Origin of the sequence: Nocardioides sp., assembly GCF_036401255.1 — a bacterium.
Classification (GTDB): Bacteria; Actinomycetota; Actinomycetes; order Propionibacteriales; family Nocardioidaceae; genus Nocardioides.
Genome location: NZ_DASWVI010000277.1, coordinates 1 through 52,040 on the forward strand (window position 1 = coordinate 1; position 52,040 = coordinate 52,040).

The 52,040-nt window shown below is 70.4% G+C and carries 52 protein-coding genes and 1 tRNA gene; 38 read left to right on the top strand and 15 right to left on the bottom strand.

The genetic code is table 11. The annotated features are described in order from the left end of the window. From VGD85_RS12845 to VGD85_RS12855, 3 genes are all read left to right on the top strand, one after another. On the top strand, window positions 1-724 hold a 724-nt coding region (locus VGD85_RS12845; RefSeq protein ID WP_331063834.1), incomplete at its 5' end, for an MFS transporter. Further along, a complete protein-coding gene (locus tag VGD85_RS12850; RefSeq protein WP_331063835.1) occupies window positions 721-1,128 on the top strand; it encodes a VOC family protein in 408 nt (135 codons plus the stop codon). The genes VGD85_RS12845 and VGD85_RS12850, both read left to right, overlap by 4 nt. Window positions 1,129-1,132: 4 nt before the next feature. After that, window positions 1,133-1,573, top strand: coding sequence for a nitroreductase/quinone reductase family protein (locus tag VGD85_RS12855; RefSeq protein WP_331063836.1), 441 nt, complete (start codon window positions 1,133-1,135; stop codon window positions 1,571-1,573). Window positions 1,574-1,582: 9 nt separating this feature from the next. Here the strand turns inward: VGD85_RS12855 and VGD85_RS12860 are convergent, their stop codons facing one another. Beyond that, window positions 1,583-2,152: a dihydrofolate reductase family protein gene (locus tag VGD85_RS12860; RefSeq protein WP_331063837.1), complete on the bottom strand. Its 570-nt coding sequence runs from the start codon at window positions 2,150-2,152 to the stop codon at window positions 1,583-1,585. A gap of 126 nt (window positions 2,153-2,278) precedes the next feature. After that, entirely contained in the window at window positions 2,279-3,283 is a 1,005-nt protein-coding gene (locus VGD85_RS12865) for a GlxA family transcriptional regulator (protein ID WP_331063838.1), read from the bottom strand. A gap of 123 nt (window positions 3,284-3,406) precedes the next feature. Here VGD85_RS12865 and VGD85_RS12870 point away from each other — a divergent pair, with 123 nt between their 5' ends. Beyond that, window positions 3,407-4,078, top strand: coding sequence for a DJ-1/PfpI family protein (locus VGD85_RS12870; protein WP_331063839.1), 672 nt, complete (start codon window positions 3,407-3,409; stop codon window positions 4,076-4,078). 9 nt (window positions 4,079-4,087) lie between these two features. Further along, complete coding sequence (locus tag VGD85_RS12875) at window positions 4,088-4,525, top strand: VOC family protein (RefSeq protein WP_331063840.1); 438 nt, start codon at window positions 4,088-4,090, stop codon at window positions 4,523-4,525. Here VGD85_RS12875 and VGD85_RS12880 read toward each other — a convergent pair. Both VGD85_RS12880 and VGD85_RS12885 read right to left on the bottom strand, forming a co-directional pair. Then, complete coding sequence (locus VGD85_RS12880) at window positions 4,522-5,109, bottom strand: TetR/AcrR family transcriptional regulator (RefSeq protein WP_331063841.1); 588 nt, start codon at window positions 5,107-5,109, stop codon at window positions 4,522-4,524. The two genes, VGD85_RS12875 and VGD85_RS12880, sit on opposite strands and share 4 nt — an antisense overlap. Continuing rightward, window positions 5,106-5,594 (bottom strand): FBP domain-containing protein, encoded by a 489-nt coding sequence (locus VGD85_RS12885; protein WP_331063884.1) that lies wholly within the window; start codon window positions 5,592-5,594, stop codon window positions 5,106-5,108. The genes VGD85_RS12880 and VGD85_RS12885 overlap by 4 nt, the downstream gene beginning before the upstream one ends. A gap of 103 nt (window positions 5,595-5,697) precedes the next feature. Between VGD85_RS12885 and VGD85_RS12890 the strand changes: the two genes are divergently transcribed. Next, entirely contained in the window at window positions 5,698-6,363 is a 666-nt protein-coding gene (locus VGD85_RS12890; protein WP_331063842.1) for an LmeA family phospholipid-binding protein, read from the top strand. Window positions 6,364-6,391: 28 nt separating this feature from the next. On the opposite strand, the gene VGD85_RS12895 is transcribed toward VGD85_RS12890, so the two are convergent. The 3 genes from VGD85_RS12895 to VGD85_RS12905 form a co-directional block, all read right to left on the bottom strand. Beyond that, window positions 6,392-6,847 (bottom strand): hypothetical protein, encoded by a 456-nt coding sequence (locus VGD85_RS12895; protein ID WP_331063843.1) that lies wholly within the window; start codon window positions 6,845-6,847, stop codon window positions 6,392-6,394. An 80-nt stretch (window positions 6,848-6,927) separates the two neighbouring features. Then, a complete protein-coding gene (locus VGD85_RS12900; protein ID WP_331063844.1) occupies window positions 6,928-8,655 on the bottom strand; it encodes a ubiquinol-cytochrome c reductase cytochrome b subunit in 1,728 nt (575 codons plus the stop codon). A 215-nt stretch (window positions 8,656-8,870) separates the two neighbouring features. Continuing rightward, on the bottom strand, window positions 8,871-9,806 hold the full coding sequence (locus tag VGD85_RS12905; RefSeq protein WP_331063845.1) for an RNA polymerase sigma-70 factor: 936 nt from the start codon (window positions 9,804-9,806) through the stop codon (window positions 8,871-8,873). A 238-nt stretch (window positions 9,807-10,044) separates the two neighbouring features. Between VGD85_RS12905 and VGD85_RS12910 the strand changes: the two genes are divergently transcribed. Continuing rightward, window positions 10,045-10,866: an SCO6745 family protein gene (locus VGD85_RS12910; RefSeq protein WP_331063846.1), complete on the top strand. Its 822-nt coding sequence runs from the start codon at window positions 10,045-10,047 to the stop codon at window positions 10,864-10,866. Between the two features lie 828 nt (window positions 10,867-11,694). Here the strand turns inward: VGD85_RS12910 and VGD85_RS12915 are convergent. Both VGD85_RS12915 and VGD85_RS12920 read right to left on the bottom strand, forming a co-directional pair. Then, window positions 11,695-11,913: a hypothetical protein gene (locus VGD85_RS12915; protein WP_331063847.1), complete on the bottom strand. Its 219-nt coding sequence runs from the start codon at window positions 11,911-11,913 to the stop codon at window positions 11,695-11,697. A 173-nt stretch (window positions 11,914-12,086) separates the two neighbouring features. Then, window positions 12,087-13,340, bottom strand: coding sequence for an NAD(P)/FAD-dependent oxidoreductase (locus VGD85_RS12920; RefSeq protein WP_331063848.1), 1,254 nt, complete (start codon window positions 13,338-13,340; stop codon window positions 12,087-12,089). Between the two features lie 76 nt (window positions 13,341-13,416). Between VGD85_RS12920 and VGD85_RS12925 the strand changes: the two genes are divergently transcribed. Genes VGD85_RS12925 through VGD85_RS12960 form a run of 8 tightly spaced genes read left to right on the top strand, consistent with a single transcriptional unit; the run spans window position 13,417 to window position 19,607 of the window. Beyond that, a complete protein-coding gene (locus VGD85_RS12925) occupies window positions 13,417-13,848 on the top strand; it encodes a MarR family transcriptional regulator (RefSeq protein WP_331063849.1) in 432 nt (143 codons plus the stop codon). Continuing rightward, window positions 13,845-15,077: an MFS transporter gene (locus tag VGD85_RS12930; RefSeq protein WP_331063850.1), complete on the top strand. Its 1,233-nt coding sequence runs from the start codon at window positions 13,845-13,847 to the stop codon at window positions 15,075-15,077. Before VGD85_RS12925 ends, VGD85_RS12930 begins: the two co-directional genes overlap by 4 nt. Window positions 15,078-15,127: 50 nt before the next feature. Beyond that, complete coding sequence (locus tag VGD85_RS12935) at window positions 15,128-15,451, top strand: 2Fe-2S iron-sulfur cluster-binding protein (RefSeq protein ID WP_331063851.1); 324 nt, start codon at window positions 15,128-15,130, stop codon at window positions 15,449-15,451. Window positions 15,452-15,490: 39 nt separating this feature from the next. Continuing rightward, a complete protein-coding gene (locus VGD85_RS12940) occupies window positions 15,491-16,771 on the top strand; it encodes a Rieske 2Fe-2S domain-containing protein (protein ID WP_331063852.1) in 1,281 nt (426 codons plus the stop codon). A 9-nt stretch (window positions 16,772-16,780) separates the two neighbouring features. Then, window positions 16,781-17,272 carry a hypothetical protein gene (locus VGD85_RS12945; RefSeq protein WP_331063853.1) on the top strand — a complete coding sequence of 164 codons (492 nt, stop codon included), beginning with the start codon at window positions 16,781-16,783 and terminating at the stop codon, window positions 17,270-17,272. After that, window positions 17,269-18,078: a 3-methyl-2-oxobutanoate hydroxymethyltransferase gene (locus tag VGD85_RS12950; protein ID WP_331063854.1), complete on the top strand. Its 810-nt coding sequence runs from the start codon at window positions 17,269-17,271 to the stop codon at window positions 18,076-18,078. The genes VGD85_RS12945 and VGD85_RS12950 overlap by 4 nt, the downstream gene beginning before the upstream one ends. Before the next feature lie 27 nt (window positions 18,079-18,105). Further along, a complete protein-coding gene (locus VGD85_RS12955; RefSeq protein WP_331063855.1) occupies window positions 18,106-18,969 on the top strand; it encodes an alpha/beta hydrolase in 864 nt (287 codons plus the stop codon). Beyond that, window positions 18,963-19,607 (top strand): 2,3-bisphosphoglycerate-dependent phosphoglycerate mutase, encoded by a 645-nt coding sequence (locus VGD85_RS12960; protein WP_331063856.1) that lies wholly within the window; start codon window positions 18,963-18,965, stop codon window positions 19,605-19,607. The genes VGD85_RS12955 and VGD85_RS12960 overlap by 7 nt, the downstream gene beginning before the upstream one ends. Here VGD85_RS12960 and VGD85_RS12965 read toward each other — a convergent pair. After that, complete coding sequence (locus VGD85_RS12965) at window positions 19,546-20,502, bottom strand: hypothetical protein (RefSeq protein WP_331063857.1); 957 nt, start codon at window positions 20,500-20,502, stop codon at window positions 19,546-19,548. The genes VGD85_RS12960 and VGD85_RS12965 overlap by 62 nt on opposite strands. Window positions 20,503-20,553: 51 nt before the next feature. Here VGD85_RS12965 and VGD85_RS12970 point away from each other — a divergent pair, with 51 nt between their 5' ends. From VGD85_RS12970 to VGD85_RS13020, 11 genes are all read left to right on the top strand, one after another. Beyond that, window positions 20,554-21,705 (top strand): zinc-dependent alcohol dehydrogenase, encoded by a 1,152-nt coding sequence (locus VGD85_RS12970; RefSeq protein WP_331063858.1) that lies wholly within the window; start codon window positions 20,554-20,556, stop codon window positions 21,703-21,705. Next, window positions 21,702-22,415 (top strand): 4-carboxy-4-hydroxy-2-oxoadipate aldolase/oxaloacetate decarboxylase, encoded by a 714-nt coding sequence (locus VGD85_RS12975; protein ID WP_331063859.1) that lies wholly within the window; start codon window positions 21,702-21,704, stop codon window positions 22,413-22,415. Before VGD85_RS12970 ends, VGD85_RS12975 begins: the two co-directional genes overlap by 4 nt. Continuing rightward, window positions 22,412-23,398 (top strand): amidohydrolase family protein, encoded by a 987-nt coding sequence (locus VGD85_RS12980; RefSeq protein ID WP_331063860.1) that lies wholly within the window; start codon window positions 22,412-22,414, stop codon window positions 23,396-23,398. The genes VGD85_RS12975 and VGD85_RS12980 overlap by 4 nt, the downstream gene beginning before the upstream one ends. 72 nt (window positions 23,399-23,470) lie before the next feature. Next, the gene (locus VGD85_RS12985; protein ID WP_331063861.1) at window positions 23,471-24,715 is read left to right on the top strand and encodes a hypothetical protein; all 1,245 of its coding nucleotides are present in this window, start codon (window positions 23,471-23,473) and stop codon (window positions 24,713-24,715) included. Then, complete coding sequence (locus VGD85_RS12990) at window positions 24,702-26,270, top strand: ethanolamine ammonia-lyase reactivating factor EutA (RefSeq protein WP_331063862.1); 1,569 nt, start codon at window positions 24,702-24,704, stop codon at window positions 26,268-26,270. Before VGD85_RS12985 ends, VGD85_RS12990 begins: the two co-directional genes overlap by 14 nt. Continuing rightward, the gene (locus VGD85_RS12995; protein WP_331063863.1) at window positions 26,267-27,472 is read left to right on the top strand and encodes a hypothetical protein; all 1,206 of its coding nucleotides are present in this window, start codon (window positions 26,267-26,269) and stop codon (window positions 27,470-27,472) included. Before VGD85_RS12990 ends, VGD85_RS12995 begins: the two co-directional genes overlap by 4 nt. A 4-nt stretch (window positions 27,473-27,476) precedes the next feature. Then, window positions 27,477-28,976, top strand: coding sequence for an ethanolamine ammonia-lyase reactivating factor EutA (locus VGD85_RS13000; RefSeq protein WP_331063864.1), 1,500 nt, complete (start codon window positions 27,477-27,479; stop codon window positions 28,974-28,976). A gap of 14 nt (window positions 28,977-28,990) precedes the next feature. Continuing rightward, window positions 28,991-30,226: an MFS transporter gene (locus VGD85_RS13005; protein WP_331063865.1), complete on the top strand. Its 1,236-nt coding sequence runs from the start codon at window positions 28,991-28,993 to the stop codon at window positions 30,224-30,226. Window positions 30,227-30,248: 22 nt separating this feature from the next. Next, a complete protein-coding gene (locus tag VGD85_RS13010; RefSeq protein ID WP_331063866.1) occupies window positions 30,249-31,592 on the top strand; it encodes a M1 family aminopeptidase in 1,344 nt (447 codons plus the stop codon). 113 nt (window positions 31,593-31,705) lie between these two features. Then, the gene (locus tag VGD85_RS13015; protein WP_331063867.1) at window positions 31,706-32,830 is read left to right on the top strand and encodes an ABC transporter substrate-binding protein; all 1,125 of its coding nucleotides are present in this window, start codon (window positions 31,706-31,708) and stop codon (window positions 32,828-32,830) included. Window positions 32,831-32,909: 79 nt separating this feature from the next. Next, window positions 32,910-34,025, top strand: a complete 1,116-nt coding sequence (locus VGD85_RS13020) for an MFS transporter (protein ID WP_331063868.1) — start codon at window positions 32,910-32,912, stop codon at window positions 34,023-34,025. Window positions 34,026-34,028: 3 nt separating this feature from the next. Here VGD85_RS13020 and VGD85_RS13025 read toward each other — a convergent pair whose 3' ends face one another. Continuing rightward, the gene (locus tag VGD85_RS13025; protein WP_331063869.1) at window positions 34,029-34,769 is read right to left on the bottom strand and encodes a FadR/GntR family transcriptional regulator; all 741 of its coding nucleotides are present in this window, start codon (window positions 34,767-34,769) and stop codon (window positions 34,029-34,031) included. A 249-nt stretch (window positions 34,770-35,018) separates the two neighbouring features. Between VGD85_RS13025 and VGD85_RS13030 the strand changes: the two genes are divergently transcribed. The 3 genes from VGD85_RS13030 (at window position 35,019) to VGD85_RS13040 (ending at window position 38,755) form a co-directional block, all read left to right on the top strand. Then, on the top strand, window positions 35,019-36,779 hold the full coding sequence (locus VGD85_RS13030; protein WP_331063870.1) for an iron ABC transporter permease: 1,761 nt from the start codon (window positions 35,019-35,021) through the stop codon (window positions 36,777-36,779). A 34-nt stretch (window positions 36,780-36,813) separates the two neighbouring features. Next, window positions 36,814-37,947, top strand: coding sequence for an ABC transporter ATP-binding protein (locus VGD85_RS13035; RefSeq protein ID WP_331063871.1), 1,134 nt, complete (start codon window positions 36,814-36,816; stop codon window positions 37,945-37,947). A gap of 358 nt (window positions 37,948-38,305) precedes the next feature. Further along, window positions 38,306-38,755 (top strand): helix-turn-helix transcriptional regulator, encoded by a 450-nt coding sequence (locus VGD85_RS13040; protein ID WP_331063872.1) that lies wholly within the window; start codon window positions 38,306-38,308, stop codon window positions 38,753-38,755. 456 nt (window positions 38,756-39,211) lie between these two features. On the opposite strand, the gene VGD85_RS13045 is transcribed toward VGD85_RS13040, so the two are convergent. Then, window positions 39,212-39,295 (bottom strand) — tRNA-Leu (locus VGD85_RS13045). Between the two features lie 300 nt (window positions 39,296-39,595). On the opposite strand from VGD85_RS13045, the gene VGD85_RS13050 reads away from it, so the two are divergent. From VGD85_RS13050 to pknB, 7 genes are read left to right on the top strand one after another with little or no spacing between them, the layout of a single operon-like run. Beyond that, window positions 39,596-40,306 (top strand): DUF3662 and FHA domain-containing protein, encoded by a 711-nt coding sequence (locus VGD85_RS13050; protein WP_331063873.1) that lies wholly within the window; start codon window positions 39,596-39,598, stop codon window positions 40,304-40,306. Window positions 40,307-40,308: 2 nt separating this feature from the next. Next, window positions 40,309-40,782 (top strand): FHA domain-containing protein FhaB/FipA, encoded by a 474-nt coding sequence (locus VGD85_RS13055; RefSeq protein ID WP_331063874.1) that lies wholly within the window; start codon window positions 40,309-40,311, stop codon window positions 40,780-40,782. Between the two features lie 6 nt (window positions 40,783-40,788). Beyond that, window positions 40,789-42,129, top strand: a complete 1,341-nt coding sequence (locus tag VGD85_RS13060) for a PP2C family protein-serine/threonine phosphatase (RefSeq protein WP_331063875.1) — start codon at window positions 40,789-40,791, stop codon at window positions 42,127-42,129. After that, window positions 42,129-43,544 (top strand): FtsW/RodA/SpoVE family cell cycle protein, encoded by a 1,416-nt coding sequence (locus tag VGD85_RS13065; protein WP_331063876.1) that lies wholly within the window; start codon window positions 42,129-42,131, stop codon window positions 43,542-43,544. The genes VGD85_RS13060 and VGD85_RS13065 overlap by 1 nt, the downstream gene beginning before the upstream one ends. Then, window positions 43,541-45,013 (top strand): penicillin-binding protein 2, encoded by a 1,473-nt coding sequence (locus VGD85_RS13070; protein ID WP_331063877.1) that lies wholly within the window; start codon window positions 43,541-43,543, stop codon window positions 45,011-45,013. Before VGD85_RS13065 ends, VGD85_RS13070 begins: the two co-directional genes overlap by 4 nt. Then, window positions 45,010-46,425, top strand: a complete 1,416-nt coding sequence (locus tag VGD85_RS13075; protein WP_331063878.1) for a serine/threonine-protein kinase — start codon at window positions 45,010-45,012, stop codon at window positions 46,423-46,425. The genes VGD85_RS13070 and VGD85_RS13075 overlap by 4 nt, the downstream gene beginning before the upstream one ends. After that, on the top strand, window positions 46,422-48,221 hold the full coding sequence (pknB, locus tag VGD85_RS13080; protein WP_331063879.1) for a Stk1 family PASTA domain-containing Ser/Thr kinase: 1,800 nt from the start codon (window positions 46,422-46,424) through the stop codon (window positions 48,219-48,221). The genes VGD85_RS13075 and pknB overlap by 4 nt, the downstream gene beginning before the upstream one ends. Here the strand turns inward: pknB and VGD85_RS13085 are convergent. Then, entirely contained in the window at window positions 48,181-48,999 is an 819-nt protein-coding gene (locus VGD85_RS13085; RefSeq protein ID WP_331063880.1) for a DUF881 domain-containing protein, read from the bottom strand. The genes pknB and VGD85_RS13085 overlap by 41 nt on opposite strands. A gap of 87 nt (window positions 49,000-49,086) precedes the next feature. On the opposite strand from VGD85_RS13085, the gene VGD85_RS13090 reads away from it, so the two are divergent. Further along, a complete protein-coding gene (locus VGD85_RS13090) occupies window positions 49,087-49,545 on the top strand; it encodes a cell division protein CrgA (protein ID WP_331063881.1) in 459 nt (152 codons plus the stop codon). Between the two features lie 660 nt (window positions 49,546-50,205). Here the strand turns inward: VGD85_RS13090 and VGD85_RS13095 are convergent. Together VGD85_RS13095 and VGD85_RS13100 are read right to left on the bottom strand one after the other, a co-directional pair. Beyond that, complete coding sequence (locus tag VGD85_RS13095) at window positions 50,206-51,138, bottom strand: rhomboid family intramembrane serine protease (RefSeq protein ID WP_331063882.1); 933 nt, start codon at window positions 51,136-51,138, stop codon at window positions 50,206-50,208. A gap of 18 nt (window positions 51,139-51,156) precedes the next feature. Then, entirely contained in the window at window positions 51,157-51,669 is a 513-nt protein-coding gene (locus VGD85_RS13100) for a peptidylprolyl isomerase (protein ID WP_331063883.1), read from the bottom strand. A gap of 178 nt (window positions 51,670-51,847) precedes the next feature. Between VGD85_RS13100 and VGD85_RS13105 the strand changes: the two genes are divergently transcribed. Further along, on the top strand, window positions 51,848-52,040 hold a 193-nt coding region (locus VGD85_RS13105; RefSeq protein ID WP_414690810.1), incomplete at its 3' end, for a hypothetical protein.

Genomic DNA, 52,040 nt, shown 5'->3' on the forward strand with positions numbered 1-52,040 from the left:
CGGCCTGGCCGGCGTCGCGCTGCTCGCGGGCTTCCTCGCCCGCCAGCGCGGTCTGACCGCCCCGCTGCTCCCCCTCACCGTGCTGCGCGACCGGGGCCGGGCGACGGCGTACGCCGCCACCGCGGTCAGCGTGGTCGGCACGTTCGGCATGTTCTTGATGCTGACCTACCACTTCCAGGTGGTGCTCGGGTACAGCACGGTGCGCACCGGGCTGGCGTTCTTGCCGATGACGCTCGCGGTGGCCGGCAGCTCCTACGGCATCGCCAGCCGGCTGATGGACACGGTCGCGCCGCGCGTCCTGGTCGCCCCCGGCCTGCTGGTCGCGGCCGTCGGGCTCGGGCTGCTCACCCAGCTCACCCCGTCGAGCGGCTACGCGACCACGATCCTGCCGGCCGAGGTGCTGGTCGGCCTCGGCATCGGCTGCGTGTTCACCCCCTCGATCGGCGTGGCCACCAGCGGCGTCGACCTGCGGCTCACCGGCGTGGCGGCGGCCACCGCCAACACCGCGATGCAGATCGGCAGCAGCGTCGGCACGGCGGTGCTCAACACCGTCGCCGTCGACGCCACCCGCGGCTACGCCGGCACCCCGACCGCGGCGCTGGTCCACGGCTTCGCCACCGCGACCGGCGGGGCCGCGCTGGCCCTGGTCGCCGGGGCGGTCCTGGTCGTCGCGTTCCTGCGGCCGGCGGCGCCGGCGCCCGCCTCGGGGGGTGCGCAGCGATGACCGTCGAGCTCAACCACACGCTCGTCCACGTCCGCGACATCTGGTCGGCCGCCCGTGAGGTCGCCGGCGTCCTCGGGCTCGCCGAGCCCGCGTCGTACGGACCGTTCGCGGTGCTCTCGCTCGACAACGGCGCCTCGCTCGACTTCCTCGAGGACACCGGGGAGATCCAGGCCCAGCACTACGCGTTCCTGGTCGGAGAGGACGACTTCGACGCGATCTGGGCCCGGATCCGCGAGCAGGGACGGCAGTTCTGGGCGGACCCCTTCAAGCAGCAGCCGGGCCGCATCAACCATGGCGACGGGGGTCGCGGGCTCTACTGGGAGGGTCCCGACGGCCACTGGCTGGAGATCATCACGCGGCCCTACGGCAGCGGTGCGCAGGACGATGAGCAGGGAGAGGGGTGAGGGCGTGGCCGTCTTCGGGCACACCCCGCTGACCCGGCTGGCCAACCGCAGGCTGACCCGGATGGTCGGCCGCGGGCGGGGTCCGTCGTTCATCCGCCTGCTCACCGTCACCGGGCGGCGCACCGGCCGGCCGCACACCACGCCGGTGGTGCCGGTCGTGCGCGGCGCGGATCGGTGGCTGGTCGCGGCGTACGGCGAGGTCGGCTGGGTCCGCAACGCCCGCGCCGCGGGTGTCGTCACGCTGAGCCGGGGCGACACCGCCGAGACGCTCCGCGCGGTCGAGGTCGGTCCGGCCGAGGCGGTGCCGGTGCTGCGGGCCTACCGGGCGCTGCGGCCGGCCGGCTGGGTCGTCCGCTCGCACCTGGCCTTCGGCCCCCGCTCCTCGGACGCCGAGATCGCCGCCGTCGCCGCGCGCCACCCGGTGTTCCGGCTGGTGCCACGGTGACCGTGCCGCTCAGGCAGCAGTGGGCGGTCCGTCGAGCACCGTGGGCAGGTACTCGAGCAGCTGCAGCCGGCCGTCGAAGGTCCGCGACTCGACCAGGTCCAGCCGCACGTCGGGCCAGCCGTCGTAGATCCGGTCGTGCCCGGTGGCGCCGTTGACGACCGGGAACACGACCACGCGGTAGCGGTCGACCAGTCCGGCGGCCAGGAGCGCGCGGCACAGGCTGAGGCTGCCGATCGTGCGCAGCGGCACCTCGCTCTCGGCCTTCAGGGTCCGCACCACGTCGACCGCCTCCCCCGCGACGAGCCTGGCGTTCCCCCACGACAGCGGCGCCTCGAGGGTGCGGGAGAACACGACCTTGGGCCGGCGGGCGAGGTCGTCCATGTCCTCGCCGCCGGACTCGGCGAAGCCGGCGAACAGCCGGTATGTCGTCGCGCCCATCAGCAGCGCGTGCTCCTCCTCGCCGAGGCGGTCGAGCCACGCGAAGTACTCCGGCCCGCCCAGTCCCCACAGCCCCGGCCAGCCCTCCGCGGCGCCGAAGCCGTCGAGGGAGGTGATGAAGTCGACCGTCAGCTCCTGCATGCCCCGTCCTCCTTGCGTCGCGCGACGTCCGGGTCGCGTGTGCCCCATCCTTCGGCGCCGCGGCCGCCATCGTCGAGGGCGTGGCGCGGACACGTCCGAGAACCTGGGCACCGCGGCCGGGCGGCCCTACCGCGGCTGCGCGTTCGCGGCGACCGGCGCCCGGCCGGCGGCACGCGACTGGGTGAGCCGGTAGTGGGAGGGGGCGACGCCGTAGGTGCTGACGAACGCCTGGCGCAGGGCCTCGGCGGTGCCGAAGCCGCAGCGGCCCGCGATCGCCTCGACGGTCAGGTCGGTGCCGGTGAGCAGGTGCCCCGCGGCCTCGGTCCGGGCCTGCCGGACGAACCGGCCCGGGGTGACGCCGAGCTCGCGCAGGAACAGGCGCGAGAGATGCCGTTCGCTGACCCCGGCGCGCGCGGCGAGCGCGGCCGTCGACAGGTCCGCGCCCAGGTGGGACGCGATGTGCGTGGCGGCGTCCTGGACGAGGGAGTGCCGGATGGCGGGCGGCGCGGTGAACATGCTCATCTGGGCCTGGTTGCCCGGGCGCTGGAGGTACGTCACCAGCTGGCGGGAGACGTCGCGCGCGAGCTCCGCGCCCGCATCGGCCTCGATGAAGGACAGCGTGAGGTCGAGGGCCGCCGTGACGCCGGCGGAGGTGCACACGCCGTCGTCGTCGACGAAGATCGGGACGCGGTCGAAGTCGACCTGGGGGAACCGGTCGCCCAGGGTCGTCGCGTGGTCCCAGTGGGTCGCGGCCCGCCGGCCGTCGAGCAGGCCCGCGGCGGCCAGGACGCCGGCGCCGGTGCACACCGAGGCCACCCGTCGCGAGATCCGCGCCAGGCGGCGTACATGCGCGACCAGCCGGGCGTCCTCCATCGCCTCGACGTAGCCGATGCCGCCCGAGACGACCAGGGTGTCGACGGGGCCGCGCACCCGCTCCAGGGCACCCTCGGCGTTGACGACCAGGCCGGTGGCGGTGTGGATCGGCGCTCCTCCGGGCGAGACCAGCTGGGGCCGGTACAGCGCGCGGCCGTGGAGGTAGTTGGCCATCTGCAGCGTCGAGACCACACATGCGATGTCGAGCAGCTCGGCCGCGTGATAGCCGATCACCAGGATCCGGCGGGGGTCGTCCACGCCACCAGCCTACGAAGCCTGGTGACAGGAGGCGACATGTCCGGCTGACCGGTATCCCAGGTTTTCGGACATCCCGGTGGAGGTTACGAGCGCACGGCCGCGCCCCCGGACATCGTCGCCGACATGACCCACGTGGTGATCCCCCTGTACGACGGCTTCACGGCGCTCGACGTCGTCGGGCCGTACCAGATGCTGGCCCTGACGCCGGGCGTGACGGTGAGCCTCGCGGCGCCGGAGCCGGGTCCGGTGCTCGACGACCGCCGGATGCTCGCGCTGGTCGCGGGCTCCCTGGCCGAGGTCGACCGGCCCGACGTGGTCGTGGTGCCGGGCGGACCCGGCACGGTGCTCGCGCTGCGGGGCGACCTGCCCGCCTGGCTGTCGGCGGTGCACGAGCACACCACCTGGACGACGTCGGTGTGCTCGGGGTCCCTGCTGCTGGGCGCGGCCGGGCTCCTGCAGGGGCTGCGCGCGACGACGCACTACCGCCATCTCGACAAGCTCCCGCTCTTCGGCGCCGTCGCCACCGCCGAGCGCGTCGTCGAGGAGCCCGCCGCCCGGATCGTGACCGCGGCGGGCGTCTCCAGCGGCCTCGACATGGGGCTGCGGCTGGTGGAGCTGATCACCGACCGGCGCACGGCGCAGGCCGTGCAGCTGTGGACCGAGTACGACCCGCAGCCGCCGTACGACGCCGGCTCGCTCGCCTCGGCACACCCCGACGTCCAGGAGCTCGCAGCCGGCTACGAGGCCGCCGCCCTGGCGGCGTTCGCGGACGACACGCACGACGCGGGTCGATAGCGTGCCCTGATGACCATCAAGCTCGAGAACGTCGGCATCGCCGTCCGCGACCTCGAGGCGACGATCGCCTTCTTCACCGACCTCGGCCTGACGGTCCTGGGCCGGGACACGATCAGCGGCGAGTGGGCCGACACCGCCGTCGGCCTCGACGGCAACCACGCCAGGATCGCCATGCTCCAGACGCCCGACGGCCACGGCCGGCTGGAGCTCTTCGAGTATCTCCATCCCGACGCCATCGAGACCGGGCCCACCCGGCCCAACGACATCGGCATGCACCGGGTCGCGTTCTCGGTCGACGACCTCGATGCGGCCCTGGAGGTCGCGGCGCGGCACGGCTGCCACCCGCTGCGCGGCGTGGCGACGTACGAGGACGTCTACCGGCTCACCTACCTGCGTGGTCCCAGCGGCATCCTGCTGATGCTGGCCGAGGAGCTGAAGCAGGCCTAGGAGGCGGTGAGGGCGGCGTGGGGCCACCGGGTCAGCGACTCGTCGAGGACGGCCAGCGCGCGAGCCCACGACTCCTCGCTCGTGGGGCCGCGGCCCCCGAACGCACCGCCGGCCTCGAGCTCGACGAAGCCGCGCAGCAGGCTCGCCATTAGCCGGACGGCGTGCACCCGGTCGGCCTCGGGGACGGGGTATCCGCGCAGCACCGCCAGGGACTGCGCGGCGACGCGCGCCGCGGCCTCCTCCAGGGTCGGGGTCGGCGCTACGTCGAGCGTCCCGGCGGCCGCGAAGCGCCCGGGGTGCTCGCGCGCGTAGTCGCGATGGACGTTCGCCCACGCCGCCAAGGCGCGGCGGCCCGAGCGCCCGGCCAGCGCCCGGTCGCCGCGGTCGGCCAGGTCCGTCAGGGCCAGCTCCGCCAGGCCGGCCCGCAGGTCGTCGGTGCCGCGGACGTGGGAGTACAGGCTCGGCGTTCGCACCCCGAGCTCTCGAGCGACCGCGCTCAGGGTGGCTGCGCGCAGCCCGCGCTCGTCCGCGAGCACCGCGGCCATCTCCAGCACCGCGGGCCGGGTCAGCCCCGCGCGGGTCACCTGAGGATCCGTCGGATGAAGCCGTCGAGGTTGCGCACCAGGCGCTCGACCCGCTGCTCCGGGGACGTCGTCTCCTCCAGGAGGCTGACGACCGGCGTCGGGGCCCAGCCCCGGGCATAGCCCGAGCAGCGCAGGTCGGCGCACACGTCGAGGCCGACGGAGTTGCCGTCGCGGCCGGCCTTGCCGCCGCGGTTGGCGACCATGAGGGACACGCCGTCGGTCGGGTGGACGGTGCAGCACAGCGAGCACATCCGGGCCCGGCCGCTGCCGCCGGCGTTGCGGCGCAGTCGCACCCCCACGACGCCGTCCCCGCGGGGCGCCACGACGTACGCCACGCGGGGCGCCTGGGGGTCGACCCACCCGAGGAAGTCGAGGTCGTCCCACCGGATCTCGTCGAGGCCGTCGGGCAGGTGGGCGCGCTGCGCCTCGCCCCGGCTGCAGTTGACGAACGAGCCGCGGATCTCCCGCTCGGTGAGCGCCTCCATGCGGGCCACGCTAAGGAACCTAATGCAATTAGGCAACTCCCTAAGGACATGAGAGACTCGGCGCCTGGCCAAAGTGAGACACTGTTGTCTAGTCTAGCCCGCCATGCGACGACGAATACTCCTGGTCCTGACCCTGCTCACCCTGGTCGCCGCGGCGGGCACCGAGGTGGGACTGCCGCCCCTGGCCGAGAGCCGGGTCCGCGACCGACTCGACGCGCTCGGCCAGGTCACCGACGTCGAGGTCAGCTCGCGACCCGCGGTCAAGCTGCTCGCGGGCCAGGTCGACCAGGCGGTGGTCCGGATGTCCTCCGCCACCCTCGACACCGCCGGCCTGGACCCGGAGCTGCTCACCAAGGCCGAGCGTGTGGACACCCTCCAGGCGCGCGTCGACACGCTGCGTGCCGGGCCCCTCGACATCGACGGCGTCCTTCTCGACAAGCGCGGCGACCGCCTGGACGCCTCCGCGCACGTGGATCTCGAGCAGCTCCGAGAGCTGTTGCCCGGCGCCGACCTCAACGTCTCCCACGGCAACCTGGTGCTCGAGCTGGCCCGGCTCCCGATCCCGATCCCGCTCCCCGGCCCGCTCCGCCTCCGGATCGACGCCGAGGACGGCCGCGTCGTTGCCCGCCCCACGGGGGTCGCGGCCGGCCTGCTCCCCGCGCAGACGCTGCTGGACCGCCCCGAGCTGGCTGTGACCGACCTGCAGGGGGACCTGACCGACGACGACCTGAGGCTCGAGGCCAGCGCCACGCTCACCCCGTCGTCGTGACGCCTCCGGGGCGCGGTCGCGGCGGAGGTCAGCCGCGGTGGTCCTCGACGTGCACGAGGGTCGTGTAGGTGGTGGCGTCGCCGTCCGCGACGCGGAACGGCCCGGGTCGGGTCGGCCCCGCGAAGGAGGCGAACACCACCGCCATCCCCGGCGCGACCCGCGCCGATCCGCGCCGGGCGAGCAGATCGAGCCAGCGCCGGTCGAACGCGACCGGGGAGGCGACCACGAAGCTCCACGCGGTCCCATGGCTCACCGTCAGCAGGTCGTCGCCCCAGAGCCTCAGGACGCGTGCCCGCGCCGGCCGGTGCTGGTGGCCGGCGAAGCCGAGCTGCGGATGGGCGAAGTCGATCGAGCCGCCCGGCTCGACGACGATGCGCAGGAGCGGGACCTTGCCGGGACGCCAGCGGGCCGGCCGGCCCCGCGTCAGGTAGCCGAGCTGGAACGCGCTGACCATCTCGGTCCGGGACGCCCGCTGCCACTCCACACCGCGCGCCGTGCCAGCCGGTGCGCCCGGGGGCGGCCCCATCGTCCTCGAGGCGGGCTCCGGCCTGCTGCGCGGTCCGGTCAGCACGGGTCCTCCGCGTCTGGTCGCTCGCCGAGCGTGTCGACCTCGGGCGCCCGGGAGGCCCGCTCTCGGGCGATGCGTACGACGTCCTCAGGGGCGGGCCTCACGTCGTCGGCGACCAGGACCCCCGCCAGCCTCCGGCGCAGCTCCCGGCGCCGGTGCCCGCGCCGCGGGTCGCCGGACTCGGCGGCCTCTGCGGCCTCGTCGGCCGGTCCGAGCGGTCCCTCCCCGTCGCGGGTGAGGAGCACGAAGGCCTCCTCCGCCGGCACCGGGCGGTGCTTCTCGTGGTAGCCGCCCTCGGGCGACCGGAGGATCACCCCGGTCTCGTCGCCGTGCGTCAGGCGGGCGAGGTCGGAGCGCTGGAGCGAGAGGCACCAGCGTCTGGTGACGACGAACGCGATGACCGGTCCGAGGAGGATCAGGACCCGGAACAGGTAGGTGATCTGGTTGATCGACAGGTGCAGCTTCACGGCGATGATGTCGTTTCCGCCCGCCGCCCAGGCGACCGCGTAGAACGTCACGAGCGAGACCACGAACGCCGTACGGACCGGGGCGTCGCGGGGTCGCTGGAGGAGGTGGTGGTCGCGATCGTCGCCGGTGACCCACCGCTCGAGGAACGGCAGCGCCACCACGATGCCCAGGAGCACGACCGGCGCCACGAGGATCGGGAGCATGACGTTCCACGAGATCGTGTAGCCGAACGCGTGCGTCTCGAGACCGGGCATGATCCGCAGCAGGCCGTCGGGCCAGGCGAGGTACCAGTCCGGCTGGACGCCGGCGGTGATCTTGCTCGGGTCGTAGGGCCCGTACTTCCACACCGGGTTGATCGTGAACAGGGCTCCGAGCAGGGCCGCAACGCCGAACACGATGAGGAAGAACCCGCCGGCCTTGGCCATGTAGACGGGGAAGAACGGGTAGCCGACCACGTTGTCGTTGGTCCGGCCGGGCCCGGGCCAGTGCGTGTGCTTGTGGTAGACGACCAGGATCAGGTGCAGCGTCACCAGGGCCAGCAACAGGCCCGGGATCAGCAGGACGTGGAAGACGTAGAGGCGCGCGATGACCGCGTCGCCGGGGAACTCGCCGCCGAAGATGAAGAACGACAGGTAGGTGCCGACCACCGGTGTCGCCTTCACGAAGCCGTCCATGGCCCGCAGGCCGGTGCCCGAGAGGAGGTCGTCGGGCAGCGAGTAGCCGAAGAAGCCCTCGAGCGTGCCGAGCAGCAGCATCAGGCAGCCGATGACCCAGTTCAGGTCGCGGGGCTTGCGGAAGCTGCCGGTGAGGGCGTGGCGGAGCAGGTGGATCAGCATGGCGGCGATGAAGATGTGCGCGGACCAGTGGTGGATCTGCCGGACCAGCAGGCCGCCGCGGACGTCGAAGGAGATCTCCAGCGTCGAGGCGAACGCGCGCGACATCTCGATGCCACGCAGCGTCTCGTAGGAGCCCTGGTAGCGGGTCTCGGCCATGCTCGGGTCGAACCAGAAGGTCAAGAAGACGCCCGTCACGAGGAGCACCGTGAAGCTCCACAGCGCGATCTCGCCGAGCAGGAACGACCAGTGGTCGGGGAACACCTTCCGCAAGGAGAACAGACGCCGGTCGATCTTCGACAGACCGAGGCGATCATCGGCCCACCCGGCGGCCGCACCGGCGCGGCTGCGGGTCCTCGGGATCGCCGGCTCGCGCCCGTTCGTGGCGGCGAGGCGGCCGGCGACGTCGGCTTGGTCGTGCATGTGTGGTCCTCTCCTGACGGGATCCGCCACACACAAGACAATCGAGACCTCGGATCTGTGACATCGCACCGAGATCGCGCCGACGGCCGCCGGAGTCATCGCGCCGGGCGGGCGGGTCTCCTGGTCACGGCCCGGTGATCCTCGTGAGCCGTCCCGTCCCGGCCCTGCCGTCCCCGAACGCCTGAGCGACCTGCCCGGCGGTCGCGGCCACCCGGTCAGGTGCTGCCGAAGCGACGCCACCGACTCCGCTCGTGGAAGATCTCGTTGGCGTCCCCGACGGTGCCCAGGTGACCCAGCTTGTCGGGGTTGTTCACGGAGTGGAGGGTCTGGATCCGGCCGTCCAGGATGTCCAGCGACCAGGCCGCCAGGATCCCGCCGTCGGGTGCCCTGAGGATCGCGCCGGGCTGGCCGTTGATCTCGCGGGTCTCGATCGCACAACCCATCTCGATCAGCGGGGTCACCCCGGCGATCAGGGCCCGCGCGGTCTTGTCCGCGCCGAGAGCACCGCCCCGCGCACGCACCTTGCCGCCGCCGTCGGCGACGACGTTCACGTCGGCCGCCAGCATCTCCCGGAGCGCGTCCACATCGCCCTCCTTGAGGGCGGTGAAGAACAGCTGGGCGAGCTCGGTCCGCTTGGCGCGGTCGACCTCGAACCGGGGCCGACCCTCCTGCATGTGGCTCCGGGCGCGGGACACCAGTTGGCGGCACGCCGCCTGGGACCGGTCGACGGCGGCAGCCACCTCGGCGTAGCTGAACCCGAAGACCTCGCGCAGGACGAAGGCCGCGCGCTCGAGCGGCGAGAGCCGCTCGAGGAGCAGGAGCGCCGCCATCGACACCGAGTCGGCGAGCTCGGCCGCGTGCGCCGGATCCTCGTAGGGGTCGACGAGGAGCGGCTCGGGCACCCACGAGCCGACGTACTGCTCCCTGCGGACCCGGGCGGAGCGCAGCACGTCGATCGCGATCCGCGTGATCGTCGTCGACAAGAAGGCCTTGAGGTCGCGGGGCCGCGTGGTGGTCGCGGCGTAGCGCAGCCAGGTCTCCTGCACCGCGTCCTCCGCCTCGCTGACACTGCCGAGGATCCGATAGGCGATCGAGAACAGCAGGGGCCTGAGCTCCGCGAACTCCGCCGTCTGCCCCGGGTCTGGTGCCATCTCGCTCGTCCCTTCTGCGCGTCGGGTGCTGTGCACCAGACGGCGGCGAGTGTCGAGTTGTGACATCACATCACGCCGCGCTCGGGCCGCCGGGTCCCCCGCCCAGTGATGTCACGGACCGGAGCCCTCGCCCGTCTGCTGTCCGTGACCCCCCGAAGAGAGGGAGCCGACGGGCCCCGTATCGCCCCGCGGTCGTCCGAGCTCCGCGCCTGCCCGACGACCTCCCGGGATCGCTGACATGTCCGACGACACGTACTACTGGCAGGCGGCCCGCCGGATGTGGCAGCAGCTCGAGGGCACGCACGCACTGGCGTACTACGCACCGGAGGTCTTCGACGAGCTCGCCGGCCTGGGGTTCGCCACGGCGACCCGGTGGCCGACGTACTTCCCGCTGCGGGCCGCACCCCTGGGCGCGGCGGGACCCCGGCGCGTGGCCGCGGCCTTCTACAGCTTCAACCCCCGGATGGTCGCCGAGCACATCGCCCCCGCGTGGGAGGTCGCCTCCCCGGGCGCGGTCCTCGCGGCCCGGCTCCGAGGCGTCGACCGGCTGTTCCGCTCCCTGATGGGCGACCAGATCGGCTCGGCCGACTTCGCGGAGGCGGCCGGGCTGCTGCGCCGGGTGGCCGAGGCCGCCGACTGCAGCGCCCGCCCGATGGGAGCGGCGCAGGCGGACCTGCCCTGGCCCGGCGACCCGCACCTCGTGCTCTGGCAGGCCGTGACCCTGATCCGGGAGCACCGCGGCGACGGTCACGTCGCCGCCCTGCTGGTCAACGGGCTCGATCCCTGCGAGGCGCTCGTCTCCTTCGCCGCCGTCGGTGCCGCGCCGGTGTCGACCTTCCGTAGCCGTCAGTGGAGCGAGGAGGAGTGGGAGGCGGCGTCCGAACGCCTCCGCGCGCGCGGCTGGATCCATCCCGACGGCACGGCCACCGACGCCGGCATCGCCGGACGTGACCGCGTCGAAGCGGCGTGGCTGCGCCGCGAGTTCCCCGACCAGCCGCGCTGGCACGTGTGTCACGAGACATCTACCAAGCGCTCTACAACGGCGCCATTGGCGGCCTGAGCAGGAGACTCGCTCGCAAGTTGCGGACCGGGCGCCCCTTCCGCAAGCGCCGCCGGCGGGCCAACGAGCGTACCCCACGGTTCATCGCACCGGCGCTGCTGATCGACCACCGGCCGGTCGAGGCCGACCTGCGTATCCGTGTCGGGGATTGGGAAGGCGACCTCATCACCGGCCGCGGCGGCATGTCCGCAATCGACACGCTCGCATGCCGCCACAGCCGCTATGAAGCGGATCCACCTCCCCGGCCGTCGGACCGCCGAAAACCTGGTCGCCGCGCTCCACGAGGCGCTTGACGACCTGCCGGAATCGGTGCGGCACACCCTGACCTGAGATCAGGGATCGGAGATGGCTGGCCACGAGCAGATCAGGGCGCTGTTCTCTCAGGGCGTGTACTTCGCCCACGCTGACAAGCCCTGACAACGGCCCACCAACGAGAACACCAACGGGCTGCTGCGCCAGTACTTCCCCAAAGGCAGCGACCTGCGCGTCCACACCCTGGCCGACCTCCGAGCGATCGAGCACCGCCTGAACACCCGTCCCCGCAAGACGCTCGACTGGGCGACCCCGGAGCAAATCATGGCCGCAGCGATAGCCACCCCATGACCATCGTGTTGCGACCCCAGCTCGAATCCGCGATAGAACTCGCCTGCCGCGAGGGGGTCAGTTTTCAGCCGCCGTTGACACTCCGCGGTCAATAAGTTGCGGACCTCCCGTGACTGGCGGCGTGAAGACGCAGGGAAGCTGCGCCCGGCTCAGCATGATCCACCGAGGGGTGGCAGACGTGGACCCGGAGCGCCGACACGCTCGGCCGGGCACCCCTGATGAACCTCAGGAGGGAATCGATCCACGGAACGGGTCCGCTCTTCGGACCGATGCCCTGCAGGTGATCCAATCCTCCCCCTCGGTGGTGTCCAGCCGCTCAAGCATGGGGCAGGCGTAGCATCTCTCCAGGTCGATGATGTCGTCTTCCCGACGGGGACACACCACCTTGTCGTCGACGACGGTGATCGCCCGGGAGGGCCGCCGGTGTCTGCGCATGATCTTCATGACCCGAAGGTAGAATGGTCAGTCCGTTTCGAGTAGGGACTTTGGTCCTCCACCCTCAGGAGATGGTGAGCGCCTCTGGATGACGGCCAAGGGGGCCGACCCGCGCCGTTTTCCCGCACGAGTCGGACGCCGCGGAAGCGGCGGTCGCACGACTGATCGCCCAGCGCGGCGGATCAGGGCACCAGGCTGGGGGTCGACCTCGTGCGTACGAGGAAGTCAGCGAGAGGACGCGTCATGTCGGCTGCAGCCTCGCGCGGTACGCCGCCACCGGACTCGAGGATCTTGCGGACTGCCATGTAGTCACGGGGCGCATTGATCGCGTCGATGGCGATGAGCCTGCCGTCACGGTAGTAGAGCGCGGAGAACTGCTCGGTCGTCACGTCCCCGCGAAGCACCACCTCATCGAAGCCCGTCGAGAGTCCCGCGGTCTGCATCTTGAGGTCACCCTGGTCCGACCAGAACCAGGGCACCGTGGCCAGCGGGTCGCGCAGACCGGCCAGCGTGGCCGCTGCGGCCCGGGCCTGATCGATGGCGTTCGCGACCGACTCGATTCGGCGTATGCCGCCGGGGACGCGCATGGACGTACAGTCACCTGCCGCGACAACACCGGCACGGCTCGTGCGACCCAACTCGTCGACGAGGATGCCACCGCCAGCGACCTCCAGACCGAGCTGTTCGGCCAACTCGGTGTGCGCCACGATGCCGATGCCCACCAGCACCAGATCGGCACGCAGGCTCGTGCCGTCGGCCAGCTCGACCGAGCGCACAGCGCCCTCCCCGGAGAGCGCGGCGACGCCCGAGCCCAGCAGGACCTGGACACCGCGACGGCGGTGCGCGTCTGCGTAGAAGTCCGCGACCACGGGAGCCACTGCGCGGGCCATGAGCTGCGGCAAGGCTTCCACCACCGCGACCTGGCAGCCGCGCGCGCGGGCGACCGCGGCCGCCTCGAGGCCGATGAATCCTCCACCGATGACGACCACATGCTCGGCAGACGCGAGGCCTTCACGCAGCGCCAACGCGTCCGCGAGATCGCGGAGGTAGAGGACGTTGCCCAGGTCGGCACCGGGGACGGACAGGCGCCGGGGTGTGCCGCCAACGGTCAGCGCGAGCTGATCGAATTCGAAGGCTCGCCCGCGGGCGGTCGACGCAGCACCGCCGCCGACCGCCATCGAGACCTCGGAGATCCATTCACCCGTCACGACGTCGATCCCGCGATCGCGGTAGTACGTCGCGGGCCGCAGCAGCATCGAGTCGGCGGCAGCCTCGCCGGCGAGGAACGCCTTCGACAAGGGTGGCCGGCGGTAGGGCAGGTGTGGCTCGGCACCGACCAGCGTCACTGGCGCGGTCACGCCGTGCTCGCGCAGGCCGCATGCCAGCTGGGCGCCGGCCTGGTTGGCACCGATGATCAGGATCCCGTCAGACGACACGACACCTCCCATGTTGGTAGGACCATTAAACCATAAGGTGTGATCGGAGGTAGTACGCATCGCGTACGATCTGCGCGTGCCCCCACCTGTGGACCCTGAGCTGGTCGACCAGCTGCGCGTCGCCGTCGTCCGGCTAGAGCGAAGGCTGCGCAAGAGCAGCACCACCGGCGGCGCCACCCCATCCCAGTACTCCGCGCTCTCCCTCTTGGGTCGGCACGGGCCGTTGCGGCTGGGCGAGCTCGCTCGGCGGGAGCAGATCAGCAAGTCGTCTGTCACCCGCTTGGTCGCGGGGCTGGAGCGGGGCGGACTGGTCCGTCGGATCGAAGACGACACCGATGCTCGCAGCGCCTCGGTCGAGCTCTCGACCACGGGTCGTGAACTGCTGTCCGAGATGATGCGAGGATCGAACGACTACCTGCGCGACCGCCTCGCGGCTTTGGACGAACATGACCGCGCCACCCTCGCGGACGCCGTCGAGATCCTCACCCGCCTCGCCGCGCGCCCGTGAGCTACCGGTCCGCCACGTTCCGCTCCTTCGAGCACCGCGCCTACCGACTCTTCTTCATCGGGCAGACCGTCTCGACGATCGGGACCTGGGCCCAGAAGGTCGGCCAGGCCTGGTTGGTCCTGGAGCTCACCGGGTCGGGCACCCTGCTCGGGATCACGGTCGGCCTCCAGCAGGCGCCCACCCTCCTGCTCACGCCCTGGGCCGGGCTACTGGCCGATCGCGTGGATCGCCGCACTCTCTTGCTGATGACGCAGCTCGGCGGCCTGCCCGCCGCGGCGCTGACGGCACTGTCCGTTGCCGACGCCCTGTCCGTAGGAGCGATCATCGCGCTGGCCGTCATCACCGGAGTCGCGGACGCCGTGGACAAGCCGGTGCGACACACGTTCGCAGCCGACATCGTCCCGGCGAACGACGTGACGAACGCCGTGGCCCTCAACAGCGCGATGTTCAACGCCGGCAAGGTGCTCGGGCCTGCTGCGGCAGGCGTCAGCATCAATCTGGTCGGAGTCAGCGCCTGCTTCGCCTTCAACGTCTTCTCGTACGCCGTCATGGCCATCACGCTGCTGCGCATCAGACCGACCAAGGTGCACGCCAGGACCATCGCCCCTAGCGAGCGACAGGCCCTGCGCGCCGGACTGCATCACGTCCGGACGACCCCGACGCTCGCCGCAACCTTGACGCTCATGGCCGTCACGGGCCTGGTGGCCTACGAATGGACGACCGCCGTACCTATGCTCGCGCGCGTCCACTCCCCCGACCCGGCGGTCATCGGCTACTTCTTCTCCGCGATGGGCGTCGGCGCGGTCACCGTGAGCCTTGCGCTCGCGGGCGCCCTGAGGGCAACGCCCCAGACCCTTGTCGTGGCCGGCGCGTCGTTCGCCGCCTCCCTCGGCCTAGTGGCCGCGGCGCCCAACTTCGTCACCGCGCTCTGCGCGCTGGTCGCCCTGGGCGGGGTGGCGACCACGTTCCGCGCACTCGCCACCTCGTTGGTCCAAATCGTGGCTGCCCCCGCCCTGCGCGGCCGAGTCGTCTCGCTGCTCATCGTTGCCCTCAACGGCACCTCGCCGGCCAGCGGACCGCTCATCGGGGCGATCTCAGAAAGGTGGGGGGCGCGGGTCGCGGTCGCTCTAGGTGCTGGGATCTCGCTCGCGGCAGTCCTGGTGGCGTGGCACTACCTGCGGCGCACCGGCGGATGGGCTCGACCCATCGGGCGCGGGGACTTGACGTGACCCGGCTCACCGGTAATGGTTAGTCCATTAGTTCAATGAGAGGGAGCAGCGTGCCGAAGGTCGTTTACGTGGGCAGCGACGGCGTCGACCGCGCTATCGACGCCAGCCCCGGCGAGAGCGTGATGTCCGCAGCGTTGCGTGCCGGGGTCCCCGGGATCATCGGCGAGTGCGGCGGCAACAACTCCTGCGCCACCTGTCACGTCTGGGTCCGTGACGAGTTCCGTGAGGCGGTGGGTGGTCCGGGCGACCTCGAGGCCGACCTGCTCGATCTCGGCGTCTCCGACCCCCGCGACTCCAGTCGACTGGGTTGCCAGATCGAGCTCACCGAGGAACTCGACGGGCTCACTGTCGACGTACCGCCCACCCAGCCCTAGCCTGCCCCGGCCCGCCACCACCACGGACGAGGAACCACGATGCTGAGACCCGAGATCAACGACCTGCTGTGCCAGACCGGTCCCGGCACGCCGATGGGAGATCTGTTCCGTCGCTACTGGCAGCCAGTACTCCTGGCCGAGGAGCTTCCCGGCAACGACTGCCCGCCCGTGCGGGTCAAGGTGCTCTCCGAGAGACTCATCGCCTTCCGCGACTCCTCAGGCCGCTATGGCCTGATGGACGAATTCTGTGCCCACCGGGGCGCCTCGATGTGGTTCGGCCGCAACGAGGAGGGTGGACTGCGCTGCCCGTACCACGGGTGGAAGTACGACGTCACCGGCCAGGCCATCGAGGTGCCGAGCGAGCCGGAGACCAGCAACTTCTGCGCCAACGTGAAGCTGAAGTCCTACCCCCTGGTCAAGCGGGGCGACGTTCTGTGGGCCTACCTGGGCGACCCCGACAACCAGCCCCCGCTCCCGGAGTGGGAGCCCTACACCGTGCCCGAGAAGCAGGTCTACACCTCCAAGCGGCTGCAGGAGTGCAACTGGCTCCAGGCTCTCGAGGGAGGGATCGACTCCAGCCACGTGACCTTCCTCCACAGCGGCAACCTGAACACCGACCCGCTGTTCAAGGGCTCCAAGGGCAACGCGTACAACGCCGGCGACCTCAAGCCCTTCTTCGAGGTGGTGGACCACGAGGGCGGCCTGCTCATCGGTGCACGTCGCAACGCCGAGGAGGACTCGTACTACTGGCGCGTCACGCCGTGGGTCCTTCCCAACTTCACGATGGTCCCGCCGCGCGGGGATCACCCGATCCACGGCCACTTCTGGGTGCCGATCGATGACGAGAACTGCTGGGCCTACAGTTTCGACTACCACCCGACGCGCGAGCTCACGCAAGACGAGGTCCTCGCCATGCGCGCGGGCAAGGGTGTCCACAGCGCCAACGACCCGGCCTACCGTCCCCTGGCCAACAGGGACAACGACTACCTGATGGACCGCGACGCCCAGCGCCGTGGAGAGACCTACTCGGGCGTCGCCGGTATCGCGCTCCAGGACGCCTCGCTCCAAGAGTCCATGGGCCCCATCGTGGACCGGACGAAGGAGCGTCTGGTCGCGACCGACGCCGGGATCATCAAGGCCCGGCAGAAGCTGAGGAAGGCCGCCTTGGCCCTTCAGCAGGGCGAGGAGCCGGCGGGGAACAGGCCCGAGCACCAGAACGTCCGGTCCGTGGCCGTCGTGCTCCCGCGCGACCAGTCCTTCGTCGACGGGGTTGGCCAAGCGATGAGGGCTGAGCCCGGCAAGCCCCACACCTCGGTCTAGGGTCCGACCATGTACGAGCACCTGTCGATACCCGTGGGTCCGAGCGCGTGCGCCCGGGCCACCACTGCGAAGGAAGCGTCGCACCGCATCGACTACACGCTCTCCGCTGCGCGCAACACCCGTGTCGTCGCCCTCGACGAGGCCGCGGCCGATGTGATCAGCGAGGCGGCTGCTCTCGAGTGGGGTCAGGCCCGCTTCTACTCGGCCAGCGACCCCGGCGACCGGCTGGTCTCGATCACCGGCGAGGACGTGGCACTCGAGCACGCCATAGCCGAGTCCAACACCGTCATCATGGTCTCCGTCTCGGGCGAGAACGCCGCCGCGATGGCCCACATCGGAAAGACCTGCTACACGCGCGGCATCATGACCGCCGGCCTGGCGATGACGGCCGATCGCCTCGACAGTCAGGCCCTCCACCACCTGCGTCCCTACGCGCGCGTACTCCTCGTCCCCGCCGAGCCGGATGACCTTGTCGAGCTCCTCCGGGCAACGCGCGCATGAGCACGCGCGTCACCGTCCCGAGCCTGCGGGCGATGAAGGCCGCGGGCCAGAAGAGCGTCTGCTTCGTCGCCTGGGATCACCACATGGCCAGTCTCGCTGACCGGGCAGGGGCCGACATCGTCTCAGTCGGCGACACCGTCGGTGTGAACCTGTGGGCGCACAGCCACCCGCTCGAGATCACCATGGATGAGTTGCTCGTCGTAGCCAAGGCGGTGCGCCGCGGCGTCCACCGCGCTCTGGTCTCGGCCGACTTCCCATTCGGCCCATTGCAGAGGGGCCCCGCCGCCGCCGTCGACGCGGCGATCCGACTAGTCAAGGAGGCCGGCGTCGACCTCGTGAAGCTCGACGGCGCAGCCGACCACCCCGAGGTCGTCGAGACCGTCACGCGCGCAGGCATCCCGGTCTTCGCCCAGTTCGGCATCTCACCGCAGACCTCGCTGAAGTACGGCGTCGACTACTCCGCCGCGAGCACCGCGGAGGTGCCCGAGGCCATGCTGGCGCACATGGTCGCGGAGGCGAAGAGGCTCGAGTCGGCCGGCGCCGTCGCCCTGAACTTCACCAACTCCGGCCCCATCGTGGGCCCGGCCGTCGTCGAGGCGGTCGACGTCCCGGTCCTCGGCGGGTTCGGCGGCGGCCCCTGGCTCGACGGGCGGATCCGCATGGTCACCGCCGCGATCGGCTACGACGCCAGTCTCGTCGACCAGGCGCCCGACACCTACGCCAACGTTGCCCAGACCGCCTTCGACGCCCTCGTCGAGTGCGCCGCCGACATCCGCGGGGCACGCAGGCTCCGCGGCCAGAAGTAGCCCCCCGAGCCCGCACCAGGAGTAGCCATGCCCATCGTCGACCTGGACGGCATCCCCACTCGCTACGAGACCATCGGCCAGGGTCCGGCACTGCTGATGTTCAGTCCCGGCGGCTTCGACTCGAGCCTGGAGAACTGGACCTCGTTCGGACGCTACAAGGATCTCGGCTTCCTGGGGGCCCTGTCGCAGCGCTATACCTGCATCGTCTTCGACCGACGCGAGTCGGGCCAGTCCGGTGGCCGCCTCGAACGCCTGTCCTGGTCCCGCTACGTCACGCAGGCCCTCGCGCTCCTCGACCACCTCGGCGTCGACCGCGCCCACACCATGGGTGGTTGCGTCGGCTGCTCGACCGCCGCAGCCCTGGCGGTTGCGCACCCGGTCCGCGTCCGGAGCATGGTGCTCTTCTCCCCCGCGGGCGGCTACACCTACCGCGCGGCGCAGCACCTGCGCTTCCACCGGCACCTCGGCTTCGTGCACGAGCACGGCCTGCAGGCGGTCGTCGACCTGGCCCGGGAGTCCGGCGCCGGCTTCAGCAAAGACCCCCGCGTGGGGCCGTGGGCGGCGGCCCTGCGCAACGACGAGGCCTTCGCCGCCTCGTACGCGGCCACGGACCTCGGCCGTTACACGGCGATTCTCAGCGGTACCTCACGCCTGCTGTTCGACCGAGACACCGTGCCCGGCCTCGAGCCCGAGGACCTAGCCGTCCTCGACGTGCCGGCCCTGGTCGTACCAGGGGAGGACGACTCTCACACGAGGTCGGCCGCGCGGCACCTGCAGGAGTGCCTGCCCGACGCCGACTACTGGGACGTCCCGGTGGCCGAGCAGACCCCGGCCGCGTGCCAAGACCGCGTCCTCGCGTTCCTGGATGCGCACTCCACCGACCCGTGCTGATCCTGGTCCGACACGGCGAGAGCACGTGGAACGCCGACGACCGGTTCGCCGGACAGGCCGACATAGGCCTCACCCCGGTCGGGCGCGCCGAGGCCAGGGTCGCGGGGCGCCTGCTGCGCCAGCACGACCTCGTCCCGGAGGTCGCGCACACCTCGACGCTGAGCCGCGCGGTCGACACCCTCGACGAACTGCTCTCCCGGTGCGGCCCCCACGACGTGGTCACCCGACGGCGCCCGGAGCTCGACGAGCGCCACTACGGAGCGCTGCAAGGGATGCCACGCGCCCGGGCGGTCCAGCTGTACGGAGCCGAGCAGGTGGCCCGGTGGCGGCGCGGTGTCCACGACCGCCCTCCCCTCGACGTGGCCGGGCACGGCGAGAGCCTGACCGACGTACGCCTCCGACTGCAGCCCTACGTCGACGACGTTCTCCGCCCCGAGCTGGACCGCGGTCGGCGGGTGGTCGTGGTCTCGCACGGCAACACCCTGCGCATGCTGCGTCAGCTGGTCGAGGGCCTCACCGACGAAGAGGCCACCCGCAGCGAGATCGCCACCGGCGACTTCCGAGTCGTCGACCGGTTCAGCCGACCAGGTCCCGCGTCTCGGGCACGAATGCATCCTCCAGGCGCATCGGCGCGGTGAGGATGCCCTGCGCCACCGCGTGGTCCATGAGTTCCTCGAGCGCCGCGCGATTGGGCTCCACGCCGTAGGGCAACGGGTCGGCACCGGTGGCCGCCATGACGGCGCGCAGCGTCCGGTCCTGCTTGGTCGCATCTAGGCCGGCCCGCAGCTGCTCGACGTAGACCTCTTTGGCGGTGACGAAGGCCTCGAAGACCGCCGTGGCCAGGCCCGGGTGCTCCTCGACGAGCTCGTCGCGGACGACGACCACGTGGTTGATCGGGAAGATGCGGCGCTGCTCCCAGGCGTGCGACCGATCCAGGAGCGGGACGATGTCGGGGTCGTCGATGGCCGCGCCGACGACCGCGTCCAGTTCGCCAGCCAGCAGCAGCTCGTGGAGGCTCCGGTCCGCCGGGGCCTGGACGACGTTCTCGGGGGCGACGTAGGACGCGACGTGCTCGTCACCGGAGCGGACCCAGGTGACGCTTCCCAGGTCCAGCCCGGCTGCGGCCAGCTCGGCACGGCCCCACACCCCGGTCGTGACGGTGTAGCCACGGTTGACGCCCACGCGCTTTCCGTGGAGGTCGACCGCCCGGCGCACGGCACCCTCAGCAAGGACCTGCGTGGCGCCGTGATGAAAATCGCGGACCACCGGGACCGGCAGGGCAGTGAGCCCCACCCCATGCTCCTTGGCGGTGAGGTAAGTGGTCACGGCCAGCTCAGCCACGTCGTACTCCAGGTTGCGAACCATCTTCCGGAATCCGTGTACCAGCACGGGCTCGTCGACGAAGGCCAGGTGGTAACCCTTCGGGTCCACCTCGTGGGCGATGAGCGCGCGCGTCGCTCCCTGCTCCCGCGCGAGGGTGTGCAACTCGGACATGGCCTCTCCTGGCGTGGTGGGTGCGCGGGTGACCCGCATCACGCGGATGCTACTCTTGGTCAGACCATTCTGCCAATGACGAGGAGAGCAATGGCCCTCAGGGTTCGCGCCGCCGTCCGGACCGCCCCGGGGACGACTGAGCTCCAGGAGCTCGACGCCCCCGAGCTCGACGCCGAGTCCGCCCTCCTCAAGGTCGAGGTGGCCGGCATCTGTGGCACCGACGTGAAGCTCTACAGCAATCCCCCCACCTCTCCCGCCACGCGTGGGCCGGTGATCATGGGTCACGAGAACGTCGGCGTCATCGCCGAGGCGGGGCCCACCTTCAAGGCCAGGCACGGCCTGCGGGAGGGCGACCGGGTCTTTGTCGAGCACTACGTCGCCTGCTTCAGCTGCGAGTGGTGCCGCATCGGCGAGTACCGACATTGCGAAGCGACTGACTGGCGGACCAACCCTGACGCCCGACGCTTCGGCTACACCTCGGCCGACAACCCCGGCACCCTGTGGGGGGGCTTCGCCGAGTACATGTTCCTGCCGTGGAACGCCGTCCTGCACAAGATCCCCGACAGCATCACCCCCGAGCAGGCCGGGCTCGTCATGCCTCTGTCCAACGGCATCGAGTGGGCCCTGCTAACCGCCGGGGTCGGGTACAACCACACGGTCCTCATCCAGGGCCCCGGCCAGCAGGGGCTCGCCCAGCTGGTGGCGGCGAAGCAGGCGGGAGCCGCGCAGATCATCGTGTCGGGTACGACACGCGACCGGGCGCGCTTCGAACTGGCGAAGGAACTCGGCGCCGACGCGGTGGTCGACGTCCAGACCGAGGACGCGCGCGAGAAGGTCATGGACCTGACAGGCGGGCGAGGTGTCGACTTCGTCCTGGACTGCACCTCACGCGCCGGCACGGCGCCCGTCCTCCTCGGCGTCGACGTCCTGAAGCGCCGCGAGGGCACGCTCCTCATCCAAGGAGAGCTCGCTGCCTTCCCCGACTTCCCCGTCAAGCTCATCACCGAGAAGGCGATCACCATCAAGAGTGCGCGCGGTCACTCGTTCAACGCCTGCGAGCTGGCTGTCGCCCAGCTCGCCTCGGGCCGTTACCCGCTGGAGAAGCTCGCCACCCACCGCTACGGCATCGACCAGGTCGACCACGCGATCCGGGTGCTCGCGGGCGAGACCGACGAGGACGCCATCCACGTCTCGATGATGCCCGAACTGATTGGTCAGCCCGGAGGGGTGGTCCAGCGATGACCGGCCTCGTCGTCACCAACCCGCCGCGCACCGATCTGGCCGTCGTCGACGCGCTCGGGGCCTTCGGAGTGGCCACGCTGCACGAGGCCCAGGGCCGCACCGGCCTCCTCGGCTCGCACCTGCGGCCCATCCAGCGCGGCGTACGAGTCAGCGGGAACGTCGTGACGGCCACCGTCGCGCCCGGCGACAACACGATGATCGGCGTCGCTGTCGAGCAGTGCCGAGAGGGCGACCTCCTGGTGGTGGCTCCGACGACACCCTGCGACATGGGCTACTTCGGCGACCTCCTCGCCACGACTCTCCAGGTCCGGGGAGTGCGTGGCCTGGTCATCGAGGCCGGCGTCCGTGACGTAGCCGATCTGAACGACATGGGCTTCCCCGTCTGGTCCCGGGCCGTTTCGGCCGAGGGCTGCGGCAAGGGCGTCCTGGGGGACGTCAACGTGCCGATCTCGATCGGGGGGCGGATCGTCGCGCCGGGCGACGTCGTCGCCGCCGACGACGACGGCGTGGTGGTCGTGCCCCGGGCGGGTGCCGCCGCGCTGGTCACCCGCGCTCGCGCGCGGGAGGAGAAGGAGGCCCGCGCCAGGACACGCTACCTCGCGGGCGAGATCGCGCTCGACGTCAACGACATGCGACCGATGCTCGAGCGCTCAGGCATCCGCTACGTGGAGCACGTCGACTGGCTGGCCGAGTCGGGGGACGCGCGGTGATCATCGACGTCCACGGGCACTACACGACCGCCCCGCCGCAGCTGCAGGCCTTCCGCGATGCCCAACTCGCCGGCGAGCGGACCACGATGGCCCCCGTCAGCGACGACGAGCTCCGGGCGAGCGTCGAGAACAATCAGCTCCGCGTCCTGCGCGAGCGCGGCGGCGACGTCATGATCTTCTCGCCCAAGGCCTCCGGAATGGAGCACCACGTGCCCGACCCGGGCGTCGCGACTGACTGGGCACGAGCCTCCAACGACCTCGTGCACCGCGTCGTCGGCCTCTACCCCCAGACCTTCGCCGCCGTCGCCCAGCTGCCGCAGACCCCCGAGGGCAACATCGACGCCGTCGTCCACGAGGTACGGCGCACGGTGGGCGAGCTCGGCTTCGTGGGCGTCAACCTCAACCCCGACCCGTCAGGGACGTGGACCGGGCTCCCCCTGACCGACCCGTCGTGGTTCCCGGTCTACGAGGTCCTCGAGGAGCTGGACGCGCCGGCAATGATCCACGTGTCGACGGCGTGCAACCCCAACTTCCATACCCTTGGTGCGCACTACCTCAATGCCGACACCAGCGTGTTCGTACAGCTCCTCATGTCTGACGTGTTCGACCGCTTCCCGCACCTGCGCCTCGTGATCCCGCACGGTGGCGGCGCGGTGCCCTACCACTGGGGACGTTTCCGTGGCTTGGCGATGCGCAACGGCTGGCAGGACCCCGCCGACCTGTTCCGCAACGTCTTCTTCGACACGGCCGTCTACCACCAGCCAGGCATCGACCTCCTGCTGAAGGTCGTGCCGGCGAGCAACGTCCTGTTCGCCTCGGAGATGCTGGGTGCCGTGCGCGGCGCCGACCCCGAGACGGGCATCGAGTGGGACGACACCCTGCGCTACCTCGACGGCGCGACCCTCGACGACGTGGAGCGGGCGCGCGTCCTCCACGACAACGCGCTGCTCGTCTACCCCGGACTGGCGGGCCGCTTCGCCTGAACCCTTTGCCACACCACAACCCGTTGGACTAACCTATAGTCCATATCCGCACGGCCCCTTGGAGGCATCTCTATGTCCACCGACTCGACCGCGACGACCTGGCAGGAGCCGACCGACCATCACCGGGCCGGCTTCGGCGAGTTCAAGAAGCAGCCCACGCCCTACGACGCGTTCATGGAGTCCGAGGGCATCCCGGTCTTCCGGGGCCTGGGAGTGCGCACCGTCACCGACCTGCCGATGGTCGACTGGGAGCGCAAGGGCGGCCGGGGCAGCTACATCCAGACGATCGGCACGGAGACCAAGTGGGGCCACTTCGTCGTGGAGATCCCCGCTGGCGGCGCCCTCAACGCCGAGAAGCACATGTTCGAGGAGATCTACCTGGCCGTGGAGGGACGCGGCACCTGCGAGGTCTGGCAAGAGGGAGACGTCAACAAGCACGTCTTCGAGTGGCAGAAGGGCTCGATGTTTTCGATCCCGATGAACGCCTGGTTCCGCCTCGTCAACGCCACCTCAAAGCCGGCGGTACTGATGGCCGGCAACACCGCACCCAACGTGTTGAACCAGCTCAACAACGTCGAGGCAGTCTTCGACAACCCGTTCGTCTTCCGTGACCGGTTCAGCGGCGCCGACGACTTCTACAAGTACCGCGACGAGGTGGAGCCCGACCCGGTCCGCGGCCTCGCGATGCGCCGTACGAACTTCATCCCCGACGTCGTCGACTGCGACCTGCCGCTCGACAACCGCCGCTCCCCCGGCTACCGCCGCGTCGAGCCGTACATGACCGACAACCAGTTCTACTACTGGATCGGCCAGCACGAGAACGGCCGTTACTCCAAGGCACACGCGCACACCTCGGCCGCGATTCTGATCTGCCTCAAGGGCAAGGGCTACACCTACACCTGGCCCGAGCATCTCGGCCCCACGCCCTGGGCCGACGGCAACGGCGACCAGGTGCAGCGCCTGGACTACGAACCCTTCGGCTTCATCACCGCTGCGCCGGGTGGCGCCCGTTGGTACCACCAGCACTTCAGCGTCTCAAAGGAGCCGTTCCGCCTCAGTGCGTGGTTCGGCCCCCACAACCCGGGCCGCGACCCGGGGGCGCCCGGCACCAAGCACACCGACTACACGGCCCGCGAGCTGCATGAGGGCGGCACCTCCATCGCCTACTGGATGGAGGACCCGCACATCCGCGAGGAGTACGCCCAGACCCTCGCCGCGAACGGCGTCGAGCTGCGCATGGACCCCTCGTGGTACGAGCAGCCGGAGGGCATCACGTGGAACCCGAACAAGACGCAAATGGCCGATGGGATTCAGTGAGCCCGCACAGCTGACGCCGCTGGAGCACCACGGCGGCCGGCTCTTCACCAGTGGCGGCCGCAGCCTGGTCCTCGTCGACGACGAAATCCGGCTGACCAGCGTGGGCGTCGACATCGGCTCGTCCACGACGCACATGGTGCTCTCCCGCATCGTCCTCGAGCGCCGCGACAACCGGTACGTCGTGACCGAGCGCGAGGTCACGCATGAGTCGGAGGTCCTTCTCACGCCGTACTCATCGAGCGAGAGCAGCGGAGACACCCTCGACGGTGACGCGCTGCGCGAGTTCTTCGACAAGCAGTACGTCGCGGCCGGGGTCGACCAACAGCAGATCGACACCGGCGCGCTGATCATGACCGGCGTCGCGGTGCGCCGCCGCAACGCCAGGATCATCGCCGACGTGTTCTCCGAGATCGCGGGCCGCTTCGTGTCCGTCAGCGCCGGCGACGCTCTCGAGACCCGGCTCTCGGCCTACGGGTCCGGCGCCGTGGCCGACTCCGAGCGGCACCACCGCCGCACCATGAACATCGACATCGGCGGCGGCACGTCCAAGGTCGCGGTGTGCGACGACGGCGCGGTCGTGGCCACCACGGCCATCGACATCGGCGCCCGCATCCTCGCCTTCGACGAGCGGCGCCGCGTGACGCGCATCGAGGATGCCGCCCGTCGCCTCGCCGCCGAGGCCGACCTCCCGCTCGCCCTCGGCGAGGTCCCCGACGAGGCCGGGCTATCACGGTTGATCGACCTCATGGCGGACCACCTCTTCGCGGCCGTGCGCGGAGGCCGGCCCGACGCGCCCACTGCCGCGCTCCTGCGGCTCGACCCCCTGCCGGCTGGTCCGGCACCGGATGCGGTCTCGTTCTCAGGCGGGGTCGCGGAGTACGTCTACGAGCGCGACCTTGCTGACCACGGCGACCTCGGTCGGCGTCTTGCCGTCGCGGTCCGGGAGCGCATCGACGCCTGGGGTCCCGAGCAGCACCTGTCTGAGCAAGGCATCCGGGCGACCGTGGTGGGCGCCTCGCAGTACACCGTGCAGGTCAGCGGTACGACGATCTTCGTGGAGCCCACCTCCGCCCTGCCCCTGCGCAACGTGCCCGTCCTCGCGCCCGAGCTGCCGCTGGACACCGAGGTCATCGATGCCGGGGCGATCGAGTCCGCCGTCCGCGATGCACTGGAGCACGTGGCAGCGCTGCCGGCGGACCAGCCCGTCGCGGTGGGCTACCGGTGGGAGGGCTCGGCCACGTTCGGTCGTCTCGACGCCTTCTGCCGGGGGGTTGTCGCCGGCATGGCGGAACGCACCCACCGCGGCCTGCCCCTGGTGCTTGCCGGCGAGGGCGATGTAGGCGGCCTGATCGGTATCCACGTGCACGAGGAGCTCGACCTGCCGATTCCGGTCGTGTCGGTCGACGGGCTCGCCCTCCAGGCCTTCGACTTCATCGACATCGGCGAGCTGTTGGCCACGTCCGGCGCCGTGCCCGTCGTCATCAAGTCGCTCGTCTTCCCGACCAGCGCGGCCCTCGGCCGCCCCACGACCCAAGGAGGTCCTGTCTCCTCATGACTCAGCCATCGCAGCCCCACAACGCTCCGGCGGCCCTTGCCGAGCCCGGCTATTTGGTCGACCCCTACAAGGACTGGGCCGAGGGTGAGGGCATCCCGATCCACCTGGACTTCGGCCACGATCTACTCGCTCTCGAAACCGGGCCATGGGAGCGGTACGGCGCCCGCGGCTGCTTCGCCCACACCAAGGGCATGGGCGACTTCATGTCGAATTACGTGCTCGAGGTGGAGCCGCGCAAGAACACGGAGGTCGTCCGCCACCTCTACGAAGCCTTCTTCTTCGTGCTGGCGGGTCACGGCTCGACCGTCGTCTGGCTGCCCGACGGCTCCCAGCGAACCTTCGAGTTCGGCCCCAAGGCGCTCTTCGCGATCCCGCTCAACTGCCGCTACCAGATCTTCAACGGCTCCGGATCCGAGCCGGTGCGGCTCTCCGTCACCAACGACGCGCCGCTGACGATCAACCTCTACCACAACCTCAACTTCGTCTTCGAGAATGACTTCGCGTTCACCGACCGCGTCAGCGACCCGAAGTACTTCGAGGGCGAGGGCCAGCACAACGTCTACAACAAGTCGTCGGTGAAGGTGCAGAACGTCTGGGAGACCAACTTCGTCCACGACCTCACGAGCTTCAAGCTCTACGAGTTCGAGGGCCGTGGCAAGGGCTCGATGAACGTCAACTTCATCCTCGCCGAGGGCACGATGCACTCACACGTCTCGCAGATGCCGGTGGGTCGCTACAAGAAGGGCCACCGTCACGCGGCCGGCACCCACGTGCACGCGGTCGACGGCTCCGGCTACTCCCTCCTCTGGTACGAAGGCGACGAGGAGTTCGTCGAGCTGCCCTGGCGTCACGGGATCATGTACACCCCGCCGTTCTGGATGTACCACCAGCACTTCAACACCGGCGACACCCCGGCCCGTTACGTCGCCTGCAGCCTGGGCAGCCGCCGCTACCCCTTCATCGCGCTGCGCCGCCGTAGCGCCGAGGGCGCGGGAGCTGTTTCGGTGTCCAAGGGCGGACGCCAGATCGAGTACGACGAGCAGGACCCCCGGGTGCACCGCAAGTTCCTCGAGGAGCTCGCCAAGACCGGCGTGCCGTCCCAGATGGGCGACCTCTTCGACGAAGCGGCAACCCTGGCGATCCCCGCGGACCAGCTGACGGGCGTCATCCAGACCCCGACGTCCAGCGGGCCGGCGGTCTGACCCGGTGCACGACCTGGACTTCGAGCACGAGCACGAGCTCGGGATCACCGAGGACGAGGCGGCTGCCATCAAGCAGCTGATCGAGGAGCAGGACACGCTCGAGCTCGTCACGGTCGGCATCGACGTCGGGTCCTCGACGTCGCACCTGCTGTTCGCGAAGGTCGTGCTGCGCCGGCGTACGACTGACCTCTCGAGCCGGTTCGAGGTCGTGGACCGCCAGGTCATCTGGGCCTCGCCGATCATCCACACGCCGTTCCGGCCCGACGGCCTGATCGACGCACACGAGCTGTCGCACTTCATCATCGATGCCTACGCAACCGCCGGCCTGAAGGCCTCCGACGTGGACAGCGGCGCCGTCATCCTCACCGGCGAGGCGATCAAACGACCCAACGCCCGCGCCATCGACGAGATCTTCGCGAGCCAGTCCGGCAAGTTCGTGTGCGCCACAGCCGGGCACGAGCTCGAGAGTCTGCTGGCCGCCCATGGGTCGGGCGCCACGCGCCTATCGCAGCAGCGCGGGGGCGTCGGCCTCCACGTCGACATTGGCGGGGGGACAACGAAGCTCGCGATGGTCGAGGACGGTGAGGTCCTCGACGTGGCGGCGTTCGCGGTCGGCGGGCGCCTGCTCGCTCACGACGGCGACGGCAACTGGACGCGTATCGACGACTCGGCGGGCCTGGTCGCCGAGGACCTAGGCCTCGAGCTCGACCCCGCCACCGCGGGCGACCCGGAGGTGCGCCAACGCATCTGCGTCCGCCTCGCGCAGGTCGTGGTGGACGAGATCCTCGACGAGCCCGCTGACGCACTCACCTCTGCACTCGAGCTGACTCGTCGCCTCGAGCGTCGTTCGGCTCCGACGTACCTCACCTTCTCCGGTGGGGTCTCGGAGTACGTCTTCGGCAACGACGCCGGTGACTACGGCGACATCGCTCCCGCGCTGGCGGCCGAGATCGTCCGGCAGCTCGGTGCCCGGACGGACATCCCGGCCATCGACGCGGGGCAGCGGATCCGCGCCACGGTCATCGGTGCCTCGCAGTACACCGTGCAGGTCAGCGGCAAGACCATCCACCTCAGCGATCCCGGCGTCTTGCCCGTCCATAACCTCCCGGTCGTCCACCTCGGCACGTTGGAGAGCGCCGAGGTCGACCGGACCGCCGTCGCCGACGCCATCCGGCGCAGCGCGGAGATCCGAGGCGCCGACCTCATGGCCCCTGTCGCGATCGGCCTGACGTGGCGTGGACTCCCGGCGTACGCCGCCCTCGAGGAGCTGGCCCTGGGCATCGCCGACGGGGCCGGCCCCTCGGACGAGCCCCTCACCTTGGCCATCGACGGCGATGTTGGGCAACTGCTGGGCCGCCTGCTCGGCGTCGAGCTCGGGTTCGCCCGCCGCGTGATCTCGGTCGACGGCGTGGCGCTCGCCGAGCTCGACTTTGTCGACATCGGGGAACTGCTCTCCCCGCCCGGCGTGGTGCCAGTCGTCATCAAGTCACTCCTCTTCTCCTGAGGGACCGACCCACCGTGTCCCTGCCCGAGGTCCTCCGCAACCGATCGCTGGTCGGCTACCTGGCCGGCGTCGTCCTGTCGCAGATCGGTACGCGCGGCGCCATGGCCGCCAGCCTCTACCAGGTCTACGACCTCACGGGATCGATCGGCATGACCGGCCTCGTGGGGGCGGCTAGCGGCCTGGCGGTGCTCGTGCTCAGCCCCATCGGCGGTGCCCTCGCCGACCGCCTCGACCGCAAACGGTTGCTGCAGGGCGCACAGCTGGTCGGTGGCTCCGTGGCGCTTGGACTGGCGGTCATCACTTTCACCGGCACCGTCGAGGCCTGGCACGTCGTTCTCGCCTCACTGCTCTCGATGGGCGCGACTACTTTCGACAACCCGACACGCAATGCCCTGATCGGGTCGATGGTCCCCCGCCACCAACTGCCCCAGGCCTTCGCGTTGGTGAACCCGGCCCGCGAGGTCGCGGTCCTCGTCGGACCGGGTCTCGCCGGGCTACTCATCGCATACGGCGGCCCCGGGCTCGTCCACGCCGTCGATGCCGCGACGTACGCCTCGATGGTGGTCATCTTGGTCTTCATCAAGGCTCCGAGCCCGCACCGGGACCGCACGCACGCTCCGATCCTGCGCTCGATCCTCGAGGGCGCGCAGTACGTCGCCGGCCGCCCCATCATCATGATGCTCATGTCCCTCGACCTCTCAGCGATGGTCTTCGGCGCCTACCGCGTGCTCCTACCGGCTCTGGCCCTGGACGTGCTCGGCGTGGGGCCGGAGGGGTACGGCCTTCTCGCGGCCGCACCGTCAGCAGGTGCCCTCCTCGCGACGTACGGAATCGTCCGACTCGTCGGTCGGACCCAGACCGCAGGCCGAGTCGCCTTGCGGGCGACCGGGGCCTTCGCAGTCGCCGACCTGGCACTGGCCCACTCACCATGGTTCGTCGTCAGCCTGGTGGCGGCCGCCTGCCTCGGCGGCGCCGACGCCCTGGCCACCTGCATCCGGCATGCGGCCGTCCAGATCGAGACCCCCGACGAGCTCCGCGGGCGGGTCAGCTCGATCTACCAGATCTCCTCGCGGGGCGGACCAGCCGCCGGTGACGCGGTCATGGGGGGCGCCGCAGTACTGCTCGGGCCCGCCCTGGCGCTCACCCTGGGGGCGGGCCTCACGCTGAGCTACGTTGCTACGCTCCTGCTCACTCCGAACGCCGTCCGGGAGTACGCCGGGCCGGAGCGCGATGTCGTCCCCGCCGGGTGAGGCTGCGGCCGACCTGCGCGAGGTGCACCTGCGCCTCGGGCCCGAGCGCGCACGGACGCGCACCTCGCTGACCCTGAGCGGACCGAGGCGGGCCCTGGACCTCACCCCTACCTTCGACGCCCTCGAGGTCACCGTAGACGGCGTGGGCGATTGCCACGTCGAGGCGGGTGTCGTCCGCCTCCGCGACCTGCGAGCGGGTGCTCGCGTGACCGTCTCTGGCGATGTCGAGTACCGGCCCACCCCGCACGGGCTGCACGCGTGGACAGACGCGGCTGACGGAAGTCGCTACGTGGTCGCAAGCGGAGCCCTGGGCGGCGCCAGGCACTTCATGGCCTGCGACGACGGACCGGCAGACCGGATGGTCACCCGGATCGTCGTGGAGTCGGGCGGGCTCACCCGCAGCTGGGACCAGGAAGGCACCGTGGCCAGCCACCAGCTGGGCCTGGCAGCGGGCCCGTGGGTGATGACGACGGCGCCCGGGACAGAGCTGCTCGCCCGCCGGGCACTCGGCCAGGACGCCAGCGTCCGTAGCCTGCTCGCCGATACCGAGCACGTGCTCGCCTGGCTTCTCGACTGGTTCGACGTGGCCGCTCCGAACGGCCCGTGGGGGTCGACGTACACCCAGGTGCTCCTGCCGCGCGCGCCGTGGTTGGCTATGGAGCACCCCGGCTGCGTCCTGCTGTCCGAACGACTGTTGGGAGCGCCGAGGGCACGACGCGTCGCCGTCTTGGCGCACGAGGCCGCCCATCAGTGGGTGGGCAATCTCGTTTCGCCCCGATCGTGGTCCGACGTCGGCCTCTTCGAGGGGTTGGCCGAACTGCTGGGCCAGCTAGCGTGCGAGGCGATTATGGGGCGCGAGGCGACGGGCTACCTCAACCGTCGGCGCTCCGCTGGGGCGCTCGCGCTGCCCCCGACAGGTCCAGACCTGAGAACCCTGCCGGAAACGGCCGGACTGGCCGAGGTTGCCGGCCCGGTGCAGCACGCGGAGCTCCTCCGGATCGTGAGCGAAACGCTCGGAACTCCGACCTTCCGCGACCGCATCGCCGAGCTGGTCCGGCGACGGGCGGGAACTGCCTGTAGCACCCTTGAGGTGTGGAGCGACCTCGGGATGGCGCCACGGACACCCCGCACCGTGCGCCTGCCGATGCTCAGCAACGCCGCTTCTCACCCGAAGTGGCCCGGCGACGACGTGCTCACCCAGTCCGATCCGGCCATGGCTGCGGCCGCCGCCCGGCACGCCTTCCGGGCCTGCTCCTCGGGGGGCCGGCGGGTGTGCGCCGCCTTGGCCGTGATGATGGAACCGAGCACGCCCGCCGCCGTCACCGCCGGCCTCGCTGCCGAACTTGGTCGTCGCCGGAGTCACTAAATCTCAGCGGTTGGTCTAACCATTTGTTCGTGAATGTGATACCCATCTCTCCAAGGACTAACCATCAGTCCATCAGTCCGCCTGACAGCTGGACAGATCCCCTGGGAGAGACGATGAAGAAAAACGCCCTGCTGATCGTGGCAGCGGTTCTGGCCGTAGCGCTCACCGCGTGCGGCAACCCCGCCGCCTCGGGCGATGACAAGGCCGAGAAGGTCGACAACGTCGACAGCCACGCCAAGGAAGTCTTCGACAAGTTCAATGAGATGTCGGGCAGCGAGCGCACCGACGCCCTCATCGCCGCCGCCCAGGAAGAGGGCGAGATCTCCATCTATACGTCCAACACCGACCTCGACGCCATCGTCGACGCGTTCGACGAGGCCTACGGCATTGACGTCAACGTGTATCGCGGCAATTCCGAGTCGGTCCTCCAGCGCGTGCTTCAGGAGTCGAAGGCCGGCTTCGCGGGCGTCGACCTCATCGAAACCAACTCGGGCGAACTCAACATCCTTGCCGAGGAGGGCCTGCTCTACCCCTACTCCAGCGAACTGCGCGACGCGGTGCGCGAGGAGGGTCAGAAGGAGTTCTGGACGGCCGACCGATTCAACGCCTTCGTCGTCGCGTGGAACACCGACCTGGTCTCAGACGACCAGGTCCCGGCCTCGATCGAGGAGTTCGCCGACCCGAAGTGGGCCGGCAAGGTCTCGATGGAGCTGGGCGACGTCGACTGGTTCTCCGCGATGTGGAACTACTACCTCGACGCTGGCAAGTCCGAGGACGAGGTTCAGGCCATGTTCGAGGGCATTGCGGCCAACTCCAAGGTCGTGAAGGGCCACACCGTCCAGGCCGAGCTCCTCAGCGCTGGTGAGTTCGCGGCGGGCGTGTCGCTGTACTCCCACTCCGTGCAGGAGGGCACTGAGGAGGGCCGCCCGATCGAATGGCGTGGCGACAGCGTCGAGCCCGTGCAGCCGGTCGTCCTGCGTCCCAACGGCGGCGGCCTCGTGGGCACCGCGCAGCACCCCGCTGCGGCGCTCCTGTTCATGGACTTCCTCCTCTCGGCCGAGGGTGGGCAGCGGGCGATCGCCGACGAGTTCCGCATCGGCTCCGTCCCTGGCGGCAACGACCCGCTCGCTGGCCTGGAGACGGTCCAGGTCGACGAAGACGAGATGCTCGACAACATCGAGAAGTGGGACGAGCTGTATGCCGCGATCATCCAGGGCGGCGAGATCACCGAGGAGTGAGCTCGCTCCTCCTCACCTGCGCCCCGGGTCGCTCATCGGCCCGGGGCGCAGATCTGTTCGCACCACGAAGGGCGCAGCCATGACCGTCTCGGACGCCCGGTGGTCTGCGGCGACAGCCACGGGCTATTCCTTCGCCCTCGGCATGTCGTCGGTTGCCCTGCCCCTGCAGGCGGTCGCCGCTGGATACGACGCAGTCGAGGTCGGCCTGCTGGTGGCCGCCTCCGCGGTCTCGCAGATAGTCAGCCGACTCTTCCTGGGCAGGGTCATGCGCCGGGTGCCCGACTGGCTGATCATCGCCGCGGCCTGCGCGCTGCTCGCACTGTCGTGCCTGGTCGTGGTGGCCGCCAGCGCTCCCGTCCCGTTCTTGCTCGGGCAGATTCTCCAAGGCGTGTCCCGCGCCTGCTTCTGGACCGGGAGCCAGACCCACGTCGTGCGCGGCGAAGAGTCGTCGGTCAAGGCACTCGCGTCGATCAACCTGGTAGGCAACCTAGGGCTGCTCGCCGGCCCCATCGCCGCAGGCGTGCTCATCGGCGAGGACGCCCGCCTCGCCCTGGGGGTGGCCGCGGCGGCTTCCGCGGTGGCGCTGGTGCCCGCGTGCCGGCTGCTCCGGCTTCCGCCGTTCCAGAAGCTTGCCGATCGCCAACCCGGCCGGCTCTGGCGGCGTCCGGGAGTGTGGGACGGCTGCCGGGCCGGTATCACCGCCGGCGGCTGGCGGGCACTGCTGGGCTCCTACGTGCCGCTGGCACTGGTGGAGGCCGGCCAGAGCCCGATGGCCGTCGGGCTGCAGATCGCCGCGGCCAACGCCGCCACGATCCTGGGGGCCTGGATCGTGCGCGACGTCGACGACGGCCGCGCCGTACGCCGCATCCTCAACCTCGGCACGCCGACAACGGGCCTGGCCATCGCCGCCACAGGGATTTGCGCCTCGTCGTCGCTCATGGTTGGCCTCGCCCTCGTGGTCTCGGGAATCGCGGCCGGCGCCCTCCAGACGCTGGGTCCTGCGACCGCCGCCGACGCTGTGCACGCCCAGGAGCGCGGGGAGGCGATCGCCGCGACCGGGACATTCCGAGCGGCCTCACTGTTCCTGACGCCCGTGGCCGCTGCCGGGCTGGTCGCGATGGTGCCCCTCGCGCCCACCATCGCCGTCACGGGCCTGCTGCTGGCGCTCCCCCTGGGGCGCCGCACGCGAAGCTGAGCGTCAGTCGCCGGGCTCGATGTCGCGGACCAGGTTGGCCGTGCGGTCGATGTGGGTCGTCATCACTGCCACCGCCGTCTCGACGTCGCGCTTCTCAATGGCATCGACCAGAGCGGCGTGCTCCTCGGTGCCTCGGCGGCCCATGTCCGGGGCCGCGATCTGGGCCTGCCTCAGGGAGAGCAGCATCGGCCCGTGGAAGCTATGCACCAAGGTCTCGATAGCCGGATTGTGCGCGCACGCCGCGACGGCCACGTGGAACGTCGTCGAGAGGCTCATCGTGTATGCGTCCTGGCTCAGCGCCACCTGGGCCTCCTCGAGCAGGAGGCGCAGGCCACGAATGTCGTCTTCGGTCGCCCGCTCGACGACGAACGGGAGGATGCCCAGCTCGATGATGCTGCGGGCCTCAGTGACGTTGGCCGGCGTCAACTGGGTGAGTGTCATCAGATCCGCCAGTCCCTCACCGAGCCGTTCCTTGGTGGGCGACGCGACGAACGCGCCGCCACGCGACCCCACGTGGATCTCAATCAGGCCGTTGGCCTCGAGGACCCGGAGTGCTTCACGCACGGTCACACGACTGACCCCGAAGCGCTGGCAAAGGTCGCGTTCGCTGGGCAGCCGGTCCCCGTTGGCCAGCCGACCCTCCCGGATGAGCTGCTTGATCTGATCGACGATCACCTGGGAGACGCGGTCGACGCTGACCGGACGAAACAGGTCACCGTCCGAGGTGGTGCTGGCTGCGTTCATCGGGGTCCCCGTACTACTTATTGGAATGATGGTCAGACCACAAACTCTAACAGTCCGGGCTTCAGAACTGCCTCTCGATGATCTCGGCCACCATGTGCTCATGCCGAAGGCTTCCTCTCCCTCGTGTGATGTGGCACACTCTCTGGCTAATGGTCTGACCGTAAGCCCAAGCAGCCACCGTCGAGCACCCCGAGGAACCTCTCCGATGTCACCAGTCGTCCACGATGTTGCGACGTGCGTGGAGGCGACGTGAGCGTCGCCACTACCCCCGCCCCGCCGGCCCCCACCCCCCGCCCGCCCCGGACCCCCCCCGGCCCCGGGCGGACGCGCCGCTTCTGGGTCCCGACCCCGAAAATCCTGATCCTGGGCGTAGTCGGAATCGTCGTTGCTTACCTCGCGATCGTGCCGCTGTGGTTCCTGATCCAGGGCACGTTCTTCGACAGCACGAGCAACCTGTTCACCCTCGAGGGCTTCAAGCGCGCCTACACGGACGCGCAGTCGTTCGAGATGATGCGCAACTCCATCTGGTTTGCCATCGGCTCCGCCGTGCTGAGCCTGGTCGTCGGGACCTCGCTTGCCTTCCTCAACGTGCGCACCGACGTTCCGTTCAAGGGGTTGTTCTTCGCGGCGTCGATCATCCCGCTGGTCGTTCCGGGCATCCTCTACACGGTTGCGTGGATCTTCCTCGCCAGCCCTGACATCGGGCTGGTCAACTTCGCGCTGGAGCCCATCTTCGGACCGGGCACGTTCAACATCTACTCGGTCTGGGGAATGATCTGGGTCGAGGGCCTGCACCTCTCTCCCATCACCTTCCTCTTCATGGTCGCGGCGTTCCGATCTCAGGACCCCTCCCTCGAGGAGTCGGCGCTGATGTCGGGCGCCTCGCGGATCACCGTACTGCGCCGCATCACCGTGCCGCTGCTGCGTCCGGCCATCGCCGCCAGCACCCTGATCATGACGGTCCGTGCCCTCGAGAGCTTCGAGGTGCCCGCGCTCCTCGGTCTCCAGGAGGGCATCTACGTCTTCACAAGCAAGATCTACTTCATGTTGCGGACCTACCCGCAGGACCTCAACGGAGCCGGAGCCCTGGCCATCGGCCTGCTCGGGATCGCGGCCCTCGGCATGGTTCTCGAGCACATGCTCAGTCGCGGCGCGAAGGCCTACCAAACGGTCACCGGCAAGGGCTTCCGTCCCCGCCCGATCGAGCTGGGCAGGTGGCGCAGTGTGGCCGGCATCGCGATCATCGGTTACTTCTTCCTGACGGTGATCCTGCCGATGCTGATGCTGATCTACACCTCGTTGCTGCCCTACTACCAGCGACCGTCCGGCAAGGCCTTCAGTTCGATGACGTTCCAGAACTACGCCGACCTCCTCGAGATGTCGAAGGCGACCACGGCGCTGAAGAACTCACTGATCCTGGGCGCTTCCTCCGCCACCTTGGTCATGGTCCTCATGGCTATCGCGGCGTGGATCGTCGTGCGGTCCCACATTCCGGGCCGCAAGTTGCTCGACCTGCTGTCGTTCGCACCACTGGTCATCCCCGGCCTGGTGCTCGGCCTGTCGCTGCAGTTTGTATACCTGCGCAGCCCGATCCCCATCTACGGGACCATCTGGATCCTGCTCATCGCCTACTGCACGCGCTACATGCCCTACGGCATGCGGTATGCCGTCACCTCCATGCAGCAGATCTCATCCGAGCTCGAGGAGTCGGCCGCGGTCAGCGGCGCGACCTGGTGGCAGGTCTTCCGCCGCGTTCTCCTGCCGCTGCTCATGCCGGGACTTCTGGCCGGCTGGATCTATATCTTCGTCGTGTCGTTCCGCGAGCTCTCGAGTTCGATCCTGCTCTACAGCTCGGGCAACGAGATTCTCTCGATCCTGATCTGGGAGCAGTTCGAGAACGGCAAGTTCACCACGCTGGCTGCTCTGGGCGTCGTCATGGTCGCCGTCTTGATGGTGCTCGTCTCCATCGCCTACAAGCTCGGGGCCAAGGTCGGCCTCCAGCAGGACTGACATCCCCCAAGTTTCGAGAAGAGGACCTTCACCCATGCTGGAGATCAGCAACCTCGTCAAGTCGTACGCCGGTGAGCGTGCCCGTCGCGGCGGCTCCCAGGGAGCCCGCGTCTTTGCTGTCAACGACGTCAACCTGAACGTCGAAAAGGGTGAGATGTTCACCCTCCTCGGCCCGTCGGGCTGCGGGAAGACCACCACGCTGCGGTCGATCGCCGGTCTCGAGAAGCCCGATTCCGGGCATATCGGCGTCAAGGGCCGGACCCTCTTCTCGGCGGGTGCGGGCCGCAAGACGGTCAACGTGGCCGCCAACCGCCGCGGCCTAGGCATGGTCTTCCAGTCCTACGCTATCTGGCCGCACATGACCGTATTCCACAACGTGGCATTCCCGCTGCAGGTCCGCCCGCGGGGCCAACGGGTCGGCAAGAACGAGATCGAGCAGCGTGTCCACCGGGTGCTGGAGGTCATGGAGCTGCGGCGGTACGCCGAGCGTCCGGCAACCAAGCTCTCGGGCGGCCAGCAGCAGCGCCTCGCGCTCGCTCGTGCGCTCGTGATCGAGCCCGAGCTGCTCCTGCTCGACGAACCGCTGTCCAACCTGGACGCCAAGCTGCGAGAGTCGCTGCGCTACGAGCTCAAGCGCCTCCAGCGCGAGCTGGGGATCACCTCGATCTACGTCACCCACGACCAGATTGAGGCGTTGTCCCTCTCCTCGCACATCGCCGTTATGCGCGATGGCGAGGTGATGCAGCTGGGCAAGCCGCGCGACATCTACGAGAACCCCGCCAGCAAGTTCGTGGCCGAGTTCATCGGCTCCTCCAACTTCGTACCTGGTCACGTGGTGGGGCGGAGCGGTGACACCTACACCGTCGATACCCAGGCTGGGCGGCTGAACCTCACTTCGGCGGCCGACATGCCTGCCGGGACAGAGGTCTCGGCTGCGATCCGGCCGGAGTCGCTGGAGCTGACGACGGCCCGCCCCACCGACGGCCAGAACGTCTGGGAGGGAGTTGTCGGTACCCGAGCATTTCTGGGTGACGCCGTCGACCACCTGGTGCGGATCGGCAAGATCGAGCTGCGCGCCCGCTCGCTGCCCAACGTGTCCCTGGAGCCCGGGACCGAGGTCTTCATCAAGCTCCCGGCCGACAAGGTCTCGCTGGTGCCGATCGACTGACGCTGTTCGAGCCGAGTGCAATTGCTCGCGGGCGCTAGACGGCATAAGTGACCCTGTCTTCTGACAGGGTTGCGAGTCACGTAGAAGGTGACCCGCAACCCTCATTACCCTCGCTACGAGGGCAGGGCCGCGGTCCGCACGACGGGCCGCCTTGCCGACAACGTCGATGCAGCTGAGAACGGCCGGGGAGGCTGAAAGGGGATCCTAGCGACGCCTCGGTCCACGACACGCAGAAGCAGCGATGGGAGTCGGCCGCACGCCCACGTTAATCCGTCGCGAACGAGTCCGTCGACCGAGGTCGCCTGTTCGAGCGACGCGTGTTCCCCGATCATGGGGCCGTGAGCACCAGGGCCCGGAGTTGCACCGTCTGCGGTCGCGGCGCAGACCGATCGTCGTTGCCGGCATCCGCACTTTTCTGGCGGAATCAGCCGATGCATCCCAGCCCTACCCCACCGTCGGCGATCCCGCGGCTGCCGAGGTCGTCATCTACGACGTGTTCAACCTCGCGACCGCCAACGGTGACCTCGCGACCGATCCGACCCTGGTGCGTCGCTACGACACCGACCTTGCCCGGGTCTTTGGACCGCGATCGACCTTACTCCCCAGGCGGAAGACCGTTCTGTCCCGCGTCGCCGCCGGCTACACCAACGACGAGATCGCCGCCGAGCTGTACATCAGCATCAACCCCCTGATGAGCGCCATCCGTGGCGCCTACTCCCGCATCGGGTTCACCAACCGCGCAGGCGCCGTCGCCTGGCCCATCGCCCACGGCTACCAGACGCCCAGTCCCCACACAGCCACCGCATAACACCCGAACCCACACCAATGGGGAGCACGCCTCAGGGACGAGATTGCCCCAGTCGGCGCGCCACTGAACCCCCGTGACAGGGTTGCCAAACCGACGGCGAGCAACGTCCGGATCCGTCGCCACCCGAGTCGTTAGAGCACGCCGATCCCGAAATCCCCGGCTGCTACCACTCGGGTCGTCTCCGCGCCGACCGAGCGTGCCGCTTCAGCGCAACTCCCAACAGACGGTGCGCCCCCAGGGGTGCACGACGGCTCGACAATCGTTGGCAAAACGTCGACGCAGATTGATCGCCCGGACCCACCGCTGCGACTTAGGTGACTGAAACCAGCACCCACACGCAGGTGAGGAGGCCACGCCGTAGCAACGGCGACAACCGAACATCGAGGCACTCCACAGCCCGACACGATGTCAAAATGGACCAGGCCCCGGATCCGAGGACCCGGGGCCTGTCACACGTGCGCGAGGGGGGAGTTGAACCCCCACGCCCTTTCGGGCACACGGACCTGAACCGTGCGCGTCTGCCTATTCCGCCACTCGCGCGTGAAGCGGGCCAAGGCTATCCCAGGCCGCAGGTTTGCCCCAAACCGGCACTCCCGGGCTCGCCGCGGGCGGTCTCGACGGGGTCGTCGGGTCGTGTGCCTGAGCACCGGCCAGGGGTCGGTGTGAGACACACGACCCGACGCCCGCCGCGCCCGGAGGCGGCGCGCACCGCTCGGCCGACCCCGTTACGATCGGTCGCAACCCGGCCCACCGGTCGGGGTGCCCGGCCTGCCGCGGCCGAAGGGTTTGGCGATCAGGCCCGCGGGCACGACCACCGGGACGCGGACGGAAGGAGGCGGCGTGGGCGGACTCCAGCGGCTCGAGCACCGGCTCGAGCAGATGATCTCCGGCGCGTTCGCCAAGGCGTTCCGCTCCGCCGTCCAGCCCGTCGAGATCGCCGCGGCGCTCCAGCGCGAGTGCGACAACAACGCCCAGATCCTCTCCCGCGAGCGGCGCCTGGTCCCCAACGACTTCCACGTCGAGCTCTCCCAGACCGACCTGGACCGGCTCGCGCCATACGACACCGCCCTCGCCGAGGAGCTCGCCTCCCAGCTGCGCGACCACGCCGAGCAGCAGAGCTACGTGTTCCCCGGACCGGTGACGATCGGCTTCGAACCGGCCGAGGACCTGACCACCGGCCGTTTCCGGATCCGCAGCCGCGCGCAGGCCAAGGTGACCAGCGGCGCGACGCACACCCAGGTCGGCCGGGCCCGGGCCGTGCTCGAGGTCAACGGCACCCGCCACCCGCTGCAGCCGCCCGGCCTCGTGGTCGGCCGCGGCACCGACGCCGACCTGCGCATCAACGACCCCGGCGTGAGCCGGCGCCACATCGAGTTCACCGTCACCGGCTCCGCGAGCGGGTCCGGGCTGAACATCGAGGTGCACGACCTCGGCTCGACCAACGGCATGCTGGTCGACGGCCACCGCATCACCCACACCGGCCTGCGCGACGGCTCGCAGGTCAAGATCGGCAACACGATGATGACCGTCCGGGTCCTCGAGGAGGGCTGAGGATGTCCGAGCTCACGTTGTTCCTCATCCGGATCGCCTACCTGGCGATCCTGTGGATCTTCGTGCTCTCGGCGATCTCGGTCGTCCGCTCCGACATGTTCGGTGCGCGCGTGCCCGAGGCGGCCCGCGGCCGGGGCGCCGGACGCGCACCGAAGCCGACCAAGCCGCCGAGCAAGCGGCGCGGCACGCCGAGCCACGTACTGGTCACCGAGGGCTCCAACGCCGGCGAGCGGGTCGACCTCGAGCGCGCACCGATCCTCATCGGCCGCGGCGCCGACGCGGCGATCCGGCTCGACGACGACTACGTGTCCACCCGCCACGCGCGGATCGCGGCGTCGGGCGACCAGTGGTTCGTCGAGGACCTCGGCTCGACCAACGGCACGTACGTCGGCACCGTCCGGATCACCCAGCCGACGACGATCACGCTCGGCACCCAGGTGCGCATCGGCAAGACCATCCTGGAGCTCAGGAAGTAGCGCCCGATGACCGACACGCCAGCAACGGCGCCCACGAGCCTGCGCCTGCGGTTCGCCGCGATCTCCGACGTGGGCCGGGTCCGCAAGGACAACCAGGACTCCGGGTACGTCGGGCCGTGGCTGGTCGCCGTGTGCGACGGCGTCGGCGGCGCGGCCCGCGGGGACATCGCCTCCAGCACCGCGATCGGCCAGCTGCGGCGTCTCGACGTCCCCCCCGACGGCGCGTCCCCCGACGACCTGCTCACCAAGGTCGCCGGTGCGCTGCACCGCGCCCACGACCGCATCAACGAGCTGGCCGAGCAGGACCCGGCGCTCGACGGCACCAGCACGACCGCGACGGTCGCGCTCTTCGACGGGGCGCGGGTCGCGATGGGCCACGTCGGCGACAGCCGCGCCTACCTCTACCGGGCCGGGGAGATCACCCGGCTCACCTCCGACCACACGTTCGTGCAGACGCTGATCGACGAGGGTCGGATCACCGAGGAGGAGGCGCGGGTCCACCCGCACCGCAACCTGATCCTCAACGCGCTGGGCGGCCCCGGCGACGTCGAGCCCGACCTGTTCGTGATCGAGCTGACCGCCGGCGACCGGCTGCTGCTGTGCAGCGACGGCGCCAGCGGGGTCCTCGACGACCACCGGCTCGCCGACATCCTCGCGACCGGCAGCCCCGAGTTCGCCTCCGTGGAGCTGGTCCGCGCCAGTCTCGAGGCCGGCAGCTCCGACAACGTCACCTGCCTGGTCGCGGACGCCGTCGACGCCGGTGACCCACCCGCCCCGGGCGAGGCCGCCGAGCCGCTGCTCGTGGGCGCCGCCGCCGAGCGGCGCTTGCACCGGCAGCGCGGCGGCATGGGCGCCATGGGCAGCCTGTTCCGCGGGCACCGCTCCGGCGACACCGGCGAGCTCGAGCCGGTGCAGGCCGACATCCCCGACGACCTCCCCTACGCCATCACCGCGGACCCGATCGACCCGGAGGAGGCGCGCTACGCGCCCCGGCCCCCGCGCCGCTTCGTGTGGCTCAAGCGCCTGCTCGCGCTCGTGCTGGTGACCGGCCTCGTCTGGATCGGCCTGGCCGCCGCGTGGTCGTGGTCGCAGGACCAGTACTTCGTCGGTGAGGAGGACGGCACCGTCGTCATCTTCCGCGGCATCAACACCGAGCTGGCGGGCTTCTCCCTGTCCGAGCCCTACGAGCGCTCCGACGTCCGGCTGGACCGGCTCGGCGAGATCGAGGCCGACCGGGTGCGCGAGGGGATCGCCTACGACAACCTCGCCGATGCCGAGCAGAAGGTTCGCGACCTCGCGGCCCGCCAGTCGGTCGAGACCGACACCGGCACCGGGGGCGCGGGCTGATGTCGCAGACCTCCTCCAGCCTGATGGGGTTCGTGCACCGCCGCCGCCGCGGCGCCGAGCTCTTCCTGCTCGTCCTCGCCCTGACCGTGGGCATCGGTGCGTACGCCGCCGTCGGCATCGGCGTCGAGGGCAAGGTCCCGGCCGACATCGTCGGGTACGGCGGGTGGCTGGCCGCGCTGGTGATCGCCGCCCACGTGGTCATCCGCTTCGTCGCGCCGTACGCCGACCCGGTGCTGCTGCCGGTGGTCGCGGCGCTCAACGGGCTCGGCCTGGCGGTGATCCACCGACTCGACCTGGCCAAGGAGGCGGCCGGCGACTTCCACGGCTACGCCCAGCAGCAGCTGACCTGGATGACGCTCGGCCTCGCGCTGTTCGTCGCGGCGCTGCTGGCGCTGCGCGACCACCGCAACCTCCAGCGGTTCACCTACACCAGCGGGCTGGCCGCGATCGTGCTGCTCCTGCTGCCGATGCTGCCCGGGATCGGCAAGTCGGTCTACGGCGCCCGCATCTGGATCCACGTCGGCCCGTTCAACTTCCAGCCGGGCGAGGTCGCGAAGGTCCTGCTCGTGATCACCTTCGCCGGCTACCTCGTGCTGCACCGCGACGCGCTGGCCCTCGCCGGGCGCCGCGTCGCCTTCGTCGACCTGCCCCGCGGCCGCGACCTCGGCCCGATCCTCGCGATGTGGCTGGTCAGCCTCGGCATCCTGGTCTTCCAGCGCGACCTCGGCTCGAGCCTGCTGTTCTTCGGCCTGTTCCTGGTGATGCTGTACGTCGCCACCGAGCGGCCGGGCTGGCTGATCGTCGGCGCGCTGATGTTCGCCGGCGGCGCGACCGCGGCGTACTACCTGTTCCCGCACGTGACCGAGCGCTTCGACATCTGGCTGCACCCGTTCGACTACTACGGCAAGAACGGCGACCAGGCCTTCCAGCCGGTCGAGGCGCAGTTCGGGATGGGGTGGGGCGGGCTGATCGGCCGGGGCTTCGGCGACGGCGACCCCAACCGCGTCCCGTTCGCGGAGTCCGACTTCATCATCGCCGCGATCGGCGAGGAGCTCGGGCTGACCGCGGTGATCGCGGTGATCCTGCTCTACGGGCTGATCGTCGAACGTGCCCTGCGCACCGCGCTGATCTGCCGCGACGGGTTCGGCAAGCTCGTGTCGGTGGGCCTCGGCAGCATCTTCGCGCTCCAGGTCTTCGTCGTCGTCGGCGGCGTGACCAGCCTGATCCCGCTGACCGGCCTCACCACCCCGTTCCTCTCCTACGGCGGCTCGTCGCTGATCGCGAACTGGGTGATCGTCGCGATCCTGCTGCGGATCTCCGACCAGGCCCGGCGCCCGGCCCCGCAGCTCTCCGACGACACGACCGCGATCAGCGACGACGCCACCCAGGTCGTCCGGTTGGGGCGGCTGCCATGAACAAGCCGATCCGGACTATCTCGATCTTCTGCCTGCTGCTGTTCCTCGCCCTGATGCTCAACGCGACCTACCTGCAGTACTGGAAGGCGGGCGAGCTCAACGACGACCCGCAGAACCGCCGGGTCCTGGTCGCCTCCTACTCCCGCGAGCGCGGCGCCATCCTCGTCGGCAACAAGCCGGTCGCCCAGAGCGTGGAGTCCGACGACGAGTACAAGTTCCAGCGCACCTACCCCAAGCCGATGATCTACGCGCCGCTGACCGGCTGGTTCAGCTACTACAGCGCCACCGGCATCGAGCAGACCCGCAACGACGTCCTCTCCGGCGACGACTCCCGGCTGTTCGTCACCAAGCTGGTCGACCTGCTCAGCAACGACCCGACCAAGGGCGGCAACGTCAAGCTGACGATCGACCCCGCGGCCCAGGAGGCGGCGTACCGCGGGCTGTCGGCGCTCGGCCCCCGGACCCAGGGCTCGGTCGTGGCGCTCGAGCCCAACACCGGCAAGATCCTCGCGATGGTCTCGCTGCCGACCTACGACCCCAACAAGCTGGCCTCCCACGACCTCGGCTCGGTCCAGGACACCTTCGACCGGCTCGACGGCGACCCCACCCAGCCGCTGCTCAACCGGGCGATCCAGACCCGGCTGCCCCCGGGCTCGACGTTCAAGGTCGTCACCGCCGCGGCGGCGATCGACAAGGGCCTCTACACCGCCGGCGACGACGTCCCCGGTGGCGTGACCTACCAGCTGCCGCTGACCCGCGGCTCGACGGGTCTGATCGACAACGAGGGCCGCTCCTGCGGTGCGAACGGGTCGAAGATCCCGTTCACCCAGGCCATGGAGCAGTCCTGCAACACCACGTTCGCCCAGCTCGCGGGCCAGGTCGGCGCCGAGGACATGGCCAAGACCGCCGAGGGGTTCGGGTTCAACAGCCACTACTTCGACGACCTCACCCCCCAGGCGGAGTCGGTGTTCCCCACCGACATCGACGAGGCGCAGCTCGGCCAGACCGGCTTCGGCCAGTTCGACGTCTCGGCGACCCCGCTGCAGATGGCGATGGTCGCGGCGGGTCTCGCCAACGGCGGCTCGGTCATGCGGCCCTACCTGGTCGACGAGGAGCAGTCCGCCGACCTCGACGTGATCCAGAAGACCGACCCGCAGGAGCTGTCGCAGGCCGTGTCGGCCTCGACCGCCAGCGAGGTCACCAAGCTGATGGTCTCGACGGTCGACAACGGCACGGCGTCGCCGGCCGCGATCCCGGGGATCGCCGTGGCCGGCAAGACCGGCACCGCCCAGGCCGGGCAGACCGACCGCTCCCCCTACGCGTGGTTCATCTCCTTCGCCCCCGCCGAGAACCCGCGGGTGGCGGTCGCGGTGATGATCCAGAACGCCGACATCCCCCGCAGCGAGATCGCCGGCGGCATGCTCGGCGGCCCGATCGCGAAGGCCGTGATGGAGGCGGTGATCAAGTGACCACCACCCCGGAGGGCTTCGGCTTCGCCGACGCCGAGCGCCGCTACCGTCTCGACGCCCGGATCGCCACCGGCGGCATGGGCGAGGTGTGGCGCGGCACCGACACCACGTTGGGCCGCGAGGTCGCGCTCAAGCTGCTCAAGAACGAGTACGCCGACGACGCGTCGTTCCGCACCCGGTTCCAGACCGAGGCCCGCCACGCGGCGTCGCTGCACCACCCCAACATCGCCGCCGTCTACGACTTCGGGGAGGCGCCCGCCGCGGACGGGTCCGGGGTGCAGCGGCCCTACCTGGTCATGGAGCTCGTCGACGGCCAGCCGCTCTCGGCCCTGCTGCGGCCCGACGTGCCGATGGATCCGGTCGCCGTGCGCGAGCTGCTCGCGCAGGCCGCCGACGGACTGGCCGCCGCGCACGCCGCCGGGATCGTGCACCGCGACGTCAAGCCCGCCAACCTGCTGGTGACGCCGGACCGGCAGGTGAAGGTCACCGACTTCGGCATCGCCCGCGCGGCCGAGGGCGTCGGGATGACCCAGACCGGCGAGGTCATGGGCACCCCCCAGTACCTCTCGCCCGAGCAGGCCCGCGGGGAGACCGCGACCCCGGCCTCGGACGTCTACTCGCTGGGCGTCGTGGCCTTCGAGTGCCTCGCCGGGCGGCGGCCGTTCGTGGCCGACACGGCGGTCGCGACCGCGCTCGCCCACCTGCGCGAGCCGGTCCCGGAGCTGCCCGGCTCCGTCCCGGCCGACCTGGCCGCCGTCGTACGCCGGTGCCTCGCGAAGCTGCCCCAGGACCGGTTCGCCGACGGGGCAGCCCTCGCGGCTGCCCTGCGCGACCCGGCCACCGCGGTGGCCGGCCTCGGACCGGTCGTGGAGCACGACCACACCCAGGTCCTCCCCGGTGCGGCGGGCGTCCTGCCGCCGGAGCCCACCCCGGTGCCCGGACCGGTCGCCGGCCTGCACCCCGACCCGCGGCGGGCGCGGCGGCGCAACGCACTGTGGCCGGTGCTCGCGGTGCTGGCCGTGGTGGTGGTCGCGCTCATCGTCTTCCTGCTCGTCGCGCAGGGCCTGGGCTCCGACGACCCGGCCGAGGAGCCGACCCCGAAGCAGCGGCACACCCGGACCTCCGAGCCGACCTCCGAGCCGCCCTCGAGCGAGCCGACCTCCGAGCCGCCGTCCTCCGAGCCGACCTCGGAGCCGCCCTCGAGCGAGCCGACGTCCGAGCCGCCCTCGACCGCACCCACCTCCGCGTCCCCGACACCGACGCCGACGGAGTCCACGCCGCCGGCGTCACCCACGGACTCGCCGACCGGGGTCGCCTCCGACACGGCCGCCCCCGACCCGGGCGCGAGCAGGTCCGCGAGCCCGATCACCAGCCCGTCACCGAACACCCGAGGCGAGGTCGACCGTCGATGAGCAACCACCAGCCCCCGCTCGTCGGGGGACGCTACGAGCTCGGCGAGCTGCTCGGCCGGGGCGGGATGGCGGAGGTCCGCAAGGGCACCGACACCCGGCTCGGGCGGGTGGTCGCCGTCAAGCGGCTGCGCACCGACCTCGCCAGCGACGCGACGTTCCAGGCCCGGTTCCGCCGCGAGGCGCAGTCGGCGGCCTCGCTGAACCACCCGGCGATCGTCGCGGTCTACGACACCGGCGAGGAGCCGGCCGGCGACGGGTCCGGGGTCTCCCAGCCCTACATCGTCATGGAGTTCGTCGCAGGCCGCACGCTGCGCGACATCCTGCGCGAGGGTCGCAAGATCCTGCCCGAACGGGCGCTGGAGATCACCAGCGGCGTGCTCTCCGCTCTGGACTACAGCCACCGGGCCGGGATCATCCACCGCGACATCAAGCCCGGCAACGTGATGCTCACCCCGAGCGGCGACGTCAAGGTGATGGACTTCGGCATCGCCCGTGCGATCAGCGACGCCTCCTCCACGATGACCCAGACCGCGGCCGTGGTCGGCACGGCGCAGTACCTCTCCCCCGAGCAGGCGCGCGGCGAGACCGTCGACTCCCGCTCGGACGTCTACTCCGCCGGGTGCCTGCTGTACGAGCTGCTGACCGGGCGTCCGCCGTTCGTCGGCGACAGCCCGGTCGCCGTGGCCTACCAGCACGTGCGCGAGCCCGCCGTACCTCCCTCGGACCACGACACCGAGCTGCCGCCCGAGATCGACGCGATCGTGATGAAGGCACTGGCCAAGCGGGTGGAGGAGCGCTACCAGTCCGCGGCGGCGATGCGCAGCGACATCGAGCGCTACCTGGCCGGACGGCCGGTCCAGGCGCCGATCCCGGCGCCCGTGCCGGTGAGCGCGGCACCGGCCGCGACCGAGCCGACGATGGTCGTCGGGGCGGTGCCGCCCGGCGACGACCCGCTCCCGCGCAGCCGCACCGGCCTGCTCGTCCTCATCGGGGCGCTGCTGGTCGCGCTGCTGATCGCGGGTGCCTACTTCGTGTGGCCGAAGCTCTTCGAGCAGGCGCCCGAGCAGGTGCCGGTGCCGCAGCTGATCAACAAGACCCAGGCGCAGGCCCGGTCACTGATCGGCGACGCCGGCCTCACCGTCGGTCCCATCGACCGCGAGAACAGCGACACGGTGCCCGCCGGCAAGGTGATCCGGCAAGATCCCGAGCCCGACACCTACGTCGACCCCGACACCCCGGTCGGCTTCACGATCTCCCTCGGCGTGCCCGAGGTCGCCGTGCCGCCGGTGGTCGGCCTGGACAAGGCGGCCGCGAAGGCCCAGCTCGAGGCCGACGGCTTCGAGGTCCGGCTGGAGGAGAAGGAGTCCGACGAGCCGGCCGGGCAGGTCGTCGAGACCGACCCGCCCGCCAACGCGTCGGTCGAGAAGGGCAGCACGGTCGTCGTGTTCTACTCCGACGGCCCCGAGCAGGTCCCCGACGTCGTCGGGCTGATGCAGTCGGAGGCGAAGAACAAGATCCGCTCCGCCGGCTTCGAGCCGCGGGTCCTGACCGACCCCGACTCCACCGAGCCCGCCGGCACCGTCACCGACCAGAGCCCGGCGCCCGGCGAGACGGCCTCGCAGGGGTCGACGGTGACGATCCTGGTCTCGAACTACCAGGAGCCGACCGGCGAGCCGAGCCCGACGGACACCCCCAGCAGCACACCGACCGACACACCGCCGCCCGTGCTCGACCGAGCGGTCCCACCCCGGTCGGTCAGTCCCCGGATCCGGCGGCGATCGGCACGGCGTAGTTGAGGTCGAGCAGGCCGTCGTACGCCGGCGCGACGACTCGCTCCTCCAGGTCCAGGTCCCACCCGACGGAGATGCCGGGGTCGGCGGCGTCCTGACGGTAGGCCGCCACGTAGGGGTCGGACTCGATCGCGGTGAGCAGCGCGCCCTGGTCGCCGACCGCCTCGATGACGTAGGGCTGCGGGTACGGCACGCCCTGGAGCTGGACGGCGTTGCCCTCGCACTTGATGCCGGTGGTCGAGACGACGCGCTGGCCGGCGATCGTGACCGCGGTCGCGCCGCCCTTCCACAGCGCGTTCACGACCGCCTGGATGTCCTGCTGGTGCACGAGCAGCTCGTTGATGTCGCCGCTGGTCGAGTTGATCACGTCCTCCGGTGCGTCCGACAGGGTGATCGAGAGCCCCGGACCGCTCCGAGGCACCAGGCCGGCCGGGTCCTTGAGCTTGTCGACCCGGCGCTGGTGGCGCTCGACCTCCCGGTCCGGGGTCGCCGCCGTGAGCGCCGCGATCTGGTCGTTGAGGTCGGCGAGCCGCGCCCGGAGGGCGTCGTACTCGTCGGCCTCGTTGTCGACGAGGGACGCGAGGTCGGTGTAGCGCCCGGGGCGCAGGTCGGTGCCGTCGCTGTTGGTCGCACTCACGACGAACAGCGCCCCGCAGAGCAGCCCGACGACCGGGGTGCCGATCCGCCACGGGCTGCGCGCCCCACCTCGGAGGGCGCGCGCGACCAGCCAGCGCAGCCGACCGGACCCCATCTGCGGGGACCTCGCATGGGAACGCCTGCTCACGCGGACTAAGGTATCCCGCAGCCCGTGGCCGACCCCACGGCGCGACCCGTTCACCAGCGACCACCATCACGACAACCAGGAGCACCCGTGGCCAAGGCCAAGCTCGACCCCCTCGCCCCCGCCCGCGGCCCCGTGCTGTCCGTGCGCTTCGTGGTCGCGCTCGTGCTGATGGTGCTGGGCATCGCGTGGATGACCTACTACTACGTCGTCGTCCGGGTCGACCCGACGGTGTTCCCGGCCCCCGACCCGGGCAGCCCGGCGTTCATGGACGACCTCGGCAACTGGAACTACTTCATCGGGTTCGGGCTCTTGATGCTGGGCCTGGTGATCTCCGCCCACCCGTCCACGCCGCTGGGCCGCGGCCGCGGCGTCGTCGTCGGCATGCTCGGCTGCTTCCTCATCGGCCTGCTGTGGATCTGCACCTACTACGTGTTCAGCAACGACATGTCCAGCGTCCCGGTCTTCAACGACCTGGGCCAGAAGAACCTCTTCGTCGGCATCGCCTTCATGGCGGTGGGCTTCACCTTCGCCACCCGCTGGGAGTGAGCTGCCTTCGTCACGAAGCGAAGCTTCGAGACGAAGACCCTGCAGCCAGGTCGAGTAGCCCCGCAGTTGAGGAACGAAGCTGCGACGGGCGTATCGCGACCCACTCGCGTCTCAGACGCACCATCACCGCCGATCCCCCTGGGGCCGGCGGTGCCGTTTCTCCACACCTGGGGACAACCGTGTGGAGAACTACAGCGATGTAGTTCTCCACAGGTGATTCCACACCTGTGCACGACCACGGATGCTGAGTCGGCGCCAATGCAGGCCCAACACACCCCGAGTCGGCGCCAATGCAGGCGCAACGCACTCCGAGTCGGCGCCAATGCAGGCGCAACACACCCCGAGTCGGCGCCAATGCAGACCCAACACACCCCGAGTCGGCGCCAACGCAGGCCCAACACACCCCGAGTCGGCGCCAATGCAGACCGGTGCCCGGCCGTCGCCCTCACTCGGCACCCTACCGTCACTGGAAGCGGCTCGTGAGCTGCTCGCCGACCGGCTCGAGCTGACGCCGGCGAGGCCAGGAGACCCTGCAGTAGCGCCGACTCAGCACCCTGCGAACCTGCAGTAGCGCCGACTCAGCACCCTTGCGAACCTGCACAAGCGCCGACTCGGCACCCTGCGAACCTGCAGTAGCGCCGACTCAGCACCCTCTCCCGGCTAGCCGAGGGCGGCGGTGCGGAGGATGACGGCGAGCGCGGTGAGGGCGGCCACCACGACCAGCCCGGACACCTGGAAGAGCGGGCGGGAGCGACCCTTCGGGGCGTAGGCCAAGATCGCGGCGATCGCCAGGCCGCCGAGGAACCCGCCGAGGTGGCCCTGCCAGGAGATCGTGCCGCGGAAGGCGATCGTGAACGCGAAGTTGATCGCGATCCAGGTCAGGACGGATCGGTAGTCCCCACCGACCTTGTGGACGACCACCAGCAGAGCGCCCAGCAGTCCGAAGATCGCCCCGGAGGCCCCGACCGTGGCCTGGAACTCGGGCGCCGCCCAGTAGACCAGCGCCGAGCCGGTCAGCCCGGACAGGAAGTACAGCGCGAGGAAACGCGTACGTCCGATCACGAGCTCCAGCTGGGGCCCGAGGACGTAGAGCGCGAACATGTTGAACGCGATGTGCAGCGGCTGCACGTGGGTGAACATGCTGGTGAGCAGCTGCCAGTAGGCGCCGTCGTAGACGCCGGGCATCCACTCCCCGCCGCCGGCGGTGCAGGCGGACTGCCCGACCTGGAGGTTGACGAACCCGTTCTGCAGGTCGCACAGGCCGTCGGGGCGCAGCTCGAGCCAGGCCAGCACCCGGCTGGAGTTGCCTCCGGTGGCCATGATCATCAGCCACACGAACGCGTTGATGCCGATGAGGACGAACGAGGTGGTGGCCGCGTTCGTCGGCCGCAGCCCGCCGAACGCGGTCCGGCCGCTGCGGGTGGTACGCCGGCCCTCCGCCACGCACTCGGGACATTGGAAGCCCACCGCCGCGTCGCGCATGCAGTCGGGGCAGATCGGCCGCTCACAGCGCTGGCAGCGGATGTGCGCCTCGCGGCCGGGGTGCCGATAGCAGGTCGGCACCCCGGCCGCGGGCATGTCGTGCTCGGACACGGGTGGCGCTCGGGAGGGTCAGCCGCGGACGATCTCGACGGTCTCGATCACGACCGTCTCGACCGGCCGGTCACCCGGACCGGTGGCCGTGGTCGCGATCGCGTCGACGACGTCGCGGGAGGCCTGATCGGCGACCTCGCCGAAGATCGTGTGCTTGAAGTTCAGCCACGTGGTCGCGCCGACGGTGATGAAGAACTGGGAGCCGTTGGTCCCCGGTCCGGCGTTGGCCATCGCGAGCAGGTAGGGCTTGTCGAAGGTGAGTTCGGGGTGCGGCTCGTCCTTGAAGGTGTAGCCCGGGCCGCCGGTGCCGGTGCCCAGCGGGCAGCCGCCCTGGATCATGAAGCCCTCGATGACGCGGTGGAAGCCCAGGCCGTCGTAGAACGGTCCGGTCTTGCCGTTGCCCGCGTCGTAGGCCTTCGTGCCCTCGGCGAGGCCGGTGAAGTTGGCGACGGTCTCGGGCGCGTGGTCGGGGAACAGGTTGAGCGTGATGTCGCCCCGGTTGGTCTTGAGAACGGCCTGCAGGTCAGCCATGAGTGCCTCTCACGTCGGGTGGGTACACCGCAGGGTGTACGCAGGGAAGTACAGGGAGCTGTTGTGCCGTCCGATCCTCGCACGGCCGGCAAGCGGCCTGCCCGGCAGCATGCCTCTGGTTCCCCCTGGAGTGACATGATCGAATGAGGCAGGACACGACGAGAGGAAGTGCCACACGATGGGTCTGCGCAAGAAGAAGTCCCTGATCGACCAGGCGAGCGAGACCGTCAACCAGTACGTCGAGCAGGTCAAGCCGCAGCTCGAGTCGGCCGTGGCCACGGCTCGGGAGAAGGCGGGCCCGGTCATCGCGGACGCCCGCACGAAGGCCGCCCCTGTCATCGCCGACGCCCGCGCCAAGGCCGCCCCGGCGA

Coding starts and splice junctions, on each gene's coding strand:
- VGD85_RS12850 (WP_331063835.1), top strand. CDS start 721: ATGACCGTCGAGCTCAACCACACGCTCGTCCACGTCCGCGACATCTGG.
- VGD85_RS12860 (WP_331063837.1), bottom strand. CDS start 2,152: ATGCAGGAGCTGACGGTCGACTTCATCACCTCCCTCGACGGCTTCGGC.
- VGD85_RS12870 (WP_331063839.1), top strand. CDS start 3,407: ATGACCCACGTGGTGATCCCCCTGTACGACGGCTTCACGGCGCTCGAC.
- VGD85_RS12875 (WP_331063840.1), top strand. CDS start 4,088: ATGACCATCAAGCTCGAGAACGTCGGCATCGCCGTCCGCGACCTCGAG.
- VGD85_RS12885 (WP_331063884.1), bottom strand. CDS start 5,594: ATGGAGGCGCTCACCGAGCGGGAGATCCGCGGCTCGTTCGTCAACTGC.
- VGD85_RS12890 (WP_331063842.1), top strand. CDS start 5,698: ATGCGACGACGAATACTCCTGGTCCTGACCCTGCTCACCCTGGTCGCC.
- VGD85_RS12900 (WP_331063844.1), bottom strand. CDS start 8,655: ATGCACGACCAAGCCGACGTCGCCGGCCGCCTCGCCGCCACGAACGGG.
- VGD85_RS12905 (WP_331063845.1), bottom strand. CDS start 9,806: ATGGCACCAGACCCGGGGCAGACGGCGGAGTTCGCGGAGCTCAGGCCC.
- VGD85_RS12910 (WP_331063846.1), top strand. CDS start 10,045: ATGTCCGACGACACGTACTACTGGCAGGCGGCCCGCCGGATGTGGCAG.
- VGD85_RS12915 (WP_331063847.1), bottom strand. CDS start 11,913: ATGAAGATCATGCGCAGACACCGGCGGCCCTCCCGGGCGATCACCGTC.
- VGD85_RS12940 (WP_331063852.1), top strand. CDS start 15,491: ATGCTGAGACCCGAGATCAACGACCTGCTGTGCCAGACCGGTCCCGGC.
- VGD85_RS12945 (WP_331063853.1), top strand. CDS start 16,781: ATGTACGAGCACCTGTCGATACCCGTGGGTCCGAGCGCGTGCGCCCGG.
- VGD85_RS12950 (WP_331063854.1), top strand. CDS start 17,269: ATGAGCACGCGCGTCACCGTCCCGAGCCTGCGGGCGATGAAGGCCGCG.
- VGD85_RS12955 (WP_331063855.1), top strand. CDS start 18,106: ATGCCCATCGTCGACCTGGACGGCATCCCCACTCGCTACGAGACCATC.
- VGD85_RS12965 (WP_331063857.1), bottom strand. CDS start 20,502: ATGCGGGTCACCCGCGCACCCACCACGCCAGGAGAGGCCATGTCCGAG.
- VGD85_RS12970 (WP_331063858.1), top strand. CDS start 20,554: ATGGCCCTCAGGGTTCGCGCCGCCGTCCGGACCGCCCCGGGGACGACT.
- VGD85_RS12975 (WP_331063859.1), top strand. CDS start 21,702: ATGACCGGCCTCGTCGTCACCAACCCGCCGCGCACCGATCTGGCCGTC.
- VGD85_RS12985 (WP_331063861.1), top strand. CDS start 23,471: ATGTCCACCGACTCGACCGCGACGACCTGGCAGGAGCCGACCGACCAT.
- VGD85_RS12990 (WP_331063862.1), top strand. CDS start 24,702: ATGGGATTCAGTGAGCCCGCACAGCTGACGCCGCTGGAGCACCACGGC.
- VGD85_RS12995 (WP_331063863.1), top strand. CDS start 26,267: ATGACTCAGCCATCGCAGCCCCACAACGCTCCGGCGGCCCTTGCCGAG.
- VGD85_RS13015 (WP_331063867.1), top strand. CDS start 31,706: ATGAAGAAAAACGCCCTGCTGATCGTGGCAGCGGTTCTGGCCGTAGCG.
- VGD85_RS13020 (WP_331063868.1), top strand. CDS start 32,910: ATGACCGTCTCGGACGCCCGGTGGTCTGCGGCGACAGCCACGGGCTAT.
- VGD85_RS13025 (WP_331063869.1), bottom strand. CDS start 34,769: ATGAACGCAGCCAGCACCACCTCGGACGGTGACCTGTTTCGTCCGGTC.
- VGD85_RS13035 (WP_331063871.1), top strand. CDS start 36,814: ATGCTGGAGATCAGCAACCTCGTCAAGTCGTACGCCGGTGAGCGTGCC.
- VGD85_RS13055 (WP_331063874.1), top strand. CDS start 40,309: ATGTCCGAGCTCACGTTGTTCCTCATCCGGATCGCCTACCTGGCGATC.
- VGD85_RS13060 (WP_331063875.1), top strand. CDS start 40,789: ATGACCGACACGCCAGCAACGGCGCCCACGAGCCTGCGCCTGCGGTTC.
- VGD85_RS13065 (WP_331063876.1), top strand. CDS start 42,129: ATGTCGCAGACCTCCTCCAGCCTGATGGGGTTCGTGCACCGCCGCCGC.
- VGD85_RS13070 (WP_331063877.1), top strand. CDS start 43,541: ATGAACAAGCCGATCCGGACTATCTCGATCTTCTGCCTGCTGCTGTTC.
- pknB (WP_331063879.1), top strand. CDS start 46,422: ATGAGCAACCACCAGCCCCCGCTCGTCGGGGGACGCTACGAGCTCGGC.
- VGD85_RS13100 (WP_331063883.1), bottom strand. CDS start 51,669: ATGGCTGACCTGCAGGCCGTTCTCAAGACCAACCGGGGCGACATCACG.